This window comes from Chryseobacterium sp. SIMBA_028, from assembly GCF_046535285.1.
In the GTDB taxonomy this organism is placed as follows: domain Bacteria; phylum Bacteroidota; class Bacteroidia; order Flavobacteriales; family Weeksellaceae; genus Chryseobacterium.
Map to the genome: position 1 here is coordinate 1 of NZ_JAWRWZ010000015.1, position 57671 is coordinate 57671.

General features: G+C 35.1%; 52 protein-coding genes and 1 tRNA gene (1 of these 53 running past the window's edge). 18 read left to right on the top strand and 35 right to left on the bottom strand.

Annotated elements, in window-relative coordinates:
- Positions 1 to 306: 306 nt before the first annotated feature.
- The 8 genes from SCA31_RS18515 to SCA31_RS18550 form a co-directional block, all read right to left on the bottom strand.
- Positions 307 to 666 (bottom strand): VanZ family protein, encoded by a 360-nt coding sequence (locus SCA31_RS18515; RefSeq protein ID WP_410698515.1) that lies wholly within the window; start codon positions 664 to 666, stop codon positions 307 to 309.
- A complete protein-coding gene (gene gcvH / locus SCA31_RS18520; RefSeq protein ID WP_410698516.1) occupies positions 659 to 1036 on the bottom strand; it encodes a glycine cleavage system protein GcvH in 378 nt (125 codons plus the stop codon). The genes SCA31_RS18515 and gcvH overlap by 8 nt, the downstream gene beginning before the upstream one ends.
- A gap of 107 nt (positions 1037 to 1143) precedes the next feature.
- Positions 1144 to 8205: a cell surface protein SprA gene (gene sprA, locus SCA31_RS18525; protein WP_410698611.1), complete on the bottom strand. Its 7062-nt coding sequence runs from the start codon at positions 8203 to 8205 to the stop codon at positions 1144 to 1146.
- 57 nt (positions 8206 to 8262) lie between these two features.
- On the bottom strand, positions 8263 to 8847 hold the full coding sequence (gene ruvA / locus SCA31_RS18530) for a Holliday junction branch migration protein RuvA (protein ID WP_410698517.1): 585 nt from the start codon (positions 8845 to 8847) through the stop codon (positions 8263 to 8265).
- 81 nt (positions 8848 to 8928) lie between these two features.
- Complete coding sequence (locus SCA31_RS18535) at positions 8929 to 9732, bottom strand: GLPGLI family protein (RefSeq protein WP_410698518.1); 804 nt, start codon at positions 9730 to 9732, stop codon at positions 8929 to 8931.
- Positions 9733 to 9919: 187 nt separating this feature from the next.
- On the bottom strand, positions 9920 to 12205 hold the full coding sequence (locus SCA31_RS18540; RefSeq protein WP_410698519.1) for an NADP-dependent malic enzyme: 2286 nt from the start codon (positions 12203 to 12205) through the stop codon (positions 9920 to 9922).
- A 15-nt stretch (positions 12206 to 12220) separates the two neighbouring features.
- The gene (locus SCA31_RS18545; protein WP_410698520.1) at positions 12221 to 13072 is read right to left on the bottom strand and encodes an ATPase; all 852 of its coding nucleotides are present in this window, start codon (positions 13070 to 13072) and stop codon (positions 12221 to 12223) included.
- Between the two features lie 85 nt (positions 13073 to 13157).
- A complete protein-coding gene (locus tag SCA31_RS18550; RefSeq protein ID WP_410698521.1) occupies positions 13158 to 13421 on the bottom strand; it encodes a hypothetical protein in 264 nt (87 codons plus the stop codon).
- A 365-nt stretch (positions 13422 to 13786) separates the two neighbouring features.
- Here SCA31_RS18550 and SCA31_RS18555 point away from each other — a divergent pair, with 365 nt between their 5' ends.
- The 4 genes from SCA31_RS18555 to SCA31_RS18570 all read left to right on the top strand — a co-directional run bounded on the left by SCA31_RS18555 (position 13787) and on the right by SCA31_RS18570 (position 17838).
- Positions 13787 to 14245, top strand: coding sequence for a GtrA family protein (locus SCA31_RS18555; RefSeq protein WP_410698522.1), 459 nt, complete (start codon positions 13787 to 13789; stop codon positions 14243 to 14245).
- A gap of 3 nt (positions 14246 to 14248) precedes the next feature.
- Positions 14249 to 14977, top strand: coding sequence for a lysophospholipid acyltransferase family protein (locus SCA31_RS18560; RefSeq protein ID WP_410698523.1), 729 nt, complete (start codon positions 14249 to 14251; stop codon positions 14975 to 14977).
- Positions 14978 to 15017: 40 nt separating this feature from the next.
- A complete protein-coding gene (locus tag SCA31_RS18565) occupies positions 15018 to 16787 on the top strand; it encodes an MFS transporter (RefSeq protein ID WP_410698524.1) in 1770 nt (589 codons plus the stop codon).
- Between the two features lie 94 nt (positions 16788 to 16881).
- A complete protein-coding gene (locus tag SCA31_RS18570; protein ID WP_410698525.1) occupies positions 16882 to 17838 on the top strand; it encodes a DUF3810 domain-containing protein in 957 nt (318 codons plus the stop codon).
- Positions 17839 to 18427: 589 nt separating this feature from the next.
- Here the strand turns inward: SCA31_RS18570 and SCA31_RS18575 are convergent.
- The 7 genes from SCA31_RS18575 to SCA31_RS18605 form a co-directional block, all read right to left on the bottom strand.
- Positions 18428 to 19267: a thiopeptide-type bacteriocin biosynthesis protein gene (locus tag SCA31_RS18575; RefSeq protein WP_410698526.1), complete on the bottom strand. Its 840-nt coding sequence runs from the start codon at positions 19265 to 19267 to the stop codon at positions 18428 to 18430.
- Between the two features lie 6 nt (positions 19268 to 19273).
- Positions 19274 to 21457, bottom strand: coding sequence for a lantibiotic dehydratase family protein (locus tag SCA31_RS18580; protein WP_410698527.1), 2184 nt, complete (start codon positions 21455 to 21457; stop codon positions 19274 to 19276).
- 1 nt (position 21458) lies between these two features.
- Positions 21459 to 23639: a prolyl oligopeptidase family serine peptidase gene (locus tag SCA31_RS18585; RefSeq protein ID WP_410698528.1), complete on the bottom strand. Its 2181-nt coding sequence runs from the start codon at positions 23637 to 23639 to the stop codon at positions 21459 to 21461.
- Between the two features lie 280 nt (positions 23640 to 23919).
- Entirely contained in the window at positions 23920 to 24057 is a 138-nt protein-coding gene (locus SCA31_RS18590) for a hypothetical protein (RefSeq protein WP_410698529.1), read from the bottom strand.
- A 1-nt stretch (position 24058) separates the two neighbouring features.
- Positions 24059 to 26317 (bottom strand): CocE/NonD family hydrolase, encoded by a 2259-nt coding sequence (locus SCA31_RS18595; RefSeq protein ID WP_410698530.1) that lies wholly within the window; start codon positions 26315 to 26317, stop codon positions 24059 to 24061.
- On the bottom strand, positions 26314 to 26481 hold the full coding sequence (locus tag SCA31_RS18600; RefSeq protein WP_410698531.1) for a hypothetical protein: 168 nt from the start codon (positions 26479 to 26481) through the stop codon (positions 26314 to 26316). Before SCA31_RS18600 ends, SCA31_RS18595 begins: the two co-directional genes overlap by 4 nt.
- 141 nt (positions 26482 to 26622) lie before the next feature.
- Positions 26623 to 28347 (bottom strand): helix-turn-helix domain-containing protein, encoded by a 1725-nt coding sequence (locus tag SCA31_RS18605; protein WP_410698532.1) that lies wholly within the window; start codon positions 28345 to 28347, stop codon positions 26623 to 26625.
- Positions 28348 to 28677: 330 nt separating this feature from the next.
- Between SCA31_RS18605 and SCA31_RS18610 the strand changes: the two genes are divergently transcribed.
- From SCA31_RS18610 to SCA31_RS18645, 8 genes are all read left to right on the top strand, one after another.
- Positions 28678 to 28881 (top strand): TIGR04139 family peptide modification target, encoded by a 204-nt coding sequence (locus tag SCA31_RS18610; protein ID WP_410698533.1) that lies wholly within the window; start codon positions 28678 to 28680, stop codon positions 28879 to 28881.
- A 70-nt stretch (positions 28882 to 28951) separates the two neighbouring features.
- Positions 28952 to 29827, top strand: a complete 876-nt coding sequence (locus tag SCA31_RS18615; protein WP_410698534.1) for a hypothetical protein — start codon at positions 28952 to 28954, stop codon at positions 29825 to 29827.
- Positions 29805 to 30707, top strand: a complete 903-nt coding sequence (gene gwsG / locus SCA31_RS18620; protein WP_410698535.1) for a grasp-with-spasm system ATP-grasp peptide maturase — start codon at positions 29805 to 29807, stop codon at positions 30705 to 30707. The genes SCA31_RS18615 and gwsG overlap by 23 nt, the downstream gene beginning before the upstream one ends.
- A gap of 178 nt (positions 30708 to 30885) precedes the next feature.
- A complete protein-coding gene (gene gwsS / locus SCA31_RS18625; RefSeq protein ID WP_410698536.1) occupies positions 30886 to 31983 on the top strand; it encodes a grasp-with-spasm system SPASM domain peptide maturase in 1098 nt (365 codons plus the stop codon).
- 477 nt (positions 31984 to 32460) lie between these two features.
- On the top strand, positions 32461 to 33969 hold the full coding sequence (locus SCA31_RS18630) for a thioredoxin domain-containing protein (RefSeq protein WP_410698537.1): 1509 nt from the start codon (positions 32461 to 32463) through the stop codon (positions 33967 to 33969).
- A 100-nt stretch (positions 33970 to 34069) separates the two neighbouring features.
- Positions 34070 to 34234 (top strand): bacteriocin-like protein, encoded by a 165-nt coding sequence (locus SCA31_RS18635; protein ID WP_410698538.1) that lies wholly within the window; start codon positions 34070 to 34072, stop codon positions 34232 to 34234.
- A gap of 82 nt (positions 34235 to 34316) precedes the next feature.
- Entirely contained in the window at positions 34317 to 36509 is a 2193-nt protein-coding gene (locus SCA31_RS18640) for a peptidase domain-containing ABC transporter (protein WP_410698539.1), read from the top strand.
- Between the two features lie 61 nt (positions 36510 to 36570).
- Complete coding sequence (locus SCA31_RS18645; RefSeq protein ID WP_410698540.1) at positions 36571 to 37869, top strand: HlyD family secretion protein; 1299 nt, start codon at positions 36571 to 36573, stop codon at positions 37867 to 37869.
- A 326-nt stretch (positions 37870 to 38195) separates the two neighbouring features.
- Here SCA31_RS18645 and SCA31_RS18650 read toward each other — a convergent pair.
- The 7 genes from SCA31_RS18650 to greA form a co-directional block, all read right to left on the bottom strand.
- Positions 38196 to 38269, bottom strand: a tRNA-Met gene (locus SCA31_RS18650).
- Positions 38270 to 38316: 47 nt separating this feature from the next.
- Positions 38317 to 39609 (bottom strand): TlpA family protein disulfide reductase, encoded by a 1293-nt coding sequence (locus tag SCA31_RS18655; RefSeq protein WP_410698541.1) that lies wholly within the window; start codon positions 39607 to 39609, stop codon positions 38317 to 38319.
- A gap of 61 nt (positions 39610 to 39670) precedes the next feature.
- Positions 39671 to 39895 carry a signal peptidase gene (locus tag SCA31_RS18660; RefSeq protein WP_076357252.1) on the bottom strand — a complete coding sequence of 75 codons (225 nt, stop codon included), beginning with the start codon at positions 39893 to 39895 and terminating at the stop codon, positions 39671 to 39673.
- Positions 39896 to 39903: 8 nt separating this feature from the next.
- Entirely contained in the window at positions 39904 to 41880 is a 1977-nt protein-coding gene (locus tag SCA31_RS18665; protein WP_410698542.1) for a T9SS type A sorting domain-containing protein, read from the bottom strand.
- 75 nt (positions 41881 to 41955) lie between these two features.
- A complete protein-coding gene (gene clpX / locus SCA31_RS18670; protein ID WP_410698543.1) occupies positions 41956 to 43143 on the bottom strand; it encodes an ATP-dependent Clp protease ATP-binding subunit ClpX in 1188 nt (395 codons plus the stop codon).
- Between the two features lie 69 nt (positions 43144 to 43212).
- Positions 43213 to 43602 carry an HIT family protein gene (locus tag SCA31_RS18675; protein WP_410698544.1) on the bottom strand — a complete coding sequence of 130 codons (390 nt, stop codon included), beginning with the start codon at positions 43600 to 43602 and terminating at the stop codon, positions 43213 to 43215.
- Positions 43603 to 43659: 57 nt separating this feature from the next.
- Positions 43660 to 44130: a transcription elongation factor GreA gene (gene greA / locus SCA31_RS18680; protein ID WP_076357258.1), complete on the bottom strand. Its 471-nt coding sequence runs from the start codon at positions 44128 to 44130 to the stop codon at positions 43660 to 43662.
- 110 nt (positions 44131 to 44240) lie between these two features.
- Between greA and SCA31_RS18685 the strand changes: the two genes are divergently transcribed.
- From SCA31_RS18685 to SCA31_RS18700, 4 genes are all read left to right on the top strand, one after another.
- Positions 44241 to 44696: a hypothetical protein gene (locus SCA31_RS18685; RefSeq protein ID WP_410698545.1), complete on the top strand. Its 456-nt coding sequence runs from the start codon at positions 44241 to 44243 to the stop codon at positions 44694 to 44696.
- Position 44697: 1 nt separating this feature from the next.
- Positions 44698 to 45147, top strand: a complete 450-nt coding sequence (gene dtd / locus SCA31_RS18690; RefSeq protein ID WP_410698546.1) for a D-aminoacyl-tRNA deacylase — start codon at positions 44698 to 44700, stop codon at positions 45145 to 45147.
- A gap of 12 nt (positions 45148 to 45159) precedes the next feature.
- Entirely contained in the window at positions 45160 to 45756 is a 597-nt protein-coding gene (locus SCA31_RS18695) for a hypothetical protein (RefSeq protein ID WP_410698547.1), read from the top strand.
- Between the two features lie 236 nt (positions 45757 to 45992).
- Entirely contained in the window at positions 45993 to 47645 is a 1653-nt protein-coding gene (locus SCA31_RS18700; RefSeq protein ID WP_410698548.1) for a S8/S53 family peptidase, read from the top strand.
- 64 nt (positions 47646 to 47709) lie between these two features.
- Here SCA31_RS18700 and SCA31_RS18705 read toward each other — a convergent pair whose 3' ends face one another.
- From SCA31_RS18705 to SCA31_RS18745, 9 genes are all read right to left on the bottom strand, one after another.
- Positions 47710 to 48222, bottom strand: coding sequence for a hypothetical protein (locus SCA31_RS18705; protein WP_410698549.1), 513 nt, complete (start codon positions 48220 to 48222; stop codon positions 47710 to 47712).
- A 57-nt stretch (positions 48223 to 48279) separates the two neighbouring features.
- Positions 48280 to 48819 (bottom strand): hypothetical protein, encoded by a 540-nt coding sequence (locus tag SCA31_RS18710; protein WP_410698550.1) that lies wholly within the window; start codon positions 48817 to 48819, stop codon positions 48280 to 48282.
- A 96-nt stretch (positions 48820 to 48915) separates the two neighbouring features.
- Entirely contained in the window at positions 48916 to 49581 is a 666-nt protein-coding gene (locus tag SCA31_RS18715) for a DUF1361 domain-containing protein (protein ID WP_410698551.1), read from the bottom strand.
- Positions 49582 to 49593: 12 nt separating this feature from the next.
- Positions 49594 to 50964 (bottom strand): DUF4153 domain-containing protein, encoded by a 1371-nt coding sequence (locus SCA31_RS18720; protein ID WP_410698552.1) that lies wholly within the window; start codon positions 50962 to 50964, stop codon positions 49594 to 49596.
- A gap of 46 nt (positions 50965 to 51010) precedes the next feature.
- Entirely contained in the window at positions 51011 to 51496 is a 486-nt protein-coding gene (locus SCA31_RS18725) for a Coq4 family protein (RefSeq protein ID WP_410698553.1), read from the bottom strand.
- An 11-nt stretch (positions 51497 to 51507) separates the two neighbouring features.
- The gene (locus SCA31_RS18730; RefSeq protein ID WP_410698554.1) at positions 51508 to 51801 is read right to left on the bottom strand and encodes a hypothetical protein; all 294 of its coding nucleotides are present in this window, start codon (positions 51799 to 51801) and stop codon (positions 51508 to 51510) included.
- 70 nt (positions 51802 to 51871) lie between these two features.
- On the bottom strand, positions 51872 to 52162 hold the full coding sequence (locus SCA31_RS18735; protein WP_045492574.1) for a winged helix-turn-helix domain-containing protein: 291 nt from the start codon (positions 52160 to 52162) through the stop codon (positions 51872 to 51874).
- Between the two features lie 72 nt (positions 52163 to 52234).
- Positions 52235 to 52852 carry a hypothetical protein gene (locus SCA31_RS18740; RefSeq protein WP_410698555.1) on the bottom strand — a complete coding sequence of 206 codons (618 nt, stop codon included), beginning with the start codon at positions 52850 to 52852 and terminating at the stop codon, positions 52235 to 52237.
- Between the two features lie 195 nt (positions 52853 to 53047).
- Positions 53048 to 53812: an enoyl-CoA hydratase/isomerase family protein gene (locus SCA31_RS18745; RefSeq protein ID WP_410698556.1), complete on the bottom strand. Its 765-nt coding sequence runs from the start codon at positions 53810 to 53812 to the stop codon at positions 53048 to 53050.
- 226 nt (positions 53813 to 54038) lie between these two features.
- On the opposite strand from SCA31_RS18745, the gene SCA31_RS18750 reads away from it, so the two are divergent.
- On the top strand, positions 54039 to 54590 hold the full coding sequence (locus SCA31_RS18750; protein ID WP_410698557.1) for a phage tail protein: 552 nt from the start codon (positions 54039 to 54041) through the stop codon (positions 54588 to 54590).
- 36 nt (positions 54591 to 54626) lie between these two features.
- Positions 54627 to 55448: a T9SS type A sorting domain-containing protein gene (locus SCA31_RS18755; protein ID WP_410698558.1), complete on the top strand. Its 822-nt coding sequence runs from the start codon at positions 54627 to 54629 to the stop codon at positions 55446 to 55448.
- A gap of 65 nt (positions 55449 to 55513) precedes the next feature.
- Here SCA31_RS18755 and SCA31_RS18760 read toward each other — a convergent pair whose 3' ends face one another.
- From SCA31_RS18760 to paaZ, 4 genes are all read right to left on the bottom strand, one after another.
- Positions 55514 to 56218: an SMUG2 DNA glycosylase family protein gene (locus SCA31_RS18760; protein ID WP_410698559.1), complete on the bottom strand. Its 705-nt coding sequence runs from the start codon at positions 56216 to 56218 to the stop codon at positions 55514 to 55516.
- 10 nt (positions 56219 to 56228) lie between these two features.
- Entirely contained in the window at positions 56229 to 57008 is a 780-nt protein-coding gene (locus SCA31_RS18765; RefSeq protein WP_410698560.1) for a DUF4241 domain-containing protein, read from the bottom strand.
- A 158-nt stretch (positions 57009 to 57166) separates the two neighbouring features.
- A complete protein-coding gene (locus tag SCA31_RS18770; RefSeq protein ID WP_410698561.1) occupies positions 57167 to 57328 on the bottom strand; it encodes a bacteriocin-like protein in 162 nt (53 codons plus the stop codon).
- A gap of 179 nt (positions 57329 to 57507) precedes the next feature.
- A protein-coding gene (gene paaZ / locus SCA31_RS18775; RefSeq protein WP_410698562.1) for a phenylacetic acid degradation bifunctional protein PaaZ crosses the window boundary here: on the bottom strand, positions 57508 to 57671 show its final stretch. 2332 nt of this gene lie beyond the right edge of the window; 164 of the gene's 2496 nt are visible here — the last part of the coding sequence; its start codon lies beyond the right edge, outside the window — the gene reads right to left on this strand; its stop codon occupies positions 57508 to 57510.

The following is a 57671-nucleotide window of genomic DNA, read 5'->3' on the forward strand; positions in this document are numbered from 1 at the left end:
ATAGGTTTTGGCCAAGGCCGAATTCGATGGGGATTTATTAAGACGGGCTAAAGCCCATCACTAGTGAATATAAGCAGAAGGGTATGTATTTTTGTGGATGCCCTCCTCCCTAGCCCTGATAGGAACGGTTACCCCACAGCAGGGATGGGAAGCGGATGGACCGGGAATGGGAAGGTCTGGAGCGAGGAGTATGAGTGAATAGCAGGAAAAAGCTCCTGAAAAGTTTTAGGGTTTGAAAGTAAGAAGTATGGGTATTGGAGAACGTGAATGTGGTGATAGAAAGTTTTGCCTTCTCCAATGGTATGATCAAAGAAAACGTTTAACCAATACTCTATAGGTAAAGTAACCAATAAGGCAGCCAATGGTGTCGGCAACAATATCCAGGGCTTCCATGGATCTTCCTAGTCCCATTTCTTCCTGTAGTATTTCGGTAAGGAATGCATATATAAGGATGATCTGAAAGAAGTATGAAAATTTTATTCTGGGAAATGCGGCAATGAAAGAAAAACCCAGGGCGGCAAATATACCTAAGTGTAAAACTTTGTCGATACCGCTGAACATGAACCAATACTCATGGTTCTCTTCTCCGGGCTTGAGAAGCATATAAGTAAGAAATGCCCAATAAATGGGCAATATCTTACTAAATATTTTTGAAATCTTATCCAATGATTGCCTGGTAATCTTCTGCAGAAAGCAATTCAGACTGATCTGCACCGTCAGCAAGTTCTAACTTGATGATCCATCCGTTTCCATAAGGATCTGTATTTAATAGTTCAGGCTGGTCTTCTAATCCTGAGTTGAATTCAATAACTTTTCCTGAAATAGGTAAGAATAAATCTGAAACAGTTTTTACTGCTTCTACACTTCCGAAAACATCTCCGCCATTAAGGTCATCATCCACTGTATCTACATCTACGTATACGATGTCTCCAAGCTCTCCCTGAGCGAAGTCTGTAATACCGATTGTAGCCACATTCCCTTCGATCTTAATCCATTCGTGATCTTTCGTGTACTTTAATTCTGATGGTGTGTTCATTTTTTAATTTTTATTTTGTACAAATGTATTCAAAATTATACTAGCTTCAAATATTGGATATAAAAAAAGTCCTTCAAAACTGAAGGACATTTAAGTTTATATCATTTCTAGAATCCACCTCCGGACTCACCGAATGTAAATGTTGCAGAGATCCCTGCTCTAATGGTAGACAGCGGGAATGCGGTTGAGATTTTATACTTTGAGGTCATCTGTTCGTAGAAGACTCTCAGGTTCAGGTTTTCGGAGACGTTATAGTCTGCAGAAAGTTTGATGTTTAAAAGTCTCTGCCCTCCTGTGATCTGCGAATCGTTCAGCAGGATATTCATAATGGAGGTTTTACTGTCTCTTAGTGAAATATCTCCTCTGATATTAAGATCGCTTCCTTTTCCTCTGGTCCCTCTTCCTCTTATGTTAGCTGTTCCCAGTCTGAAGTTTCGGACGATGTATCCCAGCCTTACTACATATTCTGAGTTGGAATCTTCGGTTAGTGTATGATTCACTAGCCCCAGTACCATCATCCTGTTTCTGTTGTACTGTAATCCGAACTGCATATTGTTTCTCATGGTAACATCTACTCCGATAAGCGGTGAAAAGGATTCTACGTATCCAACCTGAGCAAATGTGTAAGGGTTTATTTTATCTCCCTCACTCTTCGTTCCAGTATCATCTATTACCTGATAGAAGCCTCCTGGATTTCCGTGGTAGTCTATATTACTTTGAATTCCTGTTGCTGTATACGTTGCTGTATATCCATGCAGGATATCAAACTTCGTAAACTGGCCACTGATCATTGGAATATTTTTTAATCCGGAGTAAGTAATTCTCCAGTTTGGCAATGGCATTCCTGATTTTTTAGGATTACCCATTGGCGTAATGGATTTTCCTTCAAGGGCTGCTCTAAATGCAGGGATCAACACATAGGCATTGGCTATACTGTAGTGCTTAGCAAATCCGTTGTTATCTATTTCTGCATTTGGACCTCCTAATTGTAGGGACATTGCTCTTGCATTTTCTCTGATCGCCTGATAAACGGCCTGTCCGTCTTTAAATGATGAGCTAAGGAGTACCGCAGAATTGGAATAGGTTACCATATCTGTAGCAAATGTGAAACTTGGATCAGACATTCCTTCCGGATTGATATAATTAAATCCTGTATGCGAGAAGTTGCTGTTAAAGTTATGCAGCACGTTAAGGTCAATTCTGAAGTCATTCATCGGCATTACCTGTAAGTTTGCCCGCAATTCTCTGGTTGACATTCTTACATAGGCATCTGTCATAAAACGAGAGTCACTCACCCAACCATTTTCCATTACCGTTCTTCTGATATCTGCCTGAGATCCTAGCAGGAACCCAATGGTCGGTCCTCCTAATGTCTGACCAGAACCATACCAGTTTGGAGCGGATAATAATCCCGGAAGTACTGTACCATTATTTTCTGTGTAGCTCACATCCAACTGCTTGAATGAAGTCAGGAAGAATGCGGCACTTTGAAGTACGGTAAGCTTGTTTTTGAATTTATAGCTCTTATATCTGTATCTGTTCTTCTCCCATTGTTTTGTATATACGTTGTTCAGGGAATCCATTTCCTGCTTACGTTTCTGAAGCTTGGTATTAATATTCTTAAAATAGTTAAACTGCCCAAAGAACTTAGGAATATCCGCTGTTGCCGTTGCCTGAATAACATTTGTATTCTGCCCTATGGATCCTAAACTCTCCGTTCTATTGGTGTCCGGATTTACCATACCATATAAAGCGGTACTTCTAGCATTCCAGTTATATGTGAATCCATAGCCAATTTCCGCATCAATGAAATCCAAATACGGAAGATACTGGAACGGCAGCTTATAATTCAGCTGTGCTCTGTGGTTATACAATACCGGTCTACCCGATCTGAATACATTTCCGAAAATGGATTTGTTATCCATCATATTAACATCCATGTTATCATTAAGGGTTCTGGTTGCTGAGTTGATTTCAAGCTTTAATGATTTTGTAAAGTTAAATCCTAACCCATACTGCCATCCGAAGTAGAAGTTTCTATTTTTGATGGCTTCCATATCTCCGGCGGCATTTCCACCTAAAATAGCTTCAATATTTCTGAACTCAAGTTCATTGTAATTCCTGTCAATTTCAGTTCTGAAAGAGAGCCTTGTCGGAATAGGATTGATGTTGAATTCTTTCACCCATCTTAGGTACTTCGTTGATTTCGCAGTATCACTAATCATTTTATTGAAAGGCTTCAAAACCCATGGCTTGAAAGTGTAGTTATAATCAATATACCCTCTCAAATACTGTCTGTAGTTTCTCTTGGTATAAATATCTCTGAAATAATCATCGTTATATACCGCGGTTACTGAAACGTTTTCAATATCGTAGAACTTAGGTTTTTTATTCTGATTTACTCTTTCTTTACGCATATTCACCACTCCGATACTTCTTTGCTGTGTATATGTTCTTGCTATTTTTTTCAGTTGATCCCTGTTCGGCGCCTTGCTAAACTCCACATCGGTATCCAAAGGATTGTACTTCGGATCTTCGATGGTTTGTGAATAGGAATAATTTAAAGGAATTTTTATTCCTGTTTTTTCCGGAAGTAGCTTATCTACATTGACAGCTGTATTAATACTGAATGCTGACTGAGTAGACTGATTTCTTTCAGCCGGTTTTGAATCAATATTTCCAAATCCAACTGAAGTATAGGATGCATTGGTATTAACGGTAGCAAAATCTCCAAGGTTAAAGTTTAAGCTTGCGTTTCCGGCATATCCTCCATCATTATCAATTTCAGAAAGACGGATTTCGTTTACCCAAAGAATTCTATCTATTGGGGTACCTGGCTCACCTCTAGGTATTCCATTCTTAATACCTATCATAATGGTTGTTACATTCCCCAAACTTGGACGTCCTTTAATATAAATTCTTTTATAATTATCACCCTCTTCAAAAGCAGGGTCCAAAAACCTTTGCGTGATTTTATCAGAATACAATTTATCTCTTCTGATCTTGGCATCCACAAAGTTCTGGATATCAAGGTTTACTTCATTTTCCAGTGGCCAAATTTCCATTGGAGTTGTTGAAGTAGTTGATGTTAATTTCAAAGATGCTTCATATTCATAATAGTTATCTGTAGCATCGTTTCCAAAACGAATGAAGAATTTTGTTCTTTTATCCATTTGTCCAACGTTCACATCACGATTTGCCGGATCATGAGCGTGTACAAAAAGCTTAAGTTTTTTATATCTTCTCATATCCAGAGTTGTATTTTTAAATACTCCTTTTGCTTTACCTGCATTAAGACCATTAGCTTTCATGTATAATGAAGCTTCATTCTGTCTCTGCGCTCCTGCATTTCCACTCAATACCTGTCTGTCTATTCCTGGAGGCAATACGTATGGAGGTTGATTAAATGCATTTTCTTCTATATTTACACTCCCCACCTCTAGTTTTCCAATCTCAGTATCGTCAGCTGCCCCCTCATCCGGAGATGGCTCTAATTCTGCATTTGAAAAAGTAGCAAGGTTTTTAGGATATTTTCTCCAGTCTGATCTTACAAGATCCATGGTACCGAATCTTAAGGTTGAAGTATTTTCAAATCCTGCTAACATTAACCTTGCAAATCTTACATTGTTAAGTACTGTCGGGTTATGAGAGCCTTCCACTGGATCGTACTGAGAAACAGGTATTCTGAACAAGTACCATTTTACATCAGCAGACTGCCCGTTCTGAAAAGCAGCTTTTACTGTTTTTACATCAACAATATTATTGACTCCTAATGCTAAACTTGACTGATCAAGTTTCACCTCATATTGATTATAGCTTTCAATTTGATCCAGATTATAATCCCTGTTGATATCTTCTGCATCCGGAGTCTGTGAAGACACATTTAAAGAGTTCGCTTCTGAGTTTCCATCAGGATTTCTGAAATACTTGTATCGCTGCACAAGGGAAGCAGCCTGGCTTCCTGTAAATTTATCCGACAGATAAAATACAAAGTCATCCACCGCAGGGTCCACAATATTCGTTACTGGGTTTACAAATGTATTCCCGAATCGCATTGCTTCCTGATCTGAACTTAAACCATCATATCCAACATCCTGTGATTTCCTGCCCTCTCCTTCAGTAGAGAAAGCATATAAAATAGGAGGTTGTTTGGGTTGTACTCCCCAATTTGAATTGGTTGTAGATGGTGATGATCCTGGTGCAGGAAGACCATTTTCATATAACATTTTTCCATCCTTAAGAATATCTTCAGATACATTTCCTAGATGTAGTAAAAGTTTCGCATTGGTTCCCAATGTATTACCATCTGCATAAGGGTCCATCATCCAGAATTCCACATACTCAATATTTGAACTTACAAAGTTCGGAACACTGATAGGCCTCATAATACCAGCCCATCTGCTGTTTGCCTGCTCTGTTCCCGGATTCACGTTATAAGGTCCTTTTTCACCCGGGAAATAGGATATATCGAATGTATTTGTATAGGTTTGCTCTCCTGCTACAAAATCCCTGTTATTATAAATTTCAGAGTACTGTACTCTTCTTGAGGCGTGGTTAGATACTGACTGCGGTGTAATTCCTGATGGAGCCCTACCTCCCACTCCCCAGAATCTTGGGTCAATATTATACCATGATAACAACCCTCTTCCATAGCCACTTGTTAGCTCGTCACTGGCCGGTGGTATGTTGAACGGTGGTAAAGTATTTTTTTCAGGTCTTGAAGCTAAGCTCCATGCAGCCGGCTCCTTTAAGGAGATCTTAGAGGTTGTCTGCTCAAAATCATCAATGTAAGACTGGCTATTGGTGGCTTTATTCAACCCAGGAATAAGGTATGCTCCTTCCATCTTGAAGTTGATATTGGATGGAGCCTCTGTTTTTACCAATGGAAGTTTATCTGTAAACCTGGTCAGGAAAGGAGCCTGATTATTGTACATCAAGTTGATCCCTGCCATGGTATTATTAACAGCTTCCTGCCCAAAGTTTACTTTCTGGGTAAGTGGAGACTCTGAATAATTGATCACCGTTCCCCCTAAAATAAAGTTCTCGTTGAATCTTCTTTCTAAGTTTAATCCCAAGAATCTTTTTCTCTGGGTATTAAATGTCAATTGGTTTTCTAGTGAGATATTGATAGCCTGTCCGGACTGTTTTACATTTTCATTAATGATCGTCACCGTTCCCAGCATGTAGTCCACCGTATAGTCCACTCCCTCAGAAAGCTGTACTCCATTGGCAGAAACCTTTACAGATCCCTGTGGAACGTTTACAGCTCCAAGAGAAATCCCTTGTCCCTGAACTCCTTTATAACGACCTTCTATGGTATACCATTGAGGGATGGTAGTTTGGTTTTGTGGTATTTTGATTTTATCATACAAATCATGGAAAACATACTTTGGATCATTCCCCACCAAACTCTGCATATAGTCCCCAAAAGGCTGTACCTTGGTAAAGATGATTCTTCCGTTTTCCGGCCTGACTGTAACCCCATTGACAAAGTCAAAGATACCGTCTCCTTTTGTACCATCTTTATTATTTTGAATATCACCGTTCATGTTAAGACGGTCCCAATTCAGTAATTTCAAGAGGTTCTGGTCTTTAACCGGGGTATCCGGAAGATAATTGACCTTACCTCCGGTCTTTTGATCTCTGTAATATACGTTAAGAATAAATCCATCAGGAGATACCTGACCTGCGTCCAAAGAATAAATGTTCTTCATCATTAGCTTCCACATTGGAGAGGCCGGATCTACAGTGTTATTTACCCTTAGTACTTTAGTAATCAAAACAGGGCTTTCTTCAGAGAATTCCCCTACTTTGTATACTTTGTTGCTTCCATTTACGGTATATGAATAGGAAACAGCCAAAAGCTGTTGGTCATTCAGTTTTTGGTTCAATGAAATATATCCTAACTGTGGCTGAAATATATATTCGTTAGAATTCAGCTTTCTAGCTTTCGTATTAAAGATAAAATGTTCTCCATTTCTATAAGGCTCTGTACTTCCCGGAAAAGTCTGCCCCTGAAAAATAGCATCATAATTTTTACCCGCTTCCCTGGCTCCTGCTGTGGTTGAAACTTGATTATACAAATCATTTTGAGAGTTGTCCGGTAGTGCTCCGCCTCCCTCTCCAAGGTCCCTGATCCCGATAATACTCTTTTGGTACGCCAGATTACTATTTCCTTGGTCCAATACCCATACTTCTAATCTGGTAATATTAATCGTGGAATTAATCTGTGGATAATTAAGTAACGAGTTATCATATTTATCCAAAAAGTAGTGTCCTAAGAAGTAGTGTTGGTTCTCTTCATAGTCGTTGGCGTTTACTTTAAAGTTATTCATTACACCACCGCCCTGTACTACAATATTTCTGGCTTCACCCTGTTGCTGGGAAAGAACAACTGTCCCAAAGGTTTTACCCAACTGGAACTCTGTCTTTACCCCAAACAATGATTGTGAACCACGGATCAAACTTGTTGAAAGCGGCATGTTTACGTTACCAAATTCAACTCTTTTGATGATTTTATCTTCACCGCCTTCGTTAGGTTTATCTACATTTCCAAGACCTTTACTCTGAAGATCTTTCCAGCTTCCCTTTGCCTGCCAAACGAGGTTCATTCTGTTTTCAAAGGCAAAACCACTCTGGGTATCATAGTTGGCTTTCAACTGAAGATTCTCCCCCACTTTTCCTAATAATCCCAGCTGAATTCTCTGGTCTATATCAAAAGTAAAGCTGGTCCTATTCTGTGGAAGGATCAGCGGGTTATCTATTTTCTGGTAAAGTCCTGCAAAGTCAATGGATGCATATCCTGAAGGAATGATCTCAATTTTGTTTCCGCCGAATATGGTTTCAAACAATTTGTTATTGATCATCAGAGAGGGGATGAGCCCCTTCTTTCTGGCATCAGATTTGTCTTTTCTGAAAAGGAGGTTATATTTTTCCGATTTCTCCTTATAATATGCCTTGGTCTGGGTAGCGAGCATATATTCTTTATACTCTTCCGGAGACATGGCAGTAGGAGGACCGGTAATTGTATTCCCAATTTTAGGATATACATAGTACATCCCGGTTTTTATATCGTAATAGGCTTCATACCTTGTAGGGTCTGCCACTTCATATTGTTTTCTTATGATCGCTGTATCTTTTACCTGCTGTGCAAAGGCACTGACAGACATAAACAGGAACGATAGGAACAAAAATATGTTAAGATGCTTATTATTCGCCACCAAATGTTAAATGTTTTTTAAAATTTGTTTAACCAATTCTTCAACCGAGATACTTGGATTTTGTTTTAAAATCTTATCCGCCATCTTTTCGCTCGTACGTTTAGGAATTCCTAAAACTTCTAATGCAGATAACGATTCTTCCTTAACTTTATTATCTACCAACAATGAAATATTATCTACCGGACCACTGAATTTCTGTACTTTATCTTTAAGATCTACAATAATTCTTTCTGCTGTTTTCGCCCCAATTCCCTTGGCTTTCTGAATCAATGTGCCGTTACCGGAAAGGATAGCCGAAGCAATCTCATCAAGACTTAGAGTGGATAATAAAATGAGTGCAGAAACAGCTCCTACTCCATTAACGCTTATTAACAGATTGAACATTTCTTTTTCTGAACGAGTGTTAAAACCGAACAGCAGATGAGCATCCTCACGAATGATCTGTTGAATAAATAGAAAGGTTTGCTGATTTAAAACCAGTGTCTGTGAGGTCATTAAGCTGATCCCCACGTAATAGCCAACGCCCTGTACGTTGATTACGGTATAGGTAGGTGTAAGTTCTTGAACAGTACCTTGTAAAGAAAATATCATTATTAATTTTTGAAACTCCCAAATATAAAAATTTAACCTCCAAATACAGCATTAAAGGTTAAAATAAATTGTTTTTAACGACTAAGGATATTTAATCGCTTCTGATAATTCTATGGGATTGTTGTTTTTTTTCAGGAAAGTTTGTGTATTCTTTGTCATTTCCCTAAAATCATGTTCTATCTCATTTCCCTTTTCATCCCTAAGTTTTGCCTTCACATTTCCGGTTCTCATTTCCCTAAAAGGGTCATTATAATAATCCAACATTACCTTTTTAAAATTATTTTTTGAGATTTCCATTGGCTTAGGGCCCACACCTTCAAAGTCCATTTTATGAAAGTTTTTTTTCAACCCTGAAAAGGAGAATTTATAGGAATGACTTTTATCTTCCATCTCCACAATCAAGCCTGGTAATCCTTTGAAAACATAGGGACCCTCCTGCAAAGGAATATCCTGTGTAAACCAAGCTTCCCAGTTTCTTCCTTTGTAGCTTAATGTCGCTTTCTGGCAGTTATAGCCATATTTTTGGGCAACCTCTTTCTCTATTTTCCAGTCTAACTGTATTGGCTCTGTCAGCTTGTATGTATCGGCTAATATATAGTAATACTTTGAGCTTCTATTTTGCTTATCCTTTACTACATCAAAAACATGATCTCCCATGGCAAAACCATAAAACCCAATACTTCTCAGAGAATCTATCTGATATTGTTTTTCCGTGCAAAACTTGGATTCTCCATTCTGGATGAGGAGTACCATTTTTTTGGATACTGTTTCAGAACTTAAAGTGTTTTCTTTATAGACAAGATTATAGTCTATTCTCATATCCTGAGAATAAAAATTTTGTACGAATGAGAAAAGCAGAATTGCTATGAACGTTTTCAATTGCATATATCAGATTATTAGTTTTATTCTTCTGTTCTTTGAGTGTAAGTAATATATCACTACATACCGATGATAAAGGTAATAAAAACCTTATTAAGAGAACTAATTGTTTTAAAAATCAATAAATTCCCGGATATATAAACAAAAAAAGCATCTTTTACAAGATGCTTTTTTAAAATATGTGATAAAATAATTACTTCTTCTCTCTTCTTTGTGCGTCAAGAACAGCAATGGTCGCAAGGTTTACGATCTCATCTACGCTTGAACGCATTTGAAGAACGTGTACCGGTTGTTTTAATCCCATAAGGATTGGTCCGATAACCTGTGCTACTTTCATTCCTCTTAGAATCTTGTAAGAAAGATTTGCACTTTCAAGGTTCGGGAAGATGAATGTATTCGCTGGAGTTGTTCCTAATTTTGAGAAAGGATAATCACTTAAATGATCAGCATTCATAGCAAAATCCGGTTGAATTTCACCATCTACAATCATTTTAGGATATTTCTCATGAAGAATACTCACGGCTTTAGCTACTTTTTTGGAAGTATCAGAGATGGCAGCAAAGTTTTCAAAGCCAAGCATTGCAATTCTAGGTTCGATAGCAAAAGACTTCACTGTAAATTCTGCCATTTTAGCAATATTTACAAGATCTTCAGAGGTAGGATTCTGGTTGATGGATGTATCTGCGAAGAAAATAGGTTTCTTTTCAGACAAAATCATCATCATAGCCGCTACTTTATCTACTCCTTTGTCTTTTTCAATAACTTCTAAAATAGGACGCAATACGGATGTATAGTTTTTAGAGAATCCAACGATAAGACCATCAGTATCTCCATGCTTAAGCATTAAAGGTCCAAAATAGTCTCTCTGACGAACATATCTCTTTGCCTTGTACTCGTTCATTCCTTTTCTCTGACGAAGTTTCCAAAGGGTTTCTCTGTATTTTTTTCTGTTTTCTTTCTGATCATCATCACTTGGATCAATGATTGGAATATCCAGGTTCATCCCGTAGCGTTCCATTTGTTCCTTGATGTATTTTTTGTCTCCTAAAAGACTTGGGTAAGCAATTCCTTCTTCGTAAAGAATCTGAGCAGCCTTTAATACATTATATTCTTCAGCATTTCCAAGGGTAATTCTCTTCGGATCGGATTTTGCACGGCTCTGCATCATTCTCACCAATCTTTCATCTCTTCCCATTCTGTCCAGAAGCTGGTGCTCGTACTCTTCAAAGTCTGCAATACTTTTTCTTGCAACACCACTTTCCATAGCAGCTTTTGCAACAGCACTTGATACTTTAGTGATCAATCTGTTATCAAATGGTTTTGGAATGAAATAGTCTCTTCCGAATTGTAAGCTCTGAACGTTGTATGCTAAAATTACAGCTTCCGGTACAGGTTCTTTTGCCAAATCTGCAATAGCGTGTACAGCTGCCAATTTCATTTCTTCATTGATTCCTGTAGCCTGAACATCCAATGCACCACGGAAAATATAAGGGAACCCTAATACATTGTTTACCTGGTTAGGATAATCACTTCTTCCTGTTGCCATGATTACATCCTTACGGGTAGAAAGAGCTAAATCATAAGCAATTTCAGGATCCGGGTTAGCCAAGGCAAATACAATAGGATTTTCGTTCATGCTCTGCAGCATTTCCGGAGTCATCACGTTTCCTTTTGATAATCCCACGAAAACATCAGATCCTTTTACAGCATCTTCTAATGTTTCAATATCTGTTTGGGCAATAAAGTCTAATTTTTCAGGAGTAAGGTTTTCTCTCTTATGATTGATTACCCCCTTACTGTCGCACATCAGGACGTTTTCTTTTTTCAATCCTAATGAGATATAAAGCTTTGTACATGCAATTGCTGCTGCTCCCGCTCCATTTACCACCATCTTTACTTCGTCAATTTTTTTATTGGCAATTTGTAATGAGTTGATTAATGCTGCTGCAGAAATAATTGCTGTTCCGTGCTGGTCATCGTGCATCAAAGGAATATTTAATTCTTCCTTTAATTTTTGTTCTATATAAAATGCTTCAGGAGCCTTGATATCTTCCAGATTAATTCCTCCAAACGTTGGAGCGATACCTTTCACAATCTCAATAAATTTATCCGGATCTTTTTCATCGATTTCAATATCAAAAACGTTGATATCTGCAAAAATCTTAAACAAAAGTCCTTTTCCTTCCATTACTGGTTTTGAAGCTTCTGCACCAATATCTCCTAGTCCAAGTACAGCTGTACCATTAGAAATTACAGCAACCAAGTTTCCTTTTCCTGTATAATCGTATACCGTTTCAGGCTTATCGTGGATTTCCATACAAGGAACTGCTACCCCCGGAGAATATGCCAATGACAAATCTCTTTGGGAAGAGTGTGGCTTGGATGGTATAACTTCTATTTTTCCCTTAGGTTCTGCTTTATGATAATCTAACGCGGCCTGACTAAAATTCTTTTCGTCGCGATTGTTGTTACTTGACATAGGTTTTATTTTTTGTTAGAGTATATATTTAATGTGGTAATCTACTAAGCTTTCAATTGGTTTCTGAACGACATGTCCCACATTTAAATTAAGTTCTGCTGCTACAGAACGTAGAATATTTTCATAATAATAAGCAATGGAGCCAATGAAATTGATCTCTGCATCTTGTGCTTCCTGATAAGGCAGAACCTGGTATTCAAAGAAACTTTTCATTTCCTCGAAAACCATGTCCTTAAAGTAAGGATGATCTTTTCTTTCGATAACAAATTTATTGAAATTCGCCAAATAAGCATTGGGTCTTGGAGAGTGATACATATTTTTCAATGCATCTTCTATGGTAAGCTGGTAATCTGCCTCAAATTCACGATGAAGATCTGCAGGTAGTTTTTTCATAAAATATCTTCGTACCAACTGCTTTCCGATCGCACTTCCGCTTCCCTCATCTCCAATCAGGAATCCAAGGGATGGTAATTCTATCTTCAGGTTCTCGCCATCAAAATAACAGGAGTTTGATCCGGTACCGAGTATACATACAATAGCAGGTTTTCCGCTATATGCAGCATATGCAGCGGCCATCAAGTCTTCTTTTACAATAATTTCAGCTTTTCCAAATACTTTTTTAAGTTCTTCTTCGATGGTTTCGCAGTTTTTTTTCACACCACATCCAGAGCCATAGAAAAAAACTTTGGTAATTGAATTTTTGACCAATATAAGGTTGCTGTTTTTCTGTATTTCAGGAGCGATAAGTTCTCTGTTGATAAAATTCGGATTGAAGCCGATGGTCTCCGTTTTCAAAAAAACTTTCTTAAAGTCATCAAGAATTACCCAATCCGATTTAGTAGAACCACTATCTACAATAGCAACCATATTTTAGATTTTAATTTAAGGGGGCTAAATTATGAATTTATCTTCAATTAGCATTTAAAAACAACTTGAAAGCTGTCTAAAATCATTATTGCTTTATCTTGGTTTTCTTTTCGTTGAATTGCAGGAGCCAGTCTTCTATTTCATTCTCCAGATAAGAGGCCTGTAGTACCATGGCATTGATGAAGTCATCGGGTACAGGTTCTCCATTGGAGTTTTCAAGATTCCAAAGTTCATTGGACATATTTTCATATTCAGAATACACTCGTTTGAAGCGGGAGTTTTCTTTTTCCAAAACCTCAATATTTTTCTGTTGAAGCTGGAATTTTCTGTATTTGTTTTGACGTTTCATACAAATATTATTATCGATTAAACCGTAAAATGTTGGAGTAGTATGCTTTCAACCACGCATTACAAGATAGAAAAAACCATTATCACAAGGATTTGAAAATGAATTTATTATCAGGTTATAGGAACATCATTCTGTTGATTAAAATTAGAAATAATTTTTATTTAAAAAAATATTTTAACAACTTTTTTCAGTGTTTAACATATAGTTATAAATTTGCATATCCATATTGTAAAATATCCCAATGATGAATGACTGAAAAGCATTATTAATACACGGGATACATTTGATTAACAATTGTTTTGCATCTCAAACGTTCTAATCATCAATACAATATGTAAGATATTTTCAGGTTTTATATTAATTAAATGAAAGAAATACTCATACGCCAGAAACAGGTTTTGTTCTTCATTATTGCAGGAGGACTAAGTGCTATCGTTGAAATTGGCAGCTTCAAGATATTCAGCACCTACCTCCCTCACTTCTTTGAGAACGAGACCAATTTTCATGGTATTCACTATCCCTTAAGTAACATTTTCTCCACCAGCTGCGGAATCATCACCAATTATTTTCTGAGCATCTGGTTTGTTTTTGAAAGAGGAAAACATTCCAAGAAAAGAGAGTTCGCTTATTTTATGATGGTCTCTTTTATTTCAACCCTGCTGAGCTTAGGCTTCTTTCAGATATTTTACAGTTTTGTATTTAAAGATAATATCAATTTATTTTTTTATACCTTGAGTCCGGAAATGATCAGTAAAACTGCAGCAATTCTATTGGTTTCTATTCTTAATTATTCGGTAAAGAAGAAAGTAATTTTTAACGGTTAGACTGTGACAAAAATTTTAAATTATCTGTGGCGATTTTGGCTATTGTTGTTAGCATTTGTTTTAACAATTATCCTTGGGATCCCTGTCTATATTTTATCTTTCAGTAAAAAGCATTATAAATACGCTTATAAATTCATCAGACTTTGGTGCTTCGGGATGTTTTACGGGATGGGTTTCAGGTATGACCTCATCAAACTCTCTGAAGAGAAAAAAGACAAAAATAAAGAGTATGTTTTCATTTCGAATCATACTTCCATCATGGATATTATGCTTACCTGCATTATGTTTCCAGATCATCCGATTTGTTTTGTAGGCAAGATGGAGCTGGTTAAGATTCCTATCTTCGGAACAATCTATAAAAGGATATGTGTGATGGTAGACAGATCCAGTGCCAGAAGCCGTGCAGATGTATACCGAAGATGTGCAGAGAAAATGGAAGAGGGCAATAGTATTGCTATTTTCCCTGAGGGAGGAGTCCCTGATGACACCTCTATTATTCTGGATGAATTTAAAGATGGTGCATTTATGCTATCCTCAAAACACAACTCTCCTATCGCCGTTTACACTTTTATAGGACTTAAGAAAATGTTTCCTTTTGAAAACTCTAAGGGCTACCCCGGAAGAGTAAAGGTCTATTTCAATGGAATTATAGAGCCTACAGATTCTCCAAAAGACTTAAAGGCAGAGGCTTATCAAGTAATTAAAAAAACCTTGATAGAGCATTCCATTTAAAAGAAATAGTTATATTTGTTTGCGAAATTTTCAATAAAATATGTCAAAAACCAACCAGCCGACTAATTACCCGGCACTGTACACACTTGTACTTGTATTTTTTTTCTGGGGTTTTATTGCTGCCGGCAATAGTATCTTCATCCCTTTTTGTAAAAACTATTTTTCTCTTGACCAGTTTCAGTCTCAGTTAATAGATTTTGCATTTTATACCGCTTATTTTCTGGGAGCATTATTGCTTTTCATATTCAGTACCATAAAAGGAATTGATATTATTGGTAAGTGGGGATATAAAAAGAGTATTGTCTATGGGCTATTACTCTCTGCCCTCGGTGCAGCCATCATGATTATTGCCGTTAAAAGCAATGTATATTATGGAATGCTTATAGGTTTATTTGTGGTAGCACTGGGATTTTCTATCCAGCAGACTGCAGCAAACCCTTTTGCAGTTCTTCTAGGAGACCCTAAAACCGGTGCAAGCCGACAGAATCTTGCTGGAGGAATTAACTCGTTTGGTACATCCATCGGACCTATTATTGTTGGGTTGGCTCTTTTTGGAACCACTGCCACAGTAGATGATGACCAAATCAAGCATTTGGCTCTTGATAAAGTAATCTTACTTTATACTGCTGTAGGAGCATTGTTCTTAATAGCTGCCGGAATCTTTTATTTTTCAAAGAAACTTCCTGACGGGATCTCTACTGAACCTATGGAAAAAGCGGGTAAGGCAAGGAAAACACTTGTGGCAATGACTGCTCTTGTTATTCTTTTCTTTATTCCTGTATTTAGCAGCTATAATTCTGAAGAAGCTAAAAGTATTGAGGCATTAAGCCATCAGATAACTGTACTGGAAAGCAGCATAAAAAAGGAAACCAACGCTGCAACAATTGATACCTATCAGGCACAAATTGTTAAAACAAAAACTGAGCTGGAAACAATCAAGCATCCATTAGAGAAAAAGAGAATGATCTATCTTGGAGGAGCTTTGCTTGCGGTAATTGTTTGTCTTGTATTTGCCAATTCAAGTGCAAAGAAAAATGCTGAAGGCTGGGGTGCCATGAAATATCCACAGCTTGTTCTTGGTATGATTGCCATTCTTGCTTATGTAGGTGTGGAAGTTGCCATTGGAAGTAACCTTGGAGAGCTTTTAAGCCTGCCGGAATTTGGCGGACATCAGTCCTCTGATCTTGCTCCTTATATTTCCATGTATTGGGGAAGCTTGATGATTGGAAGATGGACAGGTGCTATTGCTGTTTTTAACCTAAATAAGCAACAACAAACCATTGCCACCATCATCGTTCCTTTTATCGCTTTTTCAGTGATTATTGGTATCAATACAATTGCACAAAAAGATATGTCTCACCTTTATTTCTATGCTATCTGTGTAGCCATTCAGGTTATATTATTCTTAATCAGTAAAAACAAACCTGCTGTAACATTAATTATCTTCGGATTATTTGGAACTGCAGCTATGATTACAGGATTATTGACTACAGGAAATGTTGCTATCTATGCTTTCCTTTCCGGAGGTCTTGCCTGCAGTATTATGTGGCCATCTATTTTCACATTAGCCATTACCGGTTTAGGAAAATATACTGCTCAGGGATCTGCATTCTTAGTAATGATGATTCTGGGAGGGGGTATTATTCCGCCACTTCAGGGTAAACTTTCTGATATTATTGGAATCCACAGTTCTTACGTGATTCCCGTATTGTGCTTCGTGTATATTACTTTATTTGCTTATTTGGCAAAAAAATCTTTATTTAGACAAGGTATTAACGTTGACGTTTTAGAATCTGAAGGTGCTCACTAAAAATATACTACACATATATAAAAAGAAGAGGTTTTGGGCAGGTTTATTACTTGCCCAATTTCTTTTGTTTTACTGTTTTTCAAAATCACCCATGATGATTTCCTTTTTTGAATGGTTCTTTGAATTTCAGAAAGGGCTTCATCAGAGGCTGTTTAGCTGGCTTCCGTTTTCCGTTGGGGACATCATGTATATCTCTATTGGAATTATCCTTATATACAGCCTTATTGCCTCATTTAAGAAGAGAAACAGAAACATATCCATTATCAGGATTCTGATGATCGTAAATATATTTTACTTTACCTATCAGATATTCTGGGGAATGCTTTATTTTCAAATACCAATCATCCATAAACTTTCAAGCCAGGAAAAGCCTGAAATAGAAAAAGCAAAAAGGCTGGCACTCCATTATCTTGAAAAGTGTAAAGCCACCCGACAATCTGTACATGAAGATCGTAATGGAATATTCGTTGTCATTGATTTAAAATCTATACAACAGGAAATATTGAGACAGCAAACTAAGCTCCCTCCAAATATTTCAGATAAAAAAGCAACGCAGGTTCTTTCCATCAAGCCTAGTTTATTTAAAAATGTAATGAGCTTTACGGGCATTTTAGGCTACTACAATCCTTTTACTGCAGAAGCGCAATACAATTCTGAATTACCCTCTACGTTTGTCCCTTTTACAACAGCCCATGAAAGTTCCCACCAACTTGGTTTTGCCCGGGAGCAGGAAGCTAATTTTGTAGGGTATCTGATGGGAATAAATTCCACGAATCTGGATTTAAGGTACAGTACGGAGTATTTTACCTTAAAAAGCCTTTTACGATTTATTGTGGATGAAGATCCTGAATTTGTAAAATCTGTGATTAAGAACTACTCTCCTGCAATGAAAAGAGACCGCGCCTATGAAAGAAACTTCATCTTTAGACATCAGGGATGGCTTGATGAATTATTTGGGTTCACCAATAATCTGTTCTTGCAGAGTAATCAACAGGAAGGTTCGGTTACTTATTCTTACTTTATAGACCTCCTTTTAAACTACGAAAAATAAACAAAAAAAGAATCGTATCAGGCGATACGATTCTAAAAACACAAATGATGAAAAAAAATTTATTACCTTGACTTGTTCCCTCATTCAAGGCGATGTAAAAGTACGACATATTTTATAAATACAAAAACATTTTATTTCTTTTTTGAAACTTTATGAAAACTTTATGATTTTTTAAGTTTTTTTGAGTTCAAAAGGCAATAATATGAATTACAATCAACCCTAGCATTGGGTAGTAAAATAATAACTAAATTATAGTTAAGTTATTAATTTTATACAAATTCAAACATTTGTTTAAAATTTAAATATTCCAGTTATTCCTGATTTTACATAAGAACAAAATTAGAGTTATTGAGATTTTAAATGAAGATATCTCTAACATTTAACCCTTAAGAATTCGCTATATACAAAGCCTTTTTCTAATTCTGAACACTCTAACAAAAAGCGAGCATATTATGCGTTCATGCTTATCAAAAAATAGATATAAAGGATCGGTTTTTCTTCCGTTATCTTTCAAACTGATGGTCGAGTAAAATATTACTGTATAAACAAAAGAGGACTTCTTCCTTTAAGCAAAACATTTCTTGTATTGTTATGGATTATTTTTAAAAACGAGTGATTTATAATATCGGAAAAGATAATCATAAATAATCATTTCAAACACTCGTTGATTCGAGACAAACATCCTGTTAATGTGCATATGAAATATACTTTGAAAAAAATTATGAACAGAACCCTGATGACATTCCATGATACGCTTCAACTCTTCTTCAGAATCCGAGACCTCTGTAATGATACCCTTTCTGAAAATCACATATTCATCTGACCGTAAGAATTCAGAATACTTTAAGATAAATATTCTGTATTTTTTATCAAGTTGACTGTTCAGTTTTTTATCTGCATTAAATTCATTCTTGAATGCTAAGTTATCTTTTTTTACCCAATCCAACTTCACAAAAGACGGTGAACCAATATACTCCAATAGAGTATCAATATAAAAAAGTGATATAATTATTTTATCTTCATCGTCAAAGTGGAGATATTCGTTCAGGATACTGTTACTGCTCTTCCAGAATAAAAACTCAGCCTGCTCAATAGTATCTTTTCCATATCTTTCAATCTCCCGCTGATACGTATCCAATATCAGTCCTGAAATTTCTCCGGAATCAATATATTCCTTTAAGTATTCATTAATTAAGGTAAATATGTTATTGAAATGCGAGGAATCTGAGAGCTCAAAACGAACCCTAAGATGAGACCTGGGATCATTGTAGCGTATAAAAAACCATTTCTTTATCAATTCCTCTTGCAGAAAGTTCTGTAACAATGGTTTTATAGCTTCTTCCAGAATAATATCTGCCGTTTTAATCCCTGTATAAACTTTGATATACAACCATTCACTTCCCGGAATAAATTCTCTTATAACAGTCATCGTTTATTAGTTTTTATAAAGAGAAAACACAAACTGGCAGGCAAAATCATTCTTTTCGTAATGAAGAAATTCTTCAATAGTTACTAATTTTTTAGTTTCTAAAGTATCCATGAATAGTTTTACAGAATCATAATTTTCCAGATTTAATATCAATGTATTATCCAGTTTTACCAATTGTACCCATTGAGGTATCTTTCTTTTATTTCTCCAGATTTTAAATGCGGATAAAAACAAATCTCTATCTTCAGTTTTAGACAAAAATTGGCTCACATCTTCTTTTATGACTTGCCACCGAGCCTTTTCGAGAATAATATTTTTATATTCTACCCTAGGTAAAAAACGGTAGACACGCTTAAGCCCCCCCCAATGAAAACCCAGATCTGAGCAATGAGTCTGAAAATACAGATCAGAAAGGAAATGATAAACCGGTAATGAATCTGATGAATAATTATGTGCATTGGTAAGATAGGGCCTTACCTCTTTATTATGTTTTTGGGAGCGTAAGATGATCTTGTCATTTTTGAGAGAAATATACAGGTCCTCTATGCCAATTTGCTTTTCTTTTGGCAATGTTGAACCAGCCAGATAAGGAATCTCATACTCCCGAAGCAACGGCCTGCGGATTATATTTCCTATCCTTGCCTCCGGAAGATGGACTATTTCTGCTAATATAATATCCGGATTGAGTTCTTTTTCTTTCTCCGCTATGCTTTTTGTATAGTCACTGATATTTGATTTCTCGGAATAAAATCTGGCTGATAGCTCTGCAGCAGTACTTCCTCCACCTCTGTAGAGATGTAATTTTTCTTGCCCTTTATCAGAAAATATTTCACCCATAAAAGATAGAGTATCCGGAATCTGAGTCCAGTTTTCTTCAAAACCTTTAAAATCTTCATCAAAAAGTTCGATAGAATATTGATCTTCCTGTAAACAATCTTGAATTTTCCTGTTTAAAATAACCTGTACAGCATTCAAATTAATCTGTACTTCTTTCTTCTCTTTCGCCTGAGGAATGATAAGATCGTCCAAATAAGGATGTAAAGCCCTCGCAGTATTTCCTTGTTTGTAACCGATCCCAATTTCTGTATCCATGACATAGGCAAGGGAAACCTCTTTTGCATCAAACTTTTCACGAAAGGCTTTTTTAAACTTTTCAAAATCTGACTCTTTACCGGGGGTATTGATTTTATTAAAAAAAGCAACGGCCTTCTTTAATTCTTTTTTCCAGTATATTGGAAGCGTAAATGTATCTTCAAAATACAAGTCAGTTTGGAACAGAAATTTCTTTTCGTAGTCTATCTTAAGTGAACTCATTAACTCTTCCACTTCTTTATACAATTGAGTTGAATTCCCTATCTTCTCATCCAGCTCTTCAAGCTTTCGTTGTATGGACCTCAAAATACCCGCTTCTGTTTCTAGTTCCAGCTCCGTTAAGATTTGAATAATGATATTCAAAAAATCATCTCCGGAAACATTGGGTTCTAATTGACTTACCAATATTTGGTTTTCAATAAGCTCATTGATAAATTCTGCAGCATCGGCCTGAGTAGTTTCCCCTCGGCTCAACATCTGTATAAGTTCGTCTGGTGTTTTCCCATTTTTGGCTATATCCAAAATGTCATCCAGCTCCTGTGACCTGTAAATTGATGAAATTACATATTGCCTTTTCCCCTCAATATATTCGTATTCCACATATCGAATCCTGCGCCCTACAGTATAAATACTTGTATTGGGGAAATACAGCATCTTTTTATGTATTTCAGGTATTTTTACCAAGTTTTGAGAAAGTGCCACCAGAAAGTGCATATCCAGTTTTGTATCTCTTACCCACTTTCGGTTAAATTCACTAGTACCGTTATCATCAAAGACTCCCAATCCAACTCCTGCAAATAGTCCGAATGGTGTGCATCTGGCACTCATCCGATTATAGTATTTCAAAATAGTCTGCCTCAGTTTCTCTTGTTTCTTTGCAGATAAAGATTCCCCTGTCTGCATCCATTTTTCGATTTCTTCATGTAAATAGGGAGAAGCCAAGTAGATAGCTTCAAGGTAAACAGGGTCAGAACAGATCCTTTTCAGGTCTTCATCTGAAAATTTTTCATGGGCAGCCTTTTCCAGAAAATCATTAAAAGGAAATAATGAGGAACGGAAAATATACTGATCAAAAAACTGGTAGGGAAAGCGGGACATTTTATTTTTTAGTATTTTTTTTAGGTTGATAATCAGGATGTCCTAATTGCCAGAAAGCAAAAGCAAAAATATCCCCTAAGCTTGCATATCGCTGTGCCATAGGAATATTACTTCCATGGCCACCTTCATAATCTATTTTTAATAAAACAGGATTATTTGAAGCATTATTTGCCATTAATTTGGCTGCAAATTTAGCTGGTTGCCATACAATCACTCGATTATCGTTAATTCCACCCGTTACTAATGTAGCAGGATATTTTGTACCCTTTTTAATATGTTGGTAAGCATCCATTTCCAATAGATTTTTAAATTCTTTTGGGTCCTTAACAGTACCAAATTCTTTTATATTTCCCTCGCCATTCGGTGTATTTTCAAATCTAAACATATTTGTCATTCCTACTTCAACAATAGCAGCTTTAAATAGATCTGGTCTTTCCGCCATTGCTCTGCCTACTGTAATTCCGCCCGCACTGGTTCCCCAAATAGCTGTTTTATCTTTTGATGTGTACTTTTCTTTTATTAAATATTCTGTACAATCAATTAAGTCTTTCCAGGAGTTGGGCTTTGTTTCTTTATAGCCTCCCAGGTGCCATTTATCCCCTTTTTCTCCGCCACCTCTCACATGGGCAACGGCTACGACACCTCCTTGATTTGCCCATAGTAAATAACTTTTAGCAAAAAAGGGGCTTCTTGAAATTCCATAGGCTCCATAGGCATCTATTAAAGTAGGAGTTGTACCATTTTTATTAAGAGTACTTTTATTATAAATTAGTGATAAGGGGATATCCTCATTATCTCTTGACTCTATCGTTATTTCTTCCACAATAATATCTTTAAATTCAGGATATTCAATGATAGGGGTTAAGTTTTCCGGAGTAAAAACATTCTCTTGTAAATTATATTTGAAGCGTTGTTCTTCATTAAGCCATCCGGAGCAAGTTATCCACAGATCTGGGAAATCTTTTTCTTTAGACTGCAAATTAATATTTCCCGAAGCATACGGTAGCTTTATTGGTAATTCTTTTCCATCCTTATATAAGTAAAGCTTTGCTTCTACACCATTTCTTGTAGTCGTAAAGTAAATACCATCTTTAGTTATTACATAACTTTTAATAACTTCATCCGTTTTTTCAGGAACTAAAATCTCTGGATTTTTAAAATCAGACTGCTTAATGGTCGTTTTACACAGCTTAAAATTTGGAGAATTATATCCTGATAAGAAAATGATTTCTTCTCCTGCTAATCTTACGTAAAATACTTTCTCTTCCTTATTATATAACGGAGTCCAGTTTTTTTCTCCTTTTAATAAGTCTTCTTTTTTTATGACAAAGGTTTTTCTATTATCTTCTACATCTACCAATATTCCAATGTAATATGGATCATCAGCATTGAAAGCTAATATGGCGGGATACTTTTCGGCACTTATTTTTAAATTGGGGTTATTTATGCTGGAAAAAACAACATTTCTCTTGTTTGGATCTTCTCCTATTTTATAAAGAACTGATTCTGTATTTTTAGAAAATAAATCAGAGGTAATATCAATAACAGGGTAATAGATATAGAAAAAACCTGTATTATCTTCTAACCATTTTATTCCTCCAACAGAAGAGGGATTGGTCTGTGAGATAATTTCAGGATAAATTTTTCTGTTGGAAACATCCATTATAATAATTTGAGAAATTTCTTTTCCTTTTTCTGCAACAGATATTGCAAGTTTATTACCATCCCAACTTGGACTTATAAGATTTACAGAATAATCATTGATAGAATTAAGTAAATTATCCTTTAAGTTAGCAGGGTCATATAGTAGCTCTTCGTGCCCATTAATACCATCTTTATAATATACTTTTGCTATTTTTTCATCAGCAGCTTTCTTAAGATAAAAATACCTATCATTAGCTGTAATTTTTAAATCAGATACAATATATTCTTTCCTTTGGTCCAGAACTAATCTTTTTTTTGCATAATAATCACGATTTGAAACTGTACTTAGCATAGCATCAGCTTTCTCTGTTTGTAGTTTCATCCATGAAACTGTTTTTAAGTCTTGAAGATCTTCCAAGTTTCTGTAGGGATCCACAATATTAGTACCGAAATATTTATCTGTTACGGGAAAGGATGGGGCATTTTGCCCTTGTATTTTTAAGAAAAGAAGGATAATTAAAAAAAAGAATTTATTCATTTTAAAGAATTTATCGCCTTCCCGTATCGTTTCCAGTTTGTGACCTACTTCCATTATGAGGACCATTACAATCGCTTGTTAATAGTACAATTCGAGTTCCACCAAAAAATTTCCCAGGATTATTAATTTTAGCGATTTGTATTTTTTCTAAAGATAACTTTTTTTCAGTTTACCTTGTTTTTTTTCATCATTATAAATTTAAAGATCATACATTTTTGTAAATAAAACAATATATTTAATGGGCTACATTGCCCCAATTATCTCTATTTATAATTCTTTATTAGACTATCACTTTGATCCTTTTCAGGTCTTCATCTGAAAATTTTTCATGGGCAGCCTTTTCCAGAAAATCATTAAAAGGAAATAATGAGGAACGGAAAATATACTGATCAAAAAATGGGTAGGGAAAGCGGGACATTTTATTTTTTTAGAATAGGAACTTCAACATAACTGTCATTATACCATTTAATATCCAAAGGCTCTTTGGCATCTGCAATAGTTTCAATGCTTACATCTTTTCCAGTGCCATAGTTGATCTGGGCATCTGGATTTTTCCTAATCCCTAATACAAGGATCAGCTTGCTTCCTTTCTCAATTTTTCTACTGGTAAAAAAAGTATTATGTATTGGAATGCTTTCTATAGTTTGTGGCTTTAAGAGTTGTCTTTTTGTATTATCCTTGGCATAACTTGCCCGTCCAAAGTATTCATGAGACAGTTTAAAGTATTGCCCGGTTGGCAATTTCTCATAGACACTCATGGTAATATCCATATCTTTTTTATTGATAGCAGCTTTCAACTCACCAGTAAAATTCCCTGTTATTGAAACAGGTTCTTCAAAAACACTACTTTCAAAAACAAGGCTGTTTTTAAAATCATAGGCATTGATTGACTCTCCTAATATCTTTTCCTCATCAAGAGCTTGTAATGTATCTTTTCTATCTAGAAAATCAACTGTTTGATGGATAAAATCCAGTTTTGGCTTTACTTGCTGCAAACTTGTTTTATTGAGATATAGTTTCAGTTTCTGATTTCCTATTTCATTAATGCTGGAAGTACTTATCCATTCATTGGATCCCATGGGCTGAAAATTAACTTTGTCTTTTAAAAGCTCAGGCTTTTTCTTTCCTTTAAGAACATAATCAAACCATTGATAAGAGATATCTTCAATATCAATTTTCGCAACAGGGTCTATAGCATAACCTTTATAGTTTCCGCTTATTCCGGAAACAACTCCGGCATGTCCGTAAGGGCCTATCAGTAGATAATGGTCTGCATTTTTGTTATATTTATAATGTTCATTATAATAATACATTGCTCCTCTTTGATCTGCATCATAATATCCGGTAAGTGTCAAAATCGGAATATTGATTTTAGCAAAATCTTTTTTATTAGGCATTTTAGATTTCCAGAATTCATCAAAAGAAGGGTGCTTTAACCAATTTTGAAAAATAGGATTAGACTCTCCATAAATACTGTCTAATTTATTGAAAGCTACTCCACTTTTATAATAAGAGTTGTATAAAGACATCCATTTTCTCTCATCACTAAACAGATTATAATTTGTAACTTTTCTTGCATAACTAAGCCATCGCAACATATAAGGGCTAAAGCAATTGTTAAATATAGGAAAGTCAACTCCAAAACCTACCGATGCAGTAGGAATGATGGTCTTCAAAGCAGGATGAAGATTTTTAACAGCAGCCCATTGGCTGAAACCGTCATAACTTCCTCCAATCATGCCTACCTTACCATTATTCCATGGTTGCTTGATAATCCAATCTATTACTTCGTTTACATCTTCTATTTCAAATTCAAATGGAGAAACTTGATCATGACTCAAATAAACACCTCTACTATAAGCATAGACTACAGTATAGTCCCTCATAGCCCCAAGTTTTTCAATATGATTGAACCCTCCCCTGTTATAGATACTGAAATTGAGTATGGCAGGAGCCTGTTTTTCGCCTTTCTTATATTTAATGACTCTTAGTGCAATTTCATTCCCTTTTTTTGTTTTAATGGTAATACTATCATTAATATCGAATTGCTGTTCATCTATTTTTTTAATTAAAGAATGCGCTGTTTTGTGGGTCTCTTTTGCAATAATATAGGACGTATAATAACGGCATAGTTTGATACCATCCGAAAGAGAGATCGTATTGTCTTTAATGTCATTTTTTATAATCTTCAGCATATTCTCCTTAAGGTCAGCTTCTGAATTGGTAAAGAAGCGCCCCAGATAAATCTTAGATCGTTCTGATACGGAGTTTATCTTTTTATTAAATATATTTTCATATTTTTTTTGATAGGAAATTTTTTCAGAATCTAGTTGCGACAATGCATATAATTCAAATGCCAGCCCTACAACTTCCCTATAATCCAGATTGGCATTTTGAGGATCATCCTTTATCTCATTTAAATAATAAAGTCCTTTTTCATAATCTCCGCCAAGAATATACAAGCGAAAAATGTTATCATAAAATTTAATTTTATCATTACTTTTATAAACTTGCAAAATTTCCTTGTTGAGCTTTTTTATATTATTGTCAAAGGAACTGCTTTCAATATTTTCATCCGTTTTGAATATGAAATTCTGTGAGTGATATTGCAAAGAAAACAACCCTATTAATAATAAGATTGTTTTCTTTAAGATATTATAAACTTGTAAGCTTATCATTCTGTTGTCCCCACCTGACAATATTTACTTGTTGTTGTATCCCCGTTTGTTACATTACCCTCAAACAATTGCTCTCCTCTTCCTCCTCCTTTAATAGAATTCAGTCTGGTATGTTGAATTTTTTTTAACGATAACTTTTTTTCCTGTTTAGGTTCTTTTTTCATTATTGCTTAAAGTTTTAAATTTTAAATATGATCATAGGCAAAATAAATCAATTTGCTCAACTCATCAAAGAACTCAATGCCTAAATTGATAAATTTCGTATGTTAAAAAAACATAAATGATTAATTTTCAATAACTTAAATTCAATCTTGTTTTTGTAGTAATTTTATATAATAAGACGGTAAGGTCCCGGTTATTTTTCTAAATGCATTAGAAAATGACTCTGAATTATTATATCCTATATCATCTGCAATTGCTGCAATTGTATGCTTTCTTATTTTCTCGTTATGATTCAATTCTTCAACAATATAATTAATTCTTAATTCATTCAGGTATTGTGAAAAATTCTTCTCCTTAAGTTCATTCACTGATTTTGATAAATAATCCCGGTTGGAACCAAAATCTTTTGCAAGACTATCTACAGTAATATTTTTGCGTAAAAAACCTTTAGTTTTCTCAAACTCTTCCAGTTTCATCTTGATATCCTGTAATTTTTCGTCTGAAAGTATACTTTTAACTTTCTGTACTTTTACATCATTCTCTACCTTAATAACACTTGGAGCTAAGGAAACTTCGGCAGCCTTTGATTTTTCCAATAGCTGATCAGCCTGTTTTTTATATTCCTTTACCTTTTTCCTGTTGCGACTAAATAAGAACAATAAAATACCTATAATTAAGAAGCCACCACCCAGAAAGATGTAAAGCACAGAATTTTTATTACTTAAATCATCAATCAGTGCTTCCTTTTCTTCCAATAAAGCAGGGGTATCATATTTTTTATATATTTCTTTTGATAAATATTGCTTACTGTTATTCATAATACTGTCAGCTACAAACAGTTTATTAATGAACTTCAGCTGATTTTCCTTATCTCCTTGCTTTTTATAGTAGTCTATTAAAACCTCATACCCATTTCTTGTTACCGGATCAAACTTTTTGGATATCGACAAAACAGAATCAGCCTTGATAAAATATTGTATCCCCTTTTCTTCTTTATTAACATCATTATTAATCTTTCCTAAGAAATAATAGGTAATCCCAAGATTCCAAGCATCATTGTTCTTAATAAATTTCTGTTCCGCGTCTAAATGATTTTCTTCTGATTTTTTATAGTTCTTTAGATAATAATTAGCAATACCTGAACCTGATATAAAATAAGGATAGTGAGTATAGTCCTTATATTTTTCACATTCTTGAATTCCCAGATTGATATAATGCAGAGCATTTGTATATTGTTTGCTTCTATTATAGCAATTGGCTACTGAAAAAATAGCACCAATATAGCTTTTCACATTTTTATCAGCAGTAGTCATTCTTTTCTTTTCATACTGATAATACTCCAAAAAAAGCGGTAGTGCCTCTTCATTTTCATTGGTCGCCAACTTCAAGATACCAACCAATTTTTTGATATAATAAAATTGCTCAGGATTTTTATCTCTGGATAAATCACGTGCCTGAACATAATGGTTCAATGCTTCATCATACTTAAATTCATAATTTAAAAGAATACCTTTAATAATATGAGCTTTTGCAGGAAATTCTGTATTATTTACCTTTTGAGTTAGTGCCAACAGCGTATCAGCATAAGGATGTCCGTTCTCAGACTTTAGGCCTTTACTATAGGCCAGCTTATAATACCCATCATAAATAAGGTCATTATTCTTTTCCCTTTTTCCTTTACTTAGGATACTATTAGCGTATACTTCTGCCTTATCATTATCGATCCGAAATACTTTCTCGTAGGCTTTCTGTAATTGATCAGCATTTTTACTTTTTAAAGAATCTGGTATATGAAACCCTTTTATACTCTGAGAAAAATATAAATGCGTCATGAGAACCAACATGAAAACAATAAAACCCTTTTGCATACATCATTTTAAAATACAATAATACATATTTTTATTTTTAGCATCACAAATATATCAATCAATTAATCGTATTGAAAATCAAAAACTTACAAAACAGCACCATTCCAAAATTTGCAAATTCAGGATCATACAAACCCTGAATTTGTAAATTCCGATATGCTTTACTTGAATAATAAGGAACACAAATGCATCTTTGCTTCAGGTAAAAACACAATGATTTATCATTTGTATGTGTACAGTACATATGATAAATATTAAAAGCTGATCAGCACCTTCCTGCGCCAAGGATATTTATGGCAAGCAAAATATTAATTTTAAAAATTAAAAAACATGAAAAAGTTAACAGGAATGAAGAAAGGGTTTTCTTCTTTGGAAAACAAAAAACTAAAAAGAGACGATTTAAAATCAGTTAATGGTAGTCTAAAGTCTTATGCTATCGAATCTAGTGCTGCCGTTACAACGCCAGGATGCTTTGAAGCAGACCATTATACATCTAATGGAGGTGATTATATTGGTAGACTAGAAGTTTGCTAAGCATATGAACAAGGAAAAGGGAGGGTGAATTTCCCTCCTTTTCTTTCCATATTATTAAATTGAATTATTTATGAAAAATTATTCACCATTAATAAGATATAGTCTTTCTCTTCTCATTTTATTATTCCTTGTTTCTTGTAAAAAGAATTATATTACTTATTATAATAAAGTAAACGAGATCGACAGTACATACAGGCTGGCCAATAACCCTAAACTCGCTGTAAAAGAGTATCGGGAAATTTTCAAAGAATATGTTCCCAAAAATCAGGATCGTATTGAAGAATATGCAACTTATATTACTCTTGCCGACCAGTATCATGAAGATTTTGGTGGAAAAGAAAGTCTTTATCAATTCATTTCGCTGATAGCTCCTGATGGTGATGAATATAAAAAATATTTGCCTCTTTTTAATAAATATGGAATAGACAATGCTTCTGTAGAACAAAAAATAACAGAATGGAAACAAGGACTAGATAAAAAACTAGTTGATTCTTTCAGGGTTGCCCTGATACGGGATCAGGCAGGACGCCCCCTTGATACCGCATTGACCAGAAAAAATGTAGAAAAAAACGCAGAGTTACTTATATGGACCTTTAAAAATTATGGATTCCCAACGCCTGAGAAAATAGGATGGTTTCCTATGCCAACCTTTATCACCCATATGGTTGAATCCAAAAAACACTATCCTTTTATAAAAGAAAAATTACTGGAATATGTAAAATCGGGAGATTGCTCACCTCGTGATTATGCACGTATGGATGACACCTACCTAGGGTCTCATAAAAAGATCACACTCTATGGGTTTAACATGATTTCTGTAAAAGACAGCGCACAAACCGACCGTAACCGGAAAAGCCTGGGAATCCCAAGCCTGAAACACAGTGCCAAAATAAGAAAAGATTTTTTTAAAAAAATTAAACAAAATGATACTCATCATATCGAATAACGGAGATTCTACGACTACAAAAGTCATCAAATATCTTTCAGCAATGGGAAAGAAATTTATTCGTGTGCATGAAGATGAGTTCTTTGAAATTAAAACAGATAAAAAAAGAATTTATCTGTTGAGTGACAGAAACAGATTTTTTCTGGATGAGATTGCAAGTACATGGTACAGAAGAGGAGGATTAAAATTCAAACGTTTACACTATGACAATGATGCCACCAACCTCCATATGGATGAACATCAACACTGGCTGGAAGATTATGTGATAAAAACCTTGGAATCAAAAAAAAGCATTAATAAGCAAAGCAACAATCACGTCAATAAACTCCTAGTTCTAGAGCAGGCAAAAAAAATAGGATTAAACGTTCCAGAATATTTTTTAGCTGAAAATACGGATGAAGTCATTATTAATAAAACAATTACAAAACCCATTACAGAAAATGTGATATTAGATTCTGTCAATAAAAATTTGAACGGTATCATTTACACTTCGGTAGTACAAGAAAAAGAGAAAAAAGATTTTTTCATTACATTTTTCCAGGAAAAAATTGAAAAGGATTTTGAGATACGAAGCTTTTATCTGGGAGGGAAAATATGGTCTACTGCTATCATTTCTCAAAATGATGAACAGACTAAAACTGATTTCAGAAAATATAATTATAAAAAACCCAACAGAAAGGTACGGTACCAGCTTCCTGAAAATATTGAAGAAAAAACACATCAGCTTATGCAATCGCTGGACTTAAGCTGTGGTTCAATAGACTTTATAAAAAGTGGAGACATTTTCTACTTTTTGGAAGTTAATCCTACAGGCCAATTTATAGGGCTGTCGGAGATCTGCAACTACTCATTGGAAAAAGAAATAGCAGAATATTTATGAAAAAATTGTTTCGAGAAGAAAAAAATAAATTACCTCTTACTTTCAAATTTATTGAGAAGTTTGGTACTAAAAAATCTAATGATAAGAACAGTATTTCCATCAACTATATAAAGTGTGAACTCTATCAAACAGATTATCTTATGAGGGAAAGACCAATAAAAGCACTTACAAGACTATTATGAGATATTTTAACTTATTCAGTAATATTATAATCGCCAAAGGAGCTCGCAGAATCCTGATCTCTGATCTTCAGAGAAAGATTTCTGATCTTTATCCTTTGGAATTGAATGATATTATTGACGAGCTGAAAAATGATTCTATTGAAAATATCTTAGAAAATTATGATGAGGAATCTAAGGAGATTATCCATGAGTATGTAGAGCTTCTTCTGGAAAATGAATACGGCTTTATAACTAATGGAAATTGGGATAGGAATTTCACTCCCTTATCACATGAAGTTCATGAAGTTAACAAGATTTCAAATATTTTTATAGAAATTGATCATCTATCTGTACTCGACAAAATAAAGAGCTCTATTGATAATTTGGGCGTAAAACATTTGGTAATTTACTCTGCTAAGGAACTTTCTACGGAGGAGATTCAAGAAATTGACAGTAAATTTCAAAACTCTGTTTTAGAAGGTATTGAAATATATTTGCCTTTTCATAATGCCGTAAATGAAGAGTTTTTTCAGACACTTGATCAAACGACCATAAGAATTTATAACCTCATTTTCTACAATTGTCCTCAGGCATCTTTTAAAGTAAAAGATGAGTTCAGATTTACTATACATAGTATTGAAGAAGATTTAAAAATCTCTGCCTGTGGAAAGGTAGATCTGAAATATTTCAACACGAATCTTCCAAAAATCCTTGAAGCAGTCAACCATAATTCTTGTTTACACAAAAAAATTGGTATCGATATCAAAGGAAATATAAAAAATTGTCCATTAATGCCACAGACTTTTGGGAATATCCATACCTCAAACCTCGAGGAAACCTTTATACAAAGTGATTTCAAAAAATACTGGAACCTCACAAAAGACCATATTGAAGGCTGCAAAGATTGTGAATTCCGTTATGTATGTACAGACTGCAGAGCCTTTACAGAAAGAAATATGAAGAATAAAGATGGGCTTGATATTTCCAAACCTTTAAAATGCGGATATGATCCCTATACAGGAGTATGGGAAGACTGGACAAAAAATCCATTGAAACAAAAGGCCATTAAACATTATCATATGGATAAATCTTTTAAAGCAAAACATATTTACTAACAACATTAAAATTTATTTTGATCCTCCACCAGATCATTAACTATATACTATCATATAGTTCCTTTTACTCCCACAGATGCGCTAAAATGAATGTAAACATTTAACCATGAAAACTTTAAATATACATCTGTGGGAAATTGGAACTGATGCAAACAAGAGAATTTATACTAATCTTTCACCAGATCATTAGCTATACCTATCATATAGTTCCTTTTACTCCCACAGATACGCAAAATGAATGTAAACTTTTAACCATGAAAACTTTAAATATACATCTGTGGGAAATTGGAACTGACACAGGCACCTTTTTATAATATAAGATATATTCCATAGCCAACATTTTTTTTAGCCAGATACAGCAAAATAAAATATTGAAAGTCAAATCAAATCTATCAACTACCGTATATATCTCACTAATAAAAGAAAAATTCTTTTGTTTATTTAAAACATCTGTGTATTTTAGATAAAAATATTAATATGATTTTTGACAAACTAATTAACTACTTAAAACTTGATAAACAGGAGTTCGTCTTCCAGTTTAATTCCCATCCCAATTACCCATCTGCACTGGCATTTAGCGATACTTTGAATTTTATGGGAGTAAAAAATGATGCTTATGAATTAGACAAGGAATATTGGAATGAACTTCCTGAAGAATTCATCGCCATTGTAGAAAATTCTTTCTCTTTGGTAAAGAAATCAGGAAATAGTTACTCAGTTTACTCAGAAAAGGCTAAAACACTTAACCAGGAAGAGCTATACAATAAATCAACAAATTTTGTTCTTCTGTTTGAAAAGGCTGAAAAGGCAGAAAATAAATTGGCATTCAATTTCAAACCGATTCTATATGCTATTTTTGCTGTAATTCTTATTTATTCTCTTCTAAGTCAGCAGATATACGAAGCGATTTTCAATCTTCTTTCACTGGCAGGAGTCTATATCTCGTTAGAAATATTTAATCAAAAATTTGGAAATAGCTCTACTGTAATCGGAAGTATATGCGGTGTACCCACTGCTACCCAGACCGTTAATGCTTGTGATAAAATTATAAAACAGGACAAAACCAGTATTTTAGGTTTAAAATTTTCTGATTTTTCGTTAATTTATTTTACAGGGCTTGCTGTATTAGGACTATTCTTACCGGGAACAGCCTATATTGTAAAAGGATTTACGATCGTATCAATATTGGCTATTGGCTACTCCCTATATATTCAGGCTTTTGTTGAAAAAGCATTCTGTAGAGTTTGCCTTTTAATTATTTCAATCCTAGTCGGGCAATTGGCCATCACTAGTTTTTTCTTTCAAAATCTTCCCTTTGAAATTGGAACACTTTTACTCATCGTAATTCTATGGGTACTTATTTTTTCAACCGTTATTTACTTCAATTCCCTATTGGAACAGAAAGAAGAGCTTCAAAAATCCAATGCCAAAAACCTTAGATTCAAAAGAAATTATGAATTGTTTAAAGATCAGTTATTGCAAAAGGAGAAAATAGAATTTCAGGATATCCAGACTTTTTCTGTGGGTAAAAAGGATGCAAGACTTCGTATTTCCATCGTTTCCAATCCCTACTGCGGGTTCTGTAAAGATGCTCATAAACTGATAGAAACTCTTTTAGAAAAGTACCCTGATGAGATTTCTCTGCAGATGAGATTCAATTATATCCCGGAAAGAGCAGACGAAAAATACACCCGATTAATCTCAGATTTAACACATATCTATAATAATAAAACAGAAAAAGACTTTCTGAATGCTGTAGAAGAATGGTTTGAAACAAAGGATGAGGGAAAAATCAATACATTGTCCGGGGGAGCTCCTACATCTGAAAATCTGAATGCACTGATTGGAATGTCTACAGAAAATAGCAATGCCGGTCTAAACTTTACCCCTGTTTTCATTATCAACGGATATCAGTACCCTGAGAAGTATGATCGAGAAGATATTGTATTCTTTGTTGATGAATTAATAGAAGATGAAGACTTTTAGTAATGGATATCAGCAATTCGAAAATTTCACTATCTTAGGAAAAACAAAAGCGATCTCCGAAAAGCTATTAAAAGAGTAGGAAAACCAAAAACTATTTATTATGAAAAACCTAAAAAGACTTTCAAGAGAGAACCTAAGAACACTGAAAGGTGGAATCACTCAGGAATGCGCAAGAATTCAGAGTGAAGCAAGCTATTGCGAATCCAAAATAAATCCACCTAAAGAAGGAGCTATCAACGCATGTAACAAATGGTGCTACTACTAGCCAACCATTTCATTGAATTATAATATTGAATAAAGTAAAAATGTCGTCAGAATATGACGACATTTTATAATGATTATTAGTTTTGAAAAAATTTCCTTTTTATAAGCAACCAGACACTAAAGACTGTGGCCCTACCTGTCTTAGAATTGTAAGTAAACATTACGGTAAAAGCATCTCACTACAACAGATTCGTGCCCTTTCTGAAACAACCCGAGAGGGAAGCAGCCTCCTTGGACTGAGTGATGCTGCAGAAAACCTGGGATTCCGTTCATTAGGTGTCCAAATTGACTTCAAAACCCTTGTGGAAGAAGTTCCCCTACCTTGTATTGTACACTGGAATAAAAACCATTTTGTTGTTGTTTATAAAACCGATAAAAATAACAAGATCTATATCTCAGACCCCAGCTATGGTCTGATTACCTATAACCAGGAAGAATTCATTAAATCCTGGATCGGAGAAAATGCCAATGAAAACACAGAGGAAGGTATTGCTCTTATTTTGGAAACTACTCCGGCATTCTTCCAGACTGAATTTGATAATGAGGAAAGCAAGGCAAGCTTTTCTTTTCTCTCAAAATATCTTCTTAAATACAAATCACTTGTTGTACAGCTAGCTGTAGGACTATTAGCCGGAAGTTTACTGTCCTTGGTTTTCCCGTTTCTTACCCAAAGTATTGTAGACGTTGGGATACAGAATCAGGATATTAACTTTATCTATTTGGTACTTCTTGCCCAGATTATGTTATTTTTCGGAAGAATGGGTATTGAAGTCATCCGGAGCTGGATTCTTCTCCACCTTTCTGCCAGAATTAATATCTCAATTATTTCCGATTTCTTCATTAAGCTGATGAAACTTCCTATAAGCTTTTTTGACACAAGAATGACGGGAGATATCATGCAGAGGATTAACGACCACCACAGAATAGAACAACTTCTTACAAGTTCTTCATTGAATACTCTATTTTCAATGGTTAACCTTATTATCTTTAGTATTGTACTGTTGCTTTATGACTATAGGCTTTTCATTGTTTATCTTGTAGGAGCAGCATTGTATATCGGATGGATTAGCTTCTTCCTGAAAAAAAGAAAAGAACTTGACTATAAAAGATTCTCCCAGGTTTCTCAGGAACAAAGTAAGGTTATTGAGCTTATCAACGGTATGCAGGAAATTAAAATGCATAATGCGGAAAAACAGAAACGATGGGATTGGGAATTTCTTCAGGTAAAATTATTTAAAATAAGAATAAAATCTCTCTCCTTAGAGCAATGGCAGTCTGTAGGAGGAAACTTCATCAATCAGATGAAGGATATTCTGGTGAGCTTCCTTTCTGCAAAATTAGTTTTAAGTGGAAATCTAACCCTAGGGATGATGCTTTCTGTACAATATATCATTGGACAGCTGAATAGCCCGCTTTTACAGCTGATCGACTTTATCAAGCAAACTCAGGATGCTAAAATTTCCCTTGAAAGACTTGGTGAAATTCATGATAAGGAAGACGAAGAAGATAAAAACGAACAATACGCTACAGAAATTCCACATAGAGATATTGAGATTAAGGATATGTCTTTCAGATATATTGGATCCGATGTTCCTGTTTTTGAAAATCTAAACCTTTCCATTCCCTACCGACAAACTACAGCAATTGTAGGAGCCAGCGGAAGTGGAAAAACAACCCTGCTAAAACTTCTGATGAAGTTTTATGATCCCGATCAGGGAGAAATTAAAATCGGCAGTACCAATCTAAAAAATGTTTCCCCACGATTCTGGAGAGATCATTGCGGTGTGGTAATGCAGGAGGGCTATGTATTCAATGATACAATAGCTAATAATATTGCCATCGGTGAGGACCATATTGATAAGCAAAAATTAAGACGTGCGGTAGAAATTGCAAACATCAGAGAATTTATAGAAACTCTCCCTTTAAGTTACAATACAAAGATTGGAAACGAGGGGGTTGGAGTAAGTGGTGGACAAAAACAAAGACTATTTATAGCAAGGGCAGTTTACAAGTCTCCGGAATATATTTTGTTTGACGAAGCTACATCAGCATTGGATGCCAATAACGAAAAAATCATTATGGAGAACCTTGAACAATTCTTCAAGGGTAAAACAGCGGTTGTTATTGCTCACAGGCTTTCTACAGTAAAACATGCCGATAAGATTATTGTATTGGATAAAGGTAAGGTTGTAGAAGAAGGCAGCCATGCAGATCTGGTTGATCTACGAGGTGAGTATTATAGATTGGTTAAAAACCAGCTTGAATTAGGAAATTAGAACCTGCTTATTTAAATTTTATTATCCCTGAAATATTGGGTAGAAATTTTATTCTAAAAAAATGAAACAAGACATTTTAGACAATATTGAACTTCGCTCCGAAAGCGTACAGGATATTCTTACCCAGCCACCTCATTGGATGATACGTTGGGGAAATACAATGATTTTCATCATCATCCTGCTTATTTTTGTGATGAGCTACATCATAAAATATCCGGAATTTGTACCGGCTCCCATTATTGTAACCTCTCAAAATCCACCTGAGAAAATAGAGGCAAGAATTGGAACCAGAATTGAAAAAATATTTATCAAGGACCATCAGCAAGTAAAAAAACATGATGTATTGATGGTGATGCAGTCAGCTGCCAATTATAAAGATATCTTAGAGCTGAAGAAGATAGTAGACTCTATTTCTCCCAATCAATTATATTCTTTTCCTCTTGCACAGACATCAAGATATAAACTGGGCGAATTACAGGGCGAATACAACAGCTTTGCAAAAGCTTTTCAGGATGAAGAACTTTTCACAAGGTTACAACCATATGCCCCGGAAAGCCTGGCTAGTAATCAAAGTATTTCTGAATATAAAATAAGAATGGCTACCCTAAGACAACAGAAGAATCTGGAATCTGTAAAGTATGATCTTAGCAGAAAAAACTTCAACAGATCTCAGGAACTTTTCAATCAGGGAGTAATTTCTGCGATGGAACTTGAAAATGAAAAAATAAAATATCTTCAGGCTCAACAAAATCTTGAAAACCTTAATATTTCTATCTCCCAAGCAGAAGAAGGCATTTCCAATATTAATAAAACCAAAAGTGTAACGGTAATTAATAATGAAAAAGAAAAGATTACCTACTCTGCACAAACGCTGCAGCTTTTTGAACAGCTTCGAAAAGCCTTAAAGCAATGGGAGCAAAACTATCTTGTCATTTCATCCACAGATGGTGTTGCCAGCTTTCAGCAATTTTTTGGCGAAAATCAGTTTGTAAAAGCCGGAGAGCCTATCGTATCTATTCTGCCAAGCAATAAAGAGAAATTAGTAGGCAGAATGTCTGTGCCTACAATCAACTCCGGAAAGATTATAGCTGGAGAAAAAGTATTGATCAAACTGGACAATTACCGTTTTCAGGAATATGGTATCATTGAAGGAAAAGTTCAGAACATTTCCCTTATTCCTGATGATAAAGGAAACTATTATGTAGATGTAGTATTGCCTAAAGGATTAAAGACAAGCTATAATAAAACGCTTACCTTTGATAAAGAGCTTAGAGGTAGTGCTGAGATCGTAACTCAAGATCTAAGGTTGATTGAAAGGTTCTTCTATCAGATCAGAAAGCTATTAGGATATCAGGCCTAATAAAATTAAGATATAAAAAAAATCTGCCGTTTCATTCAAGAATGAAACGGCAGATTTTTTTAGGTTATTCAATCATTATCTGAAAATATAGAAAGCCCTATGAACCTCTATGTATTAATCAATATAATACATGGAAATATGGAAAGGGATAAAATGAAATTAATTTATGGCGAAATACCCAAATTCTATAGGCAGGATAGCATTTACATATTTAGGAATGAATTTTATAAAATCAACCTATTGGCTTTTGATAATTAAAGTGAGAGAAAAGAGAGACCTTATAAAAAATAAAAACCGCAATCATTAGTAATGATTGCGGTTTGTTGTAGCGAAGACGGGAATTGAACCCGTGACCTCAGGGTTATGAATCCTGCGCTCTAACCGACTGAGCTACCTCGCCTCCTTTTTGGTGGTGCAAATATAGAAAATATTTCTTTACCTCCAAAATTATTTTAACTTAAAATATTCTAAAACATCACCAACATGATCTGGTTTGCTGATTATCTTATTGTTAGCATCTAAAATAAAATACGTAGGTGTTGCATGAATATTGTAGGTATCTACATAATTACTGTTCCATCCTCTCAATTCTGAATCATTGATCCAAGGAAAGGCTGCAATCTTGTTGGTATAAGAGTTTTTGTCAACATCTAAAGAGAAAGCAATAACCTGTATATTCTTTGTCTTTAAATCATTGTATTTTTCCAATAGCTTCGGAAGCTCACTTTCACAATGTGAACATGTAGATGACCAGAAAATAATAACCTTTTTATCTGCTTTTATATCATGAAGTGATTTAGCAGTAGTGTTAGTCGCTGACTGGAATTTATAATTAGGAAAAACAGCTCCCATTTCCACATTTGCATTAGACTTTAATGTAGTGGCAAGCCTGTCATTAATGGTACATTTCAGATTCTTTGCCTGGCTTAAATATTTATTTTTAAACTCATCCATGTCATATACATCAAAGATGTCAATAAGTTCGGACAATACAGTCTGCCCTCTTGGCGTTTCTACCTTTAAACGATCTAAAAGCTTATCCACTGAAGCACCAATATTAGCATTGCCTCCAGAGTTCAAATAGGCCACCAATACAGGTCTCAGCAACGATGAACTTTCCAGCATATCATTGGACTTATCCAGGAAGTTAATAATTTCCTCCTGATCTACCTTTTTAGCAGAATCCACAGGTGCAGAAAGAAACTTGCTGTAATTAGTATTGTAATAAGAAATAAATGGATGCTTTACGGCATCAATTGAACCTGCTTTCCCTGAAAGTCTGTCAATCTCCAGTTTCAATGCTTTTCCAAAGTCTGTATTATCTTTATAGTATTCTTTAATCTGAGCTAGAGCCGGCAGAATAAGTTCTTTTTTTTGTGAACCTTCTTGCTGCTTGCTCATCAGATCGTTCGCTTCATCCAGGTAGACGATCTCCTTAACTTTATTATTTTGAGTTTCAAGCTTAAGATTTACATTCTTATTTTCAGAAATAAAGCTAACCGTATTATTGGTTCCGGGGAAATAAACTTTCATCATCCCCATATAGTTATTCGGATATTTAAAGGTCCATGTATTGTTCTTACTTTGTTCTTTAGTAACAATAATATCTTTTGACCCGCTTAATGTATATAGAATAGCATCCTGATCTTTAAAATCTGCGGAGGCCTGAACTGTAACTGTAAACTGAGCCTGCAGAGCAAATGCAGCTAAAACTGCAGATAGTGTATAAACCTTTTTCATAGAGTAAAAATAAAAAAACTCTCTGACTAATCAGAGAGTTTGATATTATTTTAATAAAATTTTATGCTTTTACGCTTTTATACTTTTTTGTATAATATGCAATGAATGCAAATGCTACAATAGAAAGTAAATATACGTACATATCAATTGGTGATGATGGTGCTCCTCCGGTACCGTGTCCTCCGGTACCTCCTCCACCTGGAACTGGCATATCATCTATATCTGCTTTTGCTAAAAATGTAGCAAAGAGAAAAAACGCAAATACTAGTTTATTTATAGTTTTCATATTAATTTTTATTTTAAGATTTTGGTGTTAACTATTACTCCTTTATCCGAAACCACTTTTACAATGTAAGAACTCTTCACTGAACCGTTAAGTTCAATTACGAAATCCCTAGATGCATCAACTGATTTTTTAGAGATAATAAGCTTACCACTCATATCATAAACTTCAATATCTGCTTTTCTCCAATCTGGATCAAATCTAACTATATAATTACTAATTGCAGGGTTGTAAACAACCATCGTTCTGGAAAGCGTTTCTGTTTCCTTAGTAGCAAGAGAACCTCTGTCAGGCGCTCCATAATATAAATTATATGACTTTGAACTTACAGGAATAACATCTCCCTGTTTTGCTTCTTGTACTGTACCGTTAGATGCCTTATAAAAGAATCCAATTCCTGAAGACAAGTTATGTACTCCAGCTGGAATCATCTCAGCATTTTCTCTAATTTCAAATTTGTAGGAAACAATTTTTTTATCTGGCTTACTATAATCAAAGTTATATAGTAATACGTCTTTTCCTACAAAATTACTTTCGCTGGCTTCATTAATATATAACCAATATTTAGCGTTGTAGTTAGGATCGTACCCTCCATTTAAAGCTTCTTCAAATGTTCCAATCGGATTGGATGGACTTGCAGCTGCCTGCACTGTAGTTGCAATAGAAATCTGGTGTCCTGTAGTTGCTGTAGGAGAAACTACATAATAGGTTCTTCCAATTTCGTTACCGTTTGCATCAAGACCAATAACCCCAAGCTGTTTAACACTTGAACTATTTGACTTGTTGCTAATTCTAGCAGCAGTTACATTATAGTCAGTTCCATTAGCTCTCACTACATCCTTAAATCTTCTAAGAGTGTTAAAGTTCAGGGTCTGCGATGAGTTATCTCTAAGCTTTATAATAAATGGCTGCATTGGTTTAATAAGTAATCCAATATCTCCAACAGGAGTTCCATCTAAATTAAATGTTTGCTTTAATGCACCTGTAGTATAGGTATATCCATTAGCTTGAGTAACAACATTTCCTGCTGTATATTCAATACCCATGATATTGGTAATATGATTACCATCTGTAACTGTTCCATTTTCAACAAAACCAATCTTAGAAAGATCTAGGTTTGTGAAGAACGGGTTTCCAAATTGGTAGATATTTTTACCATACGTTGGGTTCCATTCTCCATTAGGAAGATCAAACTGGTCTTGAAGGTAAGAGTTATAAGCTTCCCCATAACTGTTTGCTCCATTACCATTAGGACCGAAATATACATTTCCTCCATTCTGTAAAGTTACCGGAACAGTAAAAGCTGCATACGGCTTTCCGTTTAACGTGTATACAGAAGCAGATACCGGCGGCGTATTTAAGTTTAGGTTATTATTTCTAGAACCTAACATATAATATCCCGTACCATTGCTTGTTGTACTTGCCAAACTTGTAACATGATCAGATTTAGCCTGGAGGTTATTCCACTGTAAGATCAAATCATTATTTACACTAGCCGTGTTTTGGATATCTCTTACAGTTCCAAATGTTTTACCTAATTCTGTTGATAATGAACTGTAAGCCTTTCCATAGAAAGGAAGGGCAATTTGTTGGAAGTAATTACCTGTACCATGTTTATCAACAAGGTATTCTTTACTTACGACACCTGTAATATTGGACTGGGATAATCCATCGATATACAACTGACCGTACGTGGAACTAGCATAAGTAGCAGGGGTATTTAATCTTAAAACAATGTTTCCGCCATCGGTTTTATCAGCCCCGCCAGCATCGATTGTTTTAAAAGCATCTGTACCAGATCCTACAACCATGATATTTCCATGTACGTCCAAAAGGCCATTACCTCTTGTTTGTACACCACCACCGCTATAAACTAGGGTGCCTTCGCTCACATACATATTAGCATTAGTGTCAACATGACATAGTACCTGCGCCTGAACAGAGTAACTAATTGCTAAAAGACCTATAGCAAATAAACTTTTTCTCATTGTATAAATTATTTGTGTGTTAATACAATCTTCACCCGCAAAGGTATTATTTTTTTCTTTAAAAAAAAAACATTTTTATCTATTAATCAAAATATTATCTTCTGTTAATACAATTTCTTTTTCCTCTCCGATTGAAAACATATAGTCTTCCAAAACCTTCTCTGTGGTCCCTCTTAGACCTCTCGCTCCTAATCCTTTTTCGATGGTTTCTTCTACAATTCTTTCAATTGCACCGTCTGTAATAACCAAATCTGTGCCATCCATTTTGAAAAGTTCCACAAATTGATTCACGATTGAGTTTTTAGGCTCTTTCATAATTCTCACCAACGTCTCTTTCGTGAGTTTATCAAGATAAGTAATGATTGGAAATCTTCCTAAAAGTTCGGGAATTAATCCAAAAGAACGAAGATCGACGGCATTAATATTTGTTAATACATATTCTTCTTCATCTGTCTTATTGATCTTTTCAGAACTGAAACCAATCGCCTGCTTATTCATCCTTCTTTCGATGATTTCCTTGATTCCATCAAAAGCACCACCTGCAATAAACAGAATATTTTGAGTATTTACCTGAATATACTTTTGGTCAGGATGCTTTCTTCCTCCCTGTGGCGGAACGTTTACAATGCTCCCCTCCAATAATTTCAGTAATCCCTGCTGTACTCCTTCTCCGGAAACATCTCTTGTAATGCTTGGGTTATCAGATTTTCTGGCAATTTTATCAATTTCATCAATAAAGACAATTCCTTTTTCTGCCTTTTCTACATCATAGTCTGCGACCATTAATAGTCTTGAAAGAATACTTTCAACATCTTCCCCTACATAGCCGGCCTCTGTTAAAATAGTTGCATCCACAATACAGAAAGGAACATTAAGCTCTCTGGCGATAGTTTTTGCCAACAGGGTTTTTCCGGTCCCGGTCTCTCCTATCATGATGATATTCGATTTTTCAAGCTCTACTTCCCTGTTTTCATCCTGGGCATGAAGCAATCTTTTATAATGGTTATATACAGCAATTGAAAGCTGTTTCTTTGCTTGGTCCTGACCAATAACATATTGGTCCAGAAATACCTTGATTTCTTTTGGTTTTTTAAGATCTTCCATATTGTCTGCAGGTGAATATCCTGATTTGGACGCGCTATCTTTAACAATAGTATGTGCCTGCTCTATACAATTTTCACAAATAAAACCGTTCTGCCCGGAAATCAACATCTGTACTTCACTTCTTTTTCTACCGCAGAAAGAACACTGGTTTGAATTCATATGAGATAATAATATATGTATATGTTAAAGAAAATCGTAAAAAATTTCTTTTTTACGATTTTCTTTGTTTTAAGAATTAATAATTGAGTTTTGAATCTCTGTATATTCTTCGTTCGTTAATTTTAATCTTTCATTTCTAAAGTTCATGTCCTCTACCTTATTTAAAGGAATAAGGTGAATGTGGGCATGAGGAACTTCAAGTCCTACAACCGCTACTCCTACTCTTACACATGGAATTGCAGTTTTGATCTTCTTGGCAACCTCTTGGGTAAATCCCCAAAGATTTTTGTATTCTTCACTTTCAAGATCAAAAATCAAATCCACTTCTTTTTTTGGAACTACTAAGGTATGTCCTTCCACCAAAGGCATTGCATCTAAAAATGCGATAAAGTTTTCATCCTCTGCAATTGTATAGGAGGGAATTTCGCCATTGATGATTTTTGTGAATATAGTGCTCATGGATCAGATAGTTAGAGGTTATATATTAGAAGTTAGAAATAAAAGGTGTGTATCAGACTATAGAGAGATGTCTAATACTTCGAATGAAAGCTTATTACCGTTTGGTAAAGTAATTTCCGCAGTTTCGCCAATAGCTTTTCCTAACAGACCTTTTGCGATCGGTGTGTTTACAGAAATTTTCCCTGTTTTAAGGTCACTTTCGTTATCCGGTACCAATTTAAATACCTGCTCTTGTTTAGTCGCATTGTTTTTAAGTTTCACTGTTGTTAAGATTGAAACTTTTGAAGTATCTAATTGGCTTTCGTCTATAATTTTAGAAGTTGAGATAACATCTTTCAGCTTAGAAATTCTCATTTCAAGCATTCCCTGAGCCTCTTTAGCCGCATCGTATTCTGCATTTTCAGACAAATCTCCTTTGTCTCTTGCCTCTGCGATCTGCTGAGTGATTTTTGGTCTCTCCACAGTTTCCAACTGTTCCAGCTCAGCTTTCATTTTCTCTAGGCCCTCCTTTGTTACATAGCTTGCCATAATTTTCAAAATTTAGTTTTAGTATAAAAAAATAATCCGACATTTGCCGGACAATGTTTTACGTGTTATAATCGTTTAATTTTTACAAATATATAAAAATTTAAATTGAAATGAAAAAAACTTTTTCGATATTATCTATTTTTATTTTATTGATTTTCAGTAATTTATCCGTAAATTCATGTGGAAGTAGAGAAGATACAGTGAGCTGCTTTCCCAACAACCCTATCAACGTTACGCTTAATCTGAACCTCCCTGCATACAATGCTCTGAACTATGATAATGGCTGGGTTTATGTGAACGAACAACAGGCAGGAACAAGAGGTCTTATCGTTGTACGTGTGGGGAACGGATTCAAAGTCTATGATAGAAATGCACCTCATCTATGTCCTGACAATGATACAACCCTGGAGGTAAAAGACAATATTGCAATTTTATGTCCCAAGGACAATACAAGATGGATCTTAAGAACCGGTGAGCCTCAGTCGGGTTCCAAAACATCTCTTCCTCCTAAAACATATCCTTATAACTTCGATCCTGTAACCAAGGTTTTAAATATTTATTACTAAAATGAAAATCGTTATACAAAGAGTCTCAGAAGCCAGTGTAAAGGTAGACGGAAAAATAGTTGGTGAAATTGGCAAAGGCTTAATGCTGCTGGTAGGCATTGATGAGAATGATGAAAAGACAGATGCAGACTGGCTGGTACAAAAAGTAATAAATCTCAGAATCTTTGGTGATGCAGATGACAAACTCAATCTTTCGGTAAAGGATATTTCAGGAGAGATCCTGTGTATCAGCCAGTTTACTTTGATTGCAGATTACAAAAAAGGCAACCGTCCCTCTTTCATCAAAGCGGCCAAACCGGATAAAGCTATCCCGTTGTTTGATTACTTTAAAGCAGAAATTGCAACATCAGGATTAAAGACTGAAAGTGGAGTTTTCGGGGCAGATATGAAAGTTTCCTTAATTAATGACGGGCCTGTCACTATTGTTATGGATTCAATTACAAAAAACTAATTTAAAGGATAAATGAAGAACCGAAATATAGTAATTGCTTACCTGATTATTACCTTAATTTTCCTGAGTGAAATTGTTTTAAACTTTAATAAATACAGTTATTCCGGATATTATACCGATAAAATTATCAACTGGGTTTGGTTGGTAATGACTGTCTTTATCATCATTTGGTTTTGGAAGAAAAAAGTAATTAAGGTTTACTTTAGTCTTTTGGTATTGGGTATCGTTTTGAGTATTTTACCTATGATGATTCCTTTTTTTATGATTGTGAATTATTTTTCAACTTTCGACAATTATCAGCGAATTCAGCTGGATGATGTTTACAGGATTGAAAGTGGCCGCCCCGGTGCTTTATCCAAGCCACAGGTTACGGTGTATAAAAGGGAAGGAATCCTTGAAAAGCCAATCTATACAACCCATTATAAAAAAATTATTGAAGGGATCTTCGAACTCACGCCAGACAGTCCGGCAATGGCAAATAAAAAACCAATCCAAAAAGCAAAACTCGTTAGTGTCAGTAAGGACAGTATGGGAATTGAATATCAGATATTGAATAAAAAGAAGATTTTCTATCATAAAAATAATGAAGATTGGTTTGATGATTTATAAGATCACATTTCTTTTTTTCTAAATCTAAGAATACCTTTCAATGATGTTGAAAGGTATTTTTTTGCCATAAAATCCCTATAATCTGTTCCTATATTTTTCTTAAAATCAAATAAATCGTCTGGGAAACGCTAAAACACAAGAATTGAAAATAAATTCACAAAAACGTGATTTGTTTTTATTTTATTATTAATTTTGAGATTATCCAAACTTATTCTCAACCATTTAACAAAAATATTATGAAAACAAGATTTAAAATTTTTACACTGTTAGTGTTTTGTTTCTTCCTTTCTTTTGGTCAAGTGCACTCTGACCGTAATCATCAAAGTGATGTAATTTATGTATGTTTTTCCAAGGACATTGAATCTGAAAAGGCAGCATTCAGCAAAAATTCGGATCTGGAAAAATTTGCCCGGGAAAATGGAATTTCATTTACCTATGACCTTGGGTTCAGCGACAAAAAAATTAATGAAATGATGGAAAGCAGTAAGATGAATGGGAATTCCGGAGAGTCTGTTCAAAAACTGAAAAGAATATTTAAAGCGAATCTACCTTTACAGAATAATGAAACAGCCCAAAAGCTTATTCAAACTTTGGAAAGATTCCCTGAAATAGAATATGTATCTGTAATGAGCGGTACACCTATTGAACCTCCTGTGGTTAATATGTTTGTAGCAACTCCCGATCTTGAAAGCCTGCAAACTTACCTGAATGACAACCCAGGAATCAATGCAAAGTATGCATGGTCACGAGGAATTACAGGACAAAACATTAGAATCCGTGATGTGGAATATGGTTTTTACAAAACTCATGAAATGCTGTCTAACCAAAATTCTATACAATTGGAACCTGGATACACTCCTAATTCAGGATTATCAAATAACAACTATAGAGATCACGGAACAGCTGTAGTAAGTATTTTAGGATCTGTAAAAGATAATATCGGACTTACAGGCGCTGTGTATAATGCTTCAGAAATAAAGGGATATATGGAATGGACAACTGTTGGTTACAACAGAGCAGCAGCCGTAAGCAGATCCATCAATGCATCTCAGTCCGGTGACATCATTTTGTATGAAATGCAAACAGGTGGAAAAGACGGCCAGTATTGCCCTGCAGAGTATGACAGCGTGATTTGGGATCTTACCAAAGCGGCTACAGATTCAGGGATTATTATTGTTGCAGCAGCAGGTAATGGAAACCAGGATCTGGATGATCCTTTTTATGCTGCCTATAGAGCAAGAGGGAATAGCGGTGCAATCATTGTAGGGGCAGGAACTCCTAATACCACCCATTCTAAACAAAGCTTCAGTACATTTGGAAGCAGAGTTGATGTACAGGGATGGGGAAGCAGTGTTTTGGCAGCAGGATATGGTTCTTACCAGAAGTATGACAATGATAACAACAGAACTTACAATTATTTCAGCGGAACGAGCTCTGCAACTCCTACGGTAGCTTCTGCTGCAGTATTGCTTCAGTCTTTTTACCGTCAGACTACGGGACAATACTTAAGTCCGGCTGCCATGAAAAATCTTTTGGTTTCTACAGGAATTCCTCAGGGGGGTACAGATGTGAATAAAAAGATAGGTCCGCTTCCGAATGTAAAGAATGCTATACTACAATTGGAAAGTAAATTCGCTACTCCTGTTAAAACACTAGCTCCACTAGAGGTAAAAATCTATCCGAATCCGGCCAGCAGCTCTATTGCCATTCAAAATACTGAAAATAAAAAACTGGATATTGAAATCTTCAATATGTATGGAAGATCGGTTATAAAAAGCACTGTTTCGTCAGATGAAAAGATTAATATTTCTCATCTGCCGGCAGGTCAGTACATCATCAATATTAATGAGGGACAAAGAAGGGTGGTTGAAAAATTCACAAAACTATAGTATAAACAAAAAAACACCTTTCAGCATGCTGAAAGGTGTTTTCTCTTAATAAACATTTATAAAATTACTTCGCAGGAACGCTGCTGAAGTTAAGGGCTACTTTAATGTTCATGTCTGAAGTTGTTTGATTTTTCAGTTCATAAACAGTTCTTACAGTTAATCCTGAGCTTTTTACAATTTCATCCAAAAATCCGGTATCATTCAAATCCAGATTCAGGCTAGCAGAATTATTGGACATATTGGAACGCGATGCGATCAGCCTTTCTCCTGTTCCATTAGATGAAACATAAATTTTAACGGACTTAAATGCGCTCAAATTTCCTCCTGATGGAGAAGCTACAGAGATCTTAGCCTCAGAAATTCTCACATCCTTGATTTTTGCATTATTATTTCCTCCAAACCATGTTTGAACATTGGTGGCAGTAGCTGTAGAAGAAACTTCCTTGTCAGCTGGTACCCCTGTGGAAACTAAAACATTTGCTGTGTATGGAAACGTATTCTGAACCAGCGACTGTACGGTTCCGCAACTTACAAGTACAGCTGAAGCGGCCATTGCTGTTAGAACTATATTTTTCATAATATTAAATTTAAACTTTGAGTATAGTTTGCAGAAATTGTACCAAATTGGGTAATCTTACTCTACACTTACTGTAAAGTGGCCTTTGGTATTTCCCGAAGCCATATTACTTTTCCCGATTATCAACCAAACCTCTCCTTTTCCGGGAACTTCATAAGTAATGTCTCTTCCGAAAGGCCCATCGTAGTTTCCGCTGGGAAGTTTAATCTGATTGAACCTGATGTTAAAGTCTTTTTCTTTAGTTGAAATTTTTGCTTTTATAGTAGACTGATCAAAATTAGTTAGCTTTAAAACAAGCTCCTGATCATCTTTTGTAAATTCTTCACCCAATGTAAACGGAAGTTGGGAAGCGTCTGCAGTTCTTACAATTTGTCCCTCTTTTTCATTTCTCATCACTCCTTTACGTAAAACTTCCTTGGTAGCAGGAGCATTGTTAATAATTGAATCTCTTGTTCTCAATACTGCAGAATCTGTCTTATAAACAGAATCCGGCAGTTCTGTTACCACCGCAGAATCCTTTTGGGATACATCTGTCACCGCAGGATCCTTTTTACATGAAATGATAATCAATGGAATTAACAATAAGCTTTTTTTCATAATAATTAATTTTAAGAATGTGGATACAGCATTCTGTTAAGTCCTTTTAAGTGCGAAAATTGTTCCAACTCTTTTTGAAGGTCTCATTTTTTTGGTTTATACAGTCTTTCCACTATTATTTTTAGCCAGTTTAAATGTAAAATACATAAAATTGAGCATTATTCCCATTAAAAGGGTTACACCCCAAGTTTTTGTGTATTCCAAAGGATAGATAAACCTTACAACAATATCATTGAAAAGACCAAAAGGATTATTGAGAACATCCCAACTGTTCCACCTCAGAAATCTTCCCAGATAGACTCCAAAACTGCTCATAAAAAGAAAGATTACCACTATCCCGTTTATCGTTCTATCCTTGCTATAACTGGAGAGAAGTTTTTCAATATCACCAAGACTTATAAAGCCACAAATCAACCCCGTCCATGCATAGGAAAGTATTACCATCAGATCATACCAGATAGGAATGGTATTTCTTGCCTTTAAATGAAAAAGATCGGTAAGAATATAGGGTGAATTGGGAAAAAACAAAACCCAGACTATAATAATAAGAGCGAGGGATAGTTTACCTTTAATATTAAATGCTAAAACAAGAGAGCTCAGCAACAGAGGAATCCATGCCAGAAACAAATTCCAGTTAAGAAAGAAAAACACTTTTGTGTCACTGATATAATATCTAAAGATAGAGAGACTGAAGCAAAATAAGGTCATGAATATAAGCAGAATATTCACTTTAACTCTTTGGGATTCGATTAAGTTTTTCATAGTGCATTGCTATTATTTGATGGTTTCATAATACCCAACCTTTGAAAGAAAAGTCTTTGCCTTTTCGCTTTTAATCTTATCCTGCAGATTATTTTTAAGCTTTTGATCTTTCTTTTCTTCTGCATATCTTAAAAGGCTTTTCTCGCTAAAGTTGACAGAACCCAAATGGTAATTAACCGCAAAGTCTTTACGTTTCATGTTCTGAGAAGTAATAAAACCACCCCAATTGATATAGCTACACACTAAAATAATTGTATAAAAATACCACACCATCGTATTGAAAAGAAATGCATTGCGTTTTCTCCTTTGAATTTTAATAAATGTAAGACCAAGTCCAATTAAGGATAGAAGCAGAAAGGCAAATACACCAAGTCTTTTATAAGTAAAGGCATAATGAACAATATATTCATAGTTTTTCACAGCTGCGGATACTATCAAAACCGCATTAAGGAAGATCCAGATCTTGGCTAATATTTTCATCAGGCTAGCCTTAGGATCAAAATTAAAGCCTGATTTAAAGTAGAACATGATTACCAAAATCGCCATTACTATGGACAGGATCACGGCATTTACCCTTTCATGGGTTTCCTCAGATAACTGAACCGGTGTTTTGGAACCTTCATAAAACTGCTCGTAATTATAGGTAGCGATGAAGAAGATCAATAAAATATTTAGTGAAAAGAAAGATACCACTCCACTTATTCTTTCCGCATCAAGATCAAGAAATGAGTAGGTTGCCTTTGGAGTCTGAACCTCTTTTTGAAAGTCATTATCCAGAAAATGATTGTTTTTATAGATGAGCTTTTCAACAGCGTGGTTCCAATAATTAAAGGCAATGAAGAATCCTAAAACAGTAAGACAGAATACCTGCCAAAGATTAAGGTCAAGTTCATAATCTGTAAACAAGGCTGCAAAATGCTCACTTCCTGCGGCATAAATCCCAAAGAAGACGGATAAAAGCAGTAAAGGAATCAGTACGAAAGCCATAATTTTTTGCCACAGCCCCGAAACATTTCCTTTGGGAAGCCAATCATCCAGCATAAAGATCCTGCAGATGGAAGTACAGCAGTTCACCATAAAGACAGGAATAAGAAAAAGGATCTTCATTCTTCTGTTTTTCGATTTATAGGCAAGCAAAAGAAGTGAGCTTGCCACTGCCAGAAAGGATGGAAAGTCTCCATACCATGCAAAAGCTATACTTGAGAGGATACTTGTAGCTGTAAGAATATAGAATATTCTGGTTTTATTTTTTTCAATTGTTTTAAAAAAGGTCAAAACCGCATACAGAATTCCGAGGATCCCAAGATTCAGCCCTAGATCCTGATCATAGAACAGAATGACAAATAGGGCTGTTGTAAGAAATATATAGTGATGTGTTTTCATGTTTTAAAGAATTAAGAGATTAACAAAAATTTTCCATAGGGATATTTTAATGGAGCACAACGATATCTTTCTGTTGAATAAAGTCTTTCAGATGATCAAAGTTCTGCCATAGCAAGCCCTCAAAATCCCACTGGTGAAACGCTCTCATGTTCTGCCCTTTTCTGTATGCATTGATATAAATTTTAGCATACTCAGGTAAAATAAATGTTCCCAAAACGACAGCTGCTAAGAGATGCGCATTAAGCTTCCCGTTTCCCAGCAAGAGATATTGCATGGCAATTTCATCTTCGAAGTTAGTACCACAACCGGTAATCAAATGATGAACATCGTGGTTTTCCATCTTCGGAATCATTGAGAATCCATGCTTATGATAAAATTCACCAAGCTTTCTTCCCAATGAGTCTTCCTGAAATTCCAGCAGCTGTCTTTCATTGAACTGCCATTGTCTTTTTTTCTTTTTAAAATATTTTCTGTATAATTTTTGAGTTTTATCATACACAAAAAGCAGAAACTGAACGCGTATTTTTTTCATAGTGTATTTATTTAGATGATATTCAATCCTATTATCGTATAAATAATGGCAATGGGGATATTGATGCAAAGAATACTTATAGCCTTTATACAAGCCTTAAGGCTAGACTTGTACACCCAACCATAGATTAAGAATCCCAATACAAACAATAAGTTTAGTGGTGTTCCAAAAATAAGCAACAGATACCCCCCAATAGCAAACGTATCCTGTCCGGTTATGAGCCCCCCCAAAAGGCAAATACTCCCTGTTGAAAAGCAAACTCCGAACACGGATTTACTGATGTTAATAATTTTCTGATCTTTCATACTATATAATCATTTTATTTTTAAACAAAGAACTTTGAATTACAAAGTAAATTTTCAAAAAAATATAGGACTATCGTCCCAATAATTTTTCCAACGCATCCAAATGATCGGTAAATGCCTGCCTACCGCTTTGGGTGACTCGATAAGATGTTTTGGGCTTCTTCCCTACAAATTCTTTCTTTACTTCAATATATCCAACTTTCTCCAAGGCATTGCTATGACTGGCTAAATTACCATCTGTAATTTCCAGTAATCCTTTCATTTCAGAAAAATCAACCCAGTCATTGACCATAAGAACGGACATAATGCCCAATCTTACACGGCTTTCAAATTCTTTATTGAGTTGACTGATCTTAATCATAATAAGTAATAGGTAGCAGTTATTAGGAATAGATTACTGAGAATAGAACCTAAAGAACTGCAAAGTTAATTTTTATTTATATTTTTTGTGCATGATCAATCCGTAAACGATGTGTAAAACACCAAAACCGACTGCCCAAAATACAAGCCCCCATCCTAGAAAAAACAGGGAAAATAATCCTAGAGTGACTTCACAATATCCCAGATATTTTACATCCGGTAATGTATATCTTTCAGCGCTTATCAAGCCTAATCCATAGAAAACCAATGTTGTGGGAGCAATCCATACTATTAGATGGTGGAAAATAAGTGCTGAACAGAAGATTCCCCCGGCTGCTAACGGAACTGCAAAGGTAACCAAAAGCCGCTTGGTAGTGGAATCCCAAATCTTCAACCCTTTCTTTTTACTTTTATTGGCTGTAAAAATATATCCGCAAAAAACAGCCATTATCAAAACTATAAGCCCTGCCAGTACCAGTTCCTGAACTAAATCAGGAGTAAAAGTAAGTCTGGCTCCGTTTATATAGCTCACTTTCTTACTCTCCATTGCATAATATGCGTATCCGGCACCCAAAAGTGCAACCACTCCGGCTGCAACTCCGGACAATCCGCTCAAAGAAATAAATCTGGAAGACCGCTCCATCATGGAACGGATATGGGATAAATCTTCGTGATAATTTTTCGAATCCATAAAAAGAACTTTGAATTACAAAGTTATGATTTTTTTTTAATCACCAAATATTTTTTTTAAATATTTATACTATTGGTTTATTTGCTTCAGAAAAAGCATCTATAAAGCCAGTATTTAAGGCACACTTCCTTGTTTCATACTCACAAAAAAGCCGCTGAGCAAATCAGCGGCTGAATATTCTATATAATCTTCTTATTATTTTGCTCTCAGTCTTTCTTTAATAGCTCCGATGTTCTTCTTTGCAGAATCTTCCAGAATAAGGCTTGCACTCATATGAATTCTTGCCGGCATCAATTCATTAAAATGATCCGTTCCTTCCCAGGAAACTTTTTTGATTAATGCTAATGCATCACTGCTTCTTGAAGCCAATGTCTGTAAGAATTTCTCCAGTTTTTCATCCATTTCCTGAATATTGTCTGAAACGGAATGGTAAACATTATGCTGTTCTGCCCATTCAGCAGATCTGAAGTCTGCATCAATAGCCATAGCAGAGAATTGTGATTTCCCGATTTTTCTTTCTACATAAGGCCCGATTACAAAAGGTCCTATACCCAGATTAATCTCTGTAAGTGCTAATGCCGAATCTTTTGTTGCAAAGCAGTAATCAGCACCGCATGCAATACCTACTCCACCTCCTGTAGTTTTTCCTTGAACTCTTACTACAACTATCTTTCCGCAATTTCTCATCGCATTAAGAACTTTTGCAAAACCACCAAAAAACTTTGTAGAAGTTTCCAATTCTTCAATGGCCAGAAGCTCATCAAAGCTAGCTCCTGCACAGAACGCTTTTTCGCCCTCGCTTTTTACTAAAATAGCTTTTACCTCATCTTTAGCCCCTTCTTCCAAAATAGTTTGAGCCAGTTTTTCTAAAATTGCTCCTGGGAGAGCGTTACTTTTTGGGGTTCCGAAAGTAATTTCGGCAATATTATTTTTAATTACTGATGCTACGAATTCGTTCATTTTTATATTTATTGGATTCTTACAAAAATACTAAATACAGCGCGTTCGAAGAAACTAAAAGAATAGAAATTCCATGTAAAATCTATCCCATTTATAATTTATATGAATAGTCTCTACGTAGAAATACGGAGTATTTAATTTGGTATTTTCTACTCTAGTCCCGCTTTCCTATTAATTGTTCCTTTGGACTAAGAAATAAACAATTAAAGGTTAAAAACTATTTACTATGGACGAATACATTGGAATCATTAAGCTATTTGCAGGAAATTTTGCACCAAGAGGATGGATGTTCTGCGATGGAAGGCTACTTAGTATTGCTAACTATTCAGCAGTATTTTCTATTTTAGGAACTACCTATGGTGGTGATGGAAGAACAACATTCGCTCTTCCCAACCTTAAAGGAAAAATGGCTTTGGGAGCAGGCGCTGTATCTTCAGGTGAAAACTATCCATTAGGAATTGTAGCAGGAACAACTCAGAACACTATTTTGGCAACGAACCTTCCAAGCATTGGAGCTGGTTTTCAACTTAAAGTGGCTAACAAAAACGCTAACTCTTCAACTCCGGCCGCCGCATCTTCAATTGCTATAACAGGAACACAAGTTGGAAGAGATTTCAATGTTGTCCCAAGTTTTGTAAATAATGCAAATCCTGATACGGTTATTAATGGCCAAAGTATTGCATTTGTCGGACAAAATTTACCTGTAAATAATATGCCTCCTTACCTAGGATTAAATTACATCATCTGTATTGAGGGGATTTATCCTCCGAGGGATTAAGATATACAATAATCTAATATTTAAAACAAAAAAATCATGAAAAGCACTACTATTTTTACAATTTGTAGTCTGCTCATTTCAATTTTTTCATTTGGGCAGACGAGTTCAGAGCAATTTGAAACAGAATCAAACGGAAGTACAAGTTTCACCGATAATGGGGTAATTTTTAATATCATTTCCCATGTAAGTGTTTTTGACATCCAGGGTAACTTCCCAGGAACAGGCTGGAATGGGAATAATATTGACAATCGTTACATTGATAATTCCAACAATACTGATTTCCCACCATCTTTCAGTATAAAAACAACCTCTAATTTATTTAAGGTAAACAGATTCTGGATGTTTCTTTCTACACTGGAACTCGACCTCAATGTGCAAGGTTCTGTTACTATAACCGGAAGGCTGAATGGAGTCACTAAATTTACTCAAACAAAAACGAGTGGGTTCGCAACAGGTATAGCTCCAACAAACGGTTATACATTGATTGACCTAACCAATTTAAATGGTCAGAATTACTCAAACATTATTATTGATGAGCTTCGTATTACTGTAGGCGGAGCGTTCAAATATGTTGGCCTCGATGCTTTCACTTGGGTTAAAGACAGCGGTGTTGTACTGGGTACATCTGAAACCAAAGTTTCTCAAAAAGGTCTTACTATCTACCCTAATCCAACCAGCGGTCCACTTTCTTTATCAACGGAGAAAGGTACAGAAGCTAAAATTTATAGTCAGGATGGTAAACTATTGAAAAGCATTCAAACCCAGAAAGGTATTAATACAATTGATGTTTCAGAATTTCCAAAAGGAGTTTATTACATCAAAACACCTACTGAATCTACTAAAGTTATTAAAAACTAATATCAAGAAATCACACATAAGTGCTTGTTCCCCATAAAGATTCTAATTCATAAATGGCAAAACCCTTAACTGATGTTTAAGGGTTTTGTTTTTAATGCTATAATATATTTGTCTATATACAGTTGCTTTTCTTTCGACTTATATTGCTGAATATATCTGGGATGTTCCAATACAGTCATGCTATCAAATAATTTTGCTTCCGTATTGAGTTTTGAAATAAATTCAGCATTCTTTTTACCCAAAATAAAGACCTCTGAAGTATCAAGATTCAGGCTGATATGTTTCTTTAAGGAATCTATCATAAAATCCTTTACTGCTGCAAACAATTCTTTATCATCATAATAATTGGCATTGAGCCAGCCATTCTTTGTTTTTCTTACAATAGCAAGCGGAAATGGTGAATTGATATACATGTCTTTGTAAAATAGGTCTGCACCCCCATAATCTTCAATCATGTCATACATAAAAACTGAGGAAACTTCATGGGTATGGGCCGACTTCATTTTTATTCCACAGACGCTTTCCAGCCTTTTGGTATCGGTAAACGGAACGCCTGTAACTCCTGCACCATGACGACTGGGATTAATTCCAATGATGAATTTTCTTTTGTTGGAGTCATTATAATATTTGTCATAAAACTTTTGCATAACCTCCAGCGTTTCAGGATTATCCAGATAAGGATTTAACACCTCAAAACCATCGGGAAGGTCTCCCGAATAGCTCAGATTTTCATTAAAAGTAATCACCTGATCTGCAAAAATTTTATTCATAGGTGTATCCTTATTTTAGAAAAACAAAATTATCGGGTTGATCTGAAGAATCGTCGTCTTCCTCTTCATCATATTCTTCCTCTTCGGATAGTTCCAATTCTATATCGATAAAGTGAATATAAAGTCCACATATGTTGTCCTGCTCATCATAAGCAAAGTAAACCGGATATATCCCATCCCCTATTCCACTTGCAAATATGGGAATCTTATATTCTGTATTGGGGACTGTCCAATTGATCCAATCCCCCGGATCTCTTTGATTTGCCGGATTTTTTTTATAGTTTTCTGCAAATAGTTCTGCAAAATAATCATCATAAATATTATCTACATCAAGCTCTGAGATAAATTTTTCTACATAAGGCACTACTTCCGGATCTGCAACACATGCTAAACCGGCATCTACCGTAAATCCAAAAAATTCACCTTCATTGGTGCCGTCAAGTTCTTCTATTCCGATTAATGCTTCTCTGTAGATAGCTGGTTTTTCTTTTGTAAATTCTACTTTTACAGCTGCATATCGATCACCCCAGTCCTCCAGCTTTACCACGGCAATTGTCACCGGAAAATTTCCTTTAGGAACATCCACAAAATAGGGTTTCTCCTTTGTATTTAAATACACGAGCGGATCTCTTACAATTACTTTTCCTGATGGCAGGGAAACATTTCCTATTTCCATGACCTCCATCTTCTGATCCATAATTTCCTCTGAAGTAAAATACGTTTCAATATCTACAGGAGATATAAGAATGTTTTTTACTTCTTCCCATTTTTGCATCCAGTTGTCATTCATTGTTCAATATTTTTTGAATTGATTTCAAGCCTGAAAGTAATGAATAAATATAAAGCAGTCAAATATAGCTGAAGGTTTTAACAAAAGATTATTAAAACAAAGCAGCACATCTGATGAAATGCTGCTTTATGTATTGTTTATATTTAACATTGGGTACGTTAAGAACTAGCACATATAACACATGCAGCTGCTAGGTCTGGCCATCTTCCGGGGATACAACAGACTCCCGGAGGACAAGAATGAGGAGTACAAGACCAGATTGGGCCGCCTCCTTTAAGAGATCTCAATTCATTTCTTGAAAGTTTTTTTAAGTTTTTCATAGTAATCAGTTTTGATATTCTCTCCTACTCTATATGCTTTTCGGATTTCGCCTATTAAAGTTAATGTTTTTTTAATTAAAATCCTTATAAATAATTGATATGCTGAAAGTTCCTATTCCATCCTATAACAAAGCAGCAAATTATTTCTAAAATGCTGCTTTGTTATATTTTATTTTGAATTAAATTAATCCAAACTGTTCAAAATGATGGGTAAAATGCTTTTTGTGCATCAGTTCCCACATTTCCTTGTTCAGTTTTCCGAATACAAAATTCAGGTGTTCTGCCTGTGGATTTTCTTTGTAATACACCACAAATCTCTTCAGATTATCAATGAATGATTGCT

What these genes read in the sequence shown, in the direction of transcription:
- SCA31_RS18545 (WP_410698520.1), bottom strand. Translation starts at nt 13,072, where the DNA reads ATGGTTGCTATTGTAGATAGTGGTTCTACTAAATCGGATTGGGTAATT.
- SCA31_RS18580 (WP_410698527.1), bottom strand. Translation starts at nt 21,457, where the DNA reads ATGTCCCGCTTTCCCTACCAGTTTTTTGATCAGTATATTTTCCGTTCC.
- SCA31_RS18770 (WP_410698561.1), bottom strand. Translation starts at nt 57,328, where the DNA reads ATGAAAAACTTAAAAAAACTTTCAAGAAATGAATTGAGATCTCTTAAA.
- SCA31_RS18585 (WP_410698528.1), bottom strand. Translation starts at nt 23,639, where the DNA reads ATGAATAAATTCTTTTTTTTAATTATCCTTCTTTTCTTAAAAATACAA.
- SCA31_RS18615 (WP_410698534.1), top strand. Translation starts at nt 28,952, where the DNA reads ATGAAAAATTATTCACCATTAATAAGATATAGTCTTTCTCTTCTCATT.
- SCA31_RS18765 (WP_410698560.1), bottom strand. Translation starts at nt 57,008, where the DNA reads ATGAATGACAACTGGATGCAAAAATGGGAAGAAGTAAAAAACATTCTT.
- SCA31_RS18760 (WP_410698559.1), bottom strand. Translation starts at nt 56,218, where the DNA reads ATGAATAAAATTTTTGCAGATCAGGTGATTACTTTTAATGAAAATCTG.
- dtd (WP_410698546.1), top strand. Translation starts at nt 44,698, where the DNA reads ATGAAAATCGTTATACAAAGAGTCTCAGAAGCCAGTGTAAAGGTAGAC.
- SCA31_RS18610 (WP_410698533.1), top strand. Translation starts at nt 28,678, where the DNA reads ATGAAAAAGTTAACAGGAATGAAGAAAGGGTTTTCTTCTTTGGAAAAC.
- SCA31_RS18665 (WP_410698542.1), bottom strand. Translation starts at nt 41,880, where the DNA reads ATGAGAAAAAGTTTATTTGCTATAGGTCTTTTAGCAATTAGTTACTCT.
- SCA31_RS18630 (WP_410698537.1), top strand. Translation starts at nt 32,461, where the DNA reads ATGATTTTTGACAAACTAATTAACTACTTAAAACTTGATAAACAGGAG.
- SCA31_RS18695 (WP_410698547.1), top strand. Translation starts at nt 45,160, where the DNA reads ATGAAGAACCGAAATATAGTAATTGCTTACCTGATTATTACCTTAATT.
- SCA31_RS18685 (WP_410698545.1), top strand. Translation starts at nt 44,241, where the DNA reads ATGAAAAAAACTTTTTCGATATTATCTATTTTTATTTTATTGATTTTC.
- SCA31_RS18720 (WP_410698552.1), bottom strand. Translation starts at nt 50,964, where the DNA reads ATGAAAACACATCACTATATATTTCTTACAACAGCCCTATTTGTCATT.
- SCA31_RS18605 (WP_410698532.1), bottom strand. Translation starts at nt 28,347, where the DNA reads ATGCAAAAGGGTTTTATTGTTTTCATGTTGGTTCTCATGACGCATTTA.
- SCA31_RS18555 (WP_410698522.1), top strand. Translation starts at nt 13,787, where the DNA reads ATGAAAGAAATACTCATACGCCAGAAACAGGTTTTGTTCTTCATTATT.
- SCA31_RS18575 (WP_410698526.1), bottom strand. Translation starts at nt 19,267, where the DNA reads ATGACTGTTATAAGAGAATTTATTCCGGGAAGTGAATGGTTGTATATC.
- SCA31_RS18590 (WP_410698529.1), bottom strand. Translation starts at nt 24,057, where the DNA reads ATGTCCCGCTTTCCCTACCCATTTTTTGATCAGTATATTTTCCGTTCC.
- SCA31_RS18565 (WP_410698524.1), top strand. Translation starts at nt 15,018, where the DNA reads ATGTCAAAAACCAACCAGCCGACTAATTACCCGGCACTGTACACACTT.
- SCA31_RS18700 (WP_410698548.1), top strand. Translation starts at nt 45,993, where the DNA reads ATGAAAACAAGATTTAAAATTTTTACACTGTTAGTGTTTTGTTTCTTC.
- SCA31_RS18655 (WP_410698541.1), bottom strand. Translation starts at nt 39,609, where the DNA reads ATGAAAAAGGTTTATACACTATCTGCAGTTTTAGCTGCATTTGCTCTG.
- SCA31_RS18550 (WP_410698521.1), bottom strand. Translation starts at nt 13,421, where the DNA reads ATGAAACGTCAAAACAAATACAGAAAATTCCAGCTTCAACAGAAAAAT.
- SCA31_RS18710 (WP_410698550.1), bottom strand. Translation starts at nt 48,819, where the DNA reads ATGAAAAAAAGCTTATTGTTAATTCCATTGATTATCATTTCATGTAAA.
- SCA31_RS18675 (WP_410698544.1), bottom strand. Translation starts at nt 43,602, where the DNA reads ATGAGCACTATATTCACAAAAATCATCAATGGCGAAATTCCCTCCTAT.
- SCA31_RS18755 (WP_410698558.1), top strand. Translation starts at nt 54,627, where the DNA reads ATGAAAAGCACTACTATTTTTACAATTTGTAGTCTGCTCATTTCAATT.
- SCA31_RS18600 (WP_410698531.1), bottom strand. Translation starts at nt 26,481, where the DNA reads ATGAAAAAAGAACCTAAACAGGAAAAAAAGTTATCGTTAAAAAAAATT.
- SCA31_RS18715 (WP_410698551.1), bottom strand. Translation starts at nt 49,581, where the DNA reads ATGAAAAACTTAATCGAATCCCAAAGAGTTAAAGTGAATATTCTGCTT.
- SCA31_RS18535 (WP_410698518.1), bottom strand. Translation starts at nt 9,732, where the DNA reads ATGCAATTGAAAACGTTCATAGCAATTCTGCTTTTCTCATTCGTACAA.
- SCA31_RS18540 (WP_410698519.1), bottom strand. Translation starts at nt 12,205, where the DNA reads ATGTCAAGTAACAACAATCGCGACGAAAAGAATTTTAGTCAGGCCGCG.
- SCA31_RS18750 (WP_410698557.1), top strand. Translation starts at nt 54,039, where the DNA reads ATGGACGAATACATTGGAATCATTAAGCTATTTGCAGGAAATTTTGCA.
- SCA31_RS18635 (WP_410698538.1), top strand. Translation starts at nt 34,070, where the DNA reads ATGAAAAACCTAAAAAGACTTTCAAGAGAGAACCTAAGAACACTGAAA.
- SCA31_RS18570 (WP_410698525.1), top strand. Translation starts at nt 16,882, where the DNA reads ATGATTTCCTTTTTTGAATGGTTCTTTGAATTTCAGAAAGGGCTTCAT.
- SCA31_RS18660 (WP_076357252.1), bottom strand. Translation starts at nt 39,895, where the DNA reads ATGAAAACTATAAATAAACTAGTATTTGCGTTTTTTCTCTTTGCTACA.
- sprA (WP_410698611.1), bottom strand. Translation starts at nt 8,205, where the DNA reads ATGTCTGTCAGTGCCTTTGCACAGCAGGTAAAAGATACAGCGATCATA.
- gwsG (WP_410698535.1), top strand. Translation starts at nt 29,805, where the DNA reads ATGATACTCATCATATCGAATAACGGAGATTCTACGACTACAAAAGTC.
- ruvA (WP_410698517.1), bottom strand. Translation starts at nt 8,847, where the DNA reads ATGATATTTTCTTTACAAGGTACTGTTCAAGAACTTACACCTACCTAT.
- greA (WP_076357258.1), bottom strand. Translation starts at nt 44,130, where the DNA reads ATGGCAAGCTATGTAACAAAGGAGGGCCTAGAGAAAATGAAAGCTGAG.
- clpX (WP_410698543.1), bottom strand. Translation starts at nt 43,143, where the DNA reads ATGAATTCAAACCAGTGTTCTTTCTGCGGTAGAAAAAGAAGTGAAGTA.
- SCA31_RS18740 (WP_410698555.1), bottom strand. Translation starts at nt 52,852, where the DNA reads ATGGATTCGAAAAATTATCACGAAGATTTATCCCATATCCGTTCCATG.
- SCA31_RS18745 (WP_410698556.1), bottom strand. Translation starts at nt 53,812, where the DNA reads ATGAACGAATTCGTAGCATCAGTAATTAAAAATAATATTGCCGAAATT.
- SCA31_RS18735 (WP_045492574.1), bottom strand. Translation starts at nt 52,162, where the DNA reads ATGATTAAGATCAGTCAACTCAATAAAGAATTTGAAAGCCGTGTAAGA.
- SCA31_RS18595 (WP_410698530.1), bottom strand. Translation starts at nt 26,317, where the DNA reads ATGATAAGCTTACAAGTTTATAATATCTTAAAGAAAACAATCTTATTA.
- SCA31_RS18645 (WP_410698540.1), top strand. Translation starts at nt 36,571, where the DNA reads ATGAAACAAGACATTTTAGACAATATTGAACTTCGCTCCGAAAGCGTA.
- gcvH (WP_410698516.1), bottom strand. Translation starts at nt 1,036, where the DNA reads ATGAACACACCATCAGAATTAAAGTACACGAAAGATCACGAATGGATT.
- SCA31_RS18725 (WP_410698553.1), bottom strand. Translation starts at nt 51,496, where the DNA reads ATGAAAAAAATACGCGTTCAGTTTCTGCTTTTTGTGTATGATAAAACT.
- gwsS (WP_410698536.1), top strand. Translation starts at nt 30,886, where the DNA reads ATGAGATATTTTAACTTATTCAGTAATATTATAATCGCCAAAGGAGCT.
- SCA31_RS18705 (WP_410698549.1), bottom strand. Translation starts at nt 48,222, where the DNA reads ATGAAAAATATAGTTCTAACAGCAATGGCCGCTTCAGCTGTACTTGTA.
- SCA31_RS18730 (WP_410698554.1), bottom strand. Translation starts at nt 51,801, where the DNA reads ATGAAAGATCAGAAAATTATTAACATCAGTAAATCCGTGTTCGGAGTT.